The 57671-nt window shown below is 43.9% G+C and carries 32 protein-coding genes and 1 tRNA gene (1 of these 33 only partly in view); 29 read left to right on the top strand and 4 right to left on the bottom strand.

Annotated elements, in window-relative coordinates:
• Positions 1-38 precede the first annotated feature (38 nt).
• Entirely contained in the window at positions 39-275 is a 237-nt protein-coding gene (locus tag HNQ46_RS07625) for an HPr family phosphocarrier protein (protein ID WP_183684154.1), read from the bottom strand.
• A gap of 102 nt (positions 276-377) precedes the next feature.
• Between HNQ46_RS07625 and mtaB the strand changes: the two genes are divergently transcribed.
• The 13 genes from mtaB to HNQ46_RS07560 all read left to right on the top strand — a co-directional run bounded on the left by mtaB (position 378) and on the right by HNQ46_RS07560 (position 36421).
• On the top strand, positions 378-1808 hold the full coding sequence (gene mtaB, locus HNQ46_RS07620; RefSeq protein ID WP_183684153.1) for a tRNA (N(6)-L-threonylcarbamoyladenosine(37)-C(2))-methylthiotransferase MtaB: 1431 nt from the start codon (positions 378-380) through the stop codon (positions 1806-1808).
• A 519-nt stretch (positions 1809-2327) separates the two neighbouring features.
• Positions 2328-3341 carry a heat-inducible transcriptional repressor HrcA gene (hrcA, locus tag HNQ46_RS07615; RefSeq protein ID WP_183684152.1) on the top strand — a complete coding sequence of 338 codons (1014 nt, stop codon included), beginning with the start codon at positions 2328-2330 and terminating at the stop codon, positions 3339-3341.
• 19 nt (positions 3342-3360) lie between these two features.
• Positions 3361-3957 carry a nucleotide exchange factor GrpE gene (gene grpE / locus HNQ46_RS07610; RefSeq protein WP_315272593.1) on the top strand — a complete coding sequence of 199 codons (597 nt, stop codon included), beginning with the start codon at positions 3361-3363 and terminating at the stop codon, positions 3955-3957.
• A 142-nt stretch (positions 3958-4099) separates the two neighbouring features.
• Positions 4100-5974, top strand: a complete 1875-nt coding sequence (gene dnaK / locus HNQ46_RS07605; protein WP_183684151.1) for a molecular chaperone DnaK — start codon at positions 4100-4102, stop codon at positions 5972-5974.
• A gap of 70 nt (positions 5975-6044) precedes the next feature.
• The gene (gene dnaJ, locus HNQ46_RS07600) at positions 6045-7157 is read left to right on the top strand and encodes a molecular chaperone DnaJ (RefSeq protein WP_183684150.1); all 1113 of its coding nucleotides are present in this window, start codon (positions 6045-6047) and stop codon (positions 7155-7157) included.
• A gap of 642 nt (positions 7158-7799) precedes the next feature.
• Positions 7800-10040, top strand: a complete 2241-nt coding sequence (locus tag HNQ46_RS07595) for a methyl-accepting chemotaxis protein (protein WP_183684149.1) — start codon at positions 7800-7802, stop codon at positions 10038-10040.
• A 313-nt stretch (positions 10041-10353) separates the two neighbouring features.
• Entirely contained in the window at positions 10354-15474 is a 5121-nt protein-coding gene (locus HNQ46_RS07590; RefSeq protein WP_183684148.1) for a Spy0128 family protein, read from the top strand.
• A gap of 42 nt (positions 15475-15516) precedes the next feature.
• A complete protein-coding gene (locus tag HNQ46_RS07585; protein ID WP_183684147.1) occupies positions 15517-15942 on the top strand; it encodes a hypothetical protein in 426 nt (141 codons plus the stop codon).
• Positions 15943-16251: 309 nt separating this feature from the next.
• Positions 16252-22755: a Spy0128 family protein gene (locus HNQ46_RS07580; RefSeq protein ID WP_183684146.1), complete on the top strand. Its 6504-nt coding sequence runs from the start codon at positions 16252-16254 to the stop codon at positions 22753-22755.
• Positions 22756-23064: 309 nt separating this feature from the next.
• The gene (locus HNQ46_RS07575) at positions 23065-29571 is read left to right on the top strand and encodes a Spy0128 family protein (protein WP_183684145.1); all 6507 of its coding nucleotides are present in this window, start codon (positions 23065-23067) and stop codon (positions 29569-29571) included.
• Positions 29572-29828: 257 nt separating this feature from the next.
• The gene (locus tag HNQ46_RS07570) at positions 29829-32522 is read left to right on the top strand and encodes an N-acetylmuramoyl-L-alanine amidase family protein (RefSeq protein WP_183684144.1); all 2694 of its coding nucleotides are present in this window, start codon (positions 29829-29831) and stop codon (positions 32520-32522) included.
• Between the two features lie 347 nt (positions 32523-32869).
• A complete protein-coding gene (pckA, locus tag HNQ46_RS07565) occupies positions 32870-34474 on the top strand; it encodes a phosphoenolpyruvate carboxykinase (ATP) (protein WP_183684143.1) in 1605 nt (534 codons plus the stop codon).
• A 261-nt stretch (positions 34475-34735) separates the two neighbouring features.
• On the top strand, positions 34736-36421 hold the full coding sequence (locus HNQ46_RS07560; protein WP_183684142.1) for an LCP family protein: 1686 nt from the start codon (positions 34736-34738) through the stop codon (positions 36419-36421).
• Positions 36422-36529: 108 nt separating this feature from the next.
• Here HNQ46_RS07560 and HNQ46_RS07555 read toward each other — a convergent pair whose 3' ends face one another.
• On the bottom strand, positions 36530-37183 hold the full coding sequence (locus HNQ46_RS07555; RefSeq protein WP_007156512.1) for a potassium channel family protein: 654 nt from the start codon (positions 37181-37183) through the stop codon (positions 36530-36532).
• A gap of 10 nt (positions 37184-37193) precedes the next feature.
• Positions 37194-38567 (bottom strand): TrkH family potassium uptake protein, encoded by a 1374-nt coding sequence (locus tag HNQ46_RS07550; RefSeq protein ID WP_183684141.1) that lies wholly within the window; start codon positions 38565-38567, stop codon positions 37194-37196.
• Between the two features lie 204 nt (positions 38568-38771).
• On the opposite strand from HNQ46_RS07550, the gene HNQ46_RS07545 reads away from it, so the two are divergent.
• Positions 38772-38843 (top strand) — tRNA-Gln (locus HNQ46_RS07545).
• A gap of 376 nt (positions 38844-39219) precedes the next feature.
• The gene (locus HNQ46_RS07540) at positions 39220-40698 is read left to right on the top strand and encodes a hypothetical protein (RefSeq protein WP_183684140.1); all 1479 of its coding nucleotides are present in this window, start codon (positions 39220-39222) and stop codon (positions 40696-40698) included.
• 254 nt (positions 40699-40952) lie between these two features.
• On the opposite strand, the gene nagB is transcribed toward HNQ46_RS07540, so the two are convergent.
• Complete coding sequence (nagB, locus tag HNQ46_RS07535) at positions 40953-41687, bottom strand: glucosamine-6-phosphate deaminase (RefSeq protein ID WP_183684139.1); 735 nt, start codon at positions 41685-41687, stop codon at positions 40953-40955.
• A gap of 159 nt (positions 41688-41846) precedes the next feature.
• Between nagB and HNQ46_RS07530 the strand changes: the two genes are divergently transcribed.
• The 14 genes from HNQ46_RS07530 to HNQ46_RS07465 all read left to right on the top strand — a co-directional run.
• Positions 41847-42605: a cell wall-binding protein gene (locus tag HNQ46_RS07530; protein WP_183684138.1), complete on the top strand. Its 759-nt coding sequence runs from the start codon at positions 41847-41849 to the stop codon at positions 42603-42605.
• The gene (locus HNQ46_RS07525) at positions 42602-43525 is read left to right on the top strand and encodes a LysR family transcriptional regulator (protein WP_007156505.1); all 924 of its coding nucleotides are present in this window, start codon (positions 42602-42604) and stop codon (positions 43523-43525) included. The genes HNQ46_RS07530 and HNQ46_RS07525 overlap by 4 nt, the downstream gene beginning before the upstream one ends.
• Positions 43526-43557: 32 nt before the next feature.
• Positions 43558-44052, top strand: coding sequence for a hypothetical protein (locus HNQ46_RS07520; protein WP_007156504.1), 495 nt, complete (start codon positions 43558-43560; stop codon positions 44050-44052).
• 115 nt (positions 44053-44167) lie between these two features.
• Positions 44168-45526, top strand: coding sequence for an MATE family efflux transporter (locus HNQ46_RS07515; RefSeq protein WP_183684137.1), 1359 nt, complete (start codon positions 44168-44170; stop codon positions 45524-45526).
• A gap of 10 nt (positions 45527-45536) precedes the next feature.
• The gene (locus HNQ46_RS07510) at positions 45537-46991 is read left to right on the top strand and encodes a nicotinate phosphoribosyltransferase (protein WP_183684136.1); all 1455 of its coding nucleotides are present in this window, start codon (positions 45537-45539) and stop codon (positions 46989-46991) included.
• Positions 46992-47062: 71 nt separating this feature from the next.
• Complete coding sequence (ileS, locus tag HNQ46_RS07505; protein ID WP_183684135.1) at positions 47063-50311, top strand: isoleucine--tRNA ligase; 3249 nt, start codon at positions 47063-47065, stop codon at positions 50309-50311.
• Between the two features lie 159 nt (positions 50312-50470).
• Positions 50471-52930: a glycogen/starch/alpha-glucan phosphorylase gene (locus HNQ46_RS07500; protein ID WP_183684134.1), complete on the top strand. Its 2460-nt coding sequence runs from the start codon at positions 50471-50473 to the stop codon at positions 52928-52930.
• 97 nt (positions 52931-53027) lie between these two features.
• Positions 53028-53750 (top strand): GNAT family N-acetyltransferase, encoded by a 723-nt coding sequence (locus HNQ46_RS07495; protein ID WP_183684133.1) that lies wholly within the window; start codon positions 53028-53030, stop codon positions 53748-53750.
• A 3-nt stretch (positions 53751-53753) separates the two neighbouring features.
• Positions 53754-53903 carry a hypothetical protein gene (locus tag HNQ46_RS07490; RefSeq protein WP_007156498.1) on the top strand — a complete coding sequence of 50 codons (150 nt, stop codon included), beginning with the start codon at positions 53754-53756 and terminating at the stop codon, positions 53901-53903.
• 74 nt (positions 53904-53977) lie between these two features.
• Positions 53978-54505 (top strand): VanZ family protein, encoded by a 528-nt coding sequence (locus HNQ46_RS07485; RefSeq protein WP_183684132.1) that lies wholly within the window; start codon positions 53978-53980, stop codon positions 54503-54505.
• Positions 54439-54759, top strand: coding sequence for a hypothetical protein (locus HNQ46_RS07480; RefSeq protein ID WP_183684131.1), 321 nt, complete (start codon positions 54439-54441; stop codon positions 54757-54759). The genes HNQ46_RS07485 and HNQ46_RS07480 overlap by 67 nt, the downstream gene beginning before the upstream one ends.
• A gap of 144 nt (positions 54760-54903) precedes the next feature.
• A complete protein-coding gene (locus HNQ46_RS07475; RefSeq protein ID WP_183684130.1) occupies positions 54904-55776 on the top strand; it encodes a hypothetical protein in 873 nt (290 codons plus the stop codon).
• Between the two features lie 102 nt (positions 55777-55878).
• Entirely contained in the window at positions 55879-57186 is a 1308-nt protein-coding gene (locus tag HNQ46_RS07470) for a D-alanyl-D-alanine carboxypeptidase family protein (RefSeq protein ID WP_243155881.1), read from the top strand.
• 29 nt (positions 57187-57215) lie between these two features.
• On the top strand, positions 57216-57671 hold the beginning of the coding sequence (locus tag HNQ46_RS07465; RefSeq protein WP_183684128.1) for a type 1 periplasmic-binding domain-containing protein. It continues 921 nt past the right edge of the window; only the first 456 of its 1377 coding nucleotides appear in the window; its start codon is at positions 57216-57218; the stop codon falls past the right edge of the window.

The raw sequence follows: 57671 nt of genomic DNA, 5'->3' as shown, positions 1-57671 counted from the left end.
CCTTGTATATCTTCTTTCTTTCCGTTAAGATACAACAGTTAAATGATGTAAGGAGCCAGGTGGGATAAAATATCCTCCATCTCTCCATCATCAGCATGAATGTTCAAGTCGATGGGCTTGGAAAGGTCTAAGGAGAAAATTCCCATAATAGACTTTGCATCAATCACGTAACGACCGGAAACCAAATCGAAGTCCACATCAGAGTAATGAACCAACTCGTTTACAAAGGACTTAACTTTATCAATAGAATTTAATGAAATACGAACCGTCTTCACAGCTTACCCTCCTTTAAAAATGATAAGTTTATTGTAGTAATGAACGATTTTAAAGTCAAGCGAAAGCCGTGAAAGAACTGTAATTTTAGAAAGAGGATGAAAATGGATTTAGCAGGACTGCGCTTTGCCATGCACAACTTAGGCTGCAAAGTCAATTCATACGAGACAGAGGCCATGACCGAAGCGATTTTGCAGGAAGGGGCCAGGCTGGTGGACTTTACGGAGGAGGCGGACATTTACTTGATTAACACCTGCTCCGTGACCAATATTGCGGACCGAAAATCCCGGCAAATGATTCATCAGGCTAAGCAGAGGAATCCTGAGGCCATCGTCATCGCCACCGGTTGCTATGTGGAAGGAAAGCAGGAGGAGCTGAAAGAGGATAAGGGCATTGATATTCTTATCGGAAATACCGGAAAAGGTAGGGTGGTAGAGCTGATTAAGGCCTATCGGGAGGCTATGCTGGAAAATGATGCAAGCCCCATGGAGCCCTTTTCCCCGGTGCGGGAGGAGGGAGAGTACGAAAATCTCTTCCTTTCCAAGCCGAAGGATAAGAGCAGAGCCTTTGTAAAGGTGCAGGACGGCTGTAATCAGTTTTGCGCCTATTGTATCATCCCCTATGTTCGGGGGAGAATTAGAAGCCGTAAGGAAGAGGACTGTCTGGAGGAGATTCGCCATTTGGCAAAGGAAGGCTTTCAAGAGGTGGTGCTTACCGGCATTCACCTGTCTTCCTATGGATTGGATTTTGAAAATCTTTCCTATGAATATGCCAGCAGAAAGGCGGAAACGGGAGAGGCTTTACTCCATTTGATTTCTGAGGTGGGAAAGATTTCCGGTATTCAAAGAATTCGTTTGGGGAGTCTTGAACCTAGAATTATTACGGAAAGCTTTTTAGCAGGTTTAAAGGAAGTAGAAGCAATCTGCCCTCATTTTCACCTGTCCTTACAAAGCGGTGCGGAAAAGACCTTAAAGGAAATGAATCGTCATTATACTAAAGAAGACTTCAAAAAGGCGGTAGAGAATATCCGAAGAGTTTATCCCTTGGCGGCCATTACTACGGATGTGATTGTCGGTTTCCCCGGAGAAAGGGAGGAGGATTTTCAGGAGTCTCTTGCCTTTTTAAAGGAAATCTCCTTCTATGATCTCCACGTATTCAAGTTCTCCAGAAGAAAGGGGACGAAAGCAGACGAAATGAAGGAGCAGATTCCGGATAATATCAAAACAGCCCGCTCCAAAGAGCTTTTGGCACTGGCGTTGGAAGACTCCAAGAAATTTAGAGAGAAATTCTTAGGAAAAGAAAGCTCCATCTTAATAGAAGAAATCCGGGAAATTGAAGGAAAACACTATTACACCGGATTCAATAAAGAATATATCCGCTATATCCTGCCGGTACAGGATGAACTCTTGGCAGTGTTCGAGAAAGACAAAGAAAAGCAAGAAGAAAGATTGACCCAATTAGGAAAAGAAGCTATCGGAAGCATTAGAACGGTAAAAGGCTTAGAACTGAAGGGAGAGATGATTTTAGGGGAGTAGGAAGAGCAAACTGTAAATATCAAGCCTTGCGTTTCTACAGCGTTCTTTCCCCGAACAAGGAGGGGCGATTTCTCATGCTTCCGACTTTTGACATTTGTCTTAGATTCAAAATTTTTTTTCAATTTTTCATTTTGGCATATTGATTCTATTACTTTTTTATTCAATGCATTCGGCTCGCTTTCTCGGTATAGGGCTTATGACGGGGGCAATCTGAGCCCGTGGGTTCTTAGCTTTTGTCCTATAAAAGCTTAGAACCCATACGAGGCGAGGTTAGCGGGAGCGTGCCCCGGAGTAAGCCCTATACCGGAAAAGCGAAATCCATCTATTCTATAGATAAAACGGTAAGAAAAATGCGGAAGTAAGAAGCAAAAACTCCGCCCCGCCTTGTTCATCAGAAATTCACAAAGTTCTTCATAAAAATTCTTGACACATCCTTCCATTAGCGGTATATTATGACCATGTGTTAGCACTCAATACACATGAGTGCCAACAAAGCCGAGAAAGGAGGGAAAGAGTTCTGTGGATCAGAGAAAGGTGATTATTCTCACCACGATTATCAAAAACTATTTGGAAACCGGAGAGCCGGTAGGTTCTCGTACCATCAGTAAGTTTTCCGGTTTGAATCTAAGTTCGGCAACCATTCGTAATGAAATGAGCGACTTGGAAGAGTTAGGCTATATTATACAGCCTCATACATCTGCAGGAAGAATTCCCTCAGATAAGGGTTACCGCTTTTATGTGGATCAGCTTATGGAAAAGCAGGAGCGGGCCTTATCCGATGTGAAGAGCTCTATGTTTGCCAGAATGGAACGACTGGAAAGTACCTTACAGGCTTTGGTAAGAAACATTGCCAGTGATACTCACTACGCGGCCTTAGTATCCGGCCCCAGTATGCAGAAGAATAAAATCAAGTTCTTGCAGCTTTCCTTAGTGGAGAAGCAGAAGGTCTTATTCCTTCTGATGTTTCAGGGCAATATCGTAAAGACCATTACCTTAGATATTCCGGAGGATTTGGAGCAGGCGGCCATCCTCTCCTTAAACCTTTTGATAAATGATGTTTTAGCAGGGTTCTCCGTGGAGGAGCTGGGGGAAAAGGATATCCGCTCTTTAATGGATAGAACGCCATATAAAGCGACCATGGAAACCGTACTTCGGGGAATGCAGGATCTTTTGCATCCCGAGGAGGAAGAGGTGGAGATTTATACCTCAGGTGCCACCAACATTTTCAAATATCCGGAGCTTACCGATTCGGAAAATGCTTCCAAGCTGATTTCCGCTTTAGAGCGGAAGGAAGAGCTGGCAGGTCTTCTGAAAGACAACGAGTCGGAAGAAAAGGATGGAAGCATTCAGGTCTATATCGGAAAGGAAAGTCCTTTGGAGGATGTGACGGATTGTGCAGTAGTTACCGCAAAGTATCACTTGGGTAACGGAATGCAGGGTACCCTTGGTGTCATTGGACCGAAGCGAATGGATTATGAGAAGGTTTTAAAAACTTTGACAAAACTGATTCAGGATATGGAACGGAGTTTTTAAATAGAGAAAGGAGAGACTTGTGGCAGAAAATACAGAGCAGCAAGGGATGGAAGAGGAGCTTAAGCAGGCTCAGGACGCATCTGCAGAAGTAGATGCGGAAGAGAATGGGGAGGCTGCTTCCGAAGAGACTTCCGGAGAGGAATCCGTGGAGAGTTCTCAGGCTGTAGAGGAAGGAAGCTCCGAAGAGAATCCGGAACTTCTCCAATTAAAGGATAAGTACCTTAGAACCTTGGCGGAGTATGAGAACTTTAGAAAGCGCTCCGAGAAGGAAAAGGCACAGATGTTTGAACTGGGAGCCAAAAGCATTATCGAAGCCCTGCTTCCCGTGGTGGACAACTTTGAAAGAGCTTTAAGTCATGTGCAGGAAGAGGAAAAGGATTCCCCCTTCGTCAAAGGCATAGAAGGAATATACAAGCAGATTCAGAAGATGTTTGCCGATTGCAACATTCAGGAAATCGAGGCCCTCGGTAAGAAGTTTGATCCGGCTTTACACAATGCGGTGATGACGGAGGAAGAGGGAGATGCGGAGGAAGATACCATTACCCAGGATCTTCAGAAGGGATATACCTATCGGGGAAATGTGGTTCGACACTCCATGGTAAAGGTAAAGAAGTAGGTGCTTAAAGTAATACAACAGATAGTAAGGCTATAAAGCCTGAGACATGAGCATATCATGTAAGAGTTCTAAAATAACGTTAGTAAGAAAAAGTTTTTAAGAAAAACATTTTTGTATATAGAGAAAAAGGAGAGTAAAGACTATGGGAAAGATTATTGGAATTGACTTAGGAACAACCAACAGCTGTGTAGCAGTTATGGAGGGCGGAAAGCCCGTTGTTATCCCCAATGCAGAGGGTATGAGAACAACCCCTTCTGTAGTGGCATTTACCAAGACCGGAGAGCGTCTTGTGGGAGAGCCTGCAAAGAGACAGGCGGTAACCAATGCGGAGAGAACCATTTCCTCCATCAAGAGACACATGGGTACAGATTACAAGGTATCCATTGACGGAAAGGATTATACTCCACAGGAAATTTCCGCTATGATTTTACAGAAGTTAAAGGCGGATGCGGAGAGCTATTTGGGAGAAAAGGTAACCGAGGCGGTTATTACCGTTCCTGCTTACTTTAACGATGCTCAGCGTCAGGCGACCAAGGATGCAGGTAAGATTGCAGGTCTTAAGGTAGAGCGTATCATCAACGAGCCTACAGCGGCAGCTCTTGCTTACGGTTTGGAGGATGAATCCGAGCAGAAGGTTATGGTATACGACTTAGGTGGTGGTACCTTCGATGTATCCATCATCGACATCGGAGACGGCGTAATCGAAGTATTGTCCACCAACGGTGATACCCATTTAGGTGGTGATGACTATGACGATCGTATTACCAAGTGGTTGGTAGACGAGTTTAAGGCTGCAGAGGGGGTAGACCTTTCTCAGGATAAGATGGCTTTACAGCGTTTGAAGGAAGCGGCTGAGAAAGCAAAGAAGGAGCTTTCCTCCGCAACCACTACAGATATCAACCTGCCTTTCATTACAGCTACAGCAGAGGGTCCAAAGCACTTGGATATGAAGCTCAGCAGAGCAAAGTTTGAGGAAATCACCTCTGATTTAACAGAGAGAACAGCAGTTCCTGTACAGAACTCTATGAAGGATGCAGGACTGAGCAATTCAGACCTTGGAAAGGTACTTTTGGTTGGTGGTTCCACCAGAATGCCTGTAGTACAGGAAAAGGTAAAGCAGCTTACCGGAAAAGAGCCTTCCAAGAACTTAAACCCTGATGAGTGTGTTGCCCTTGGTGCAGCGGTACAGGGTGGTAAGATGAGCGGAGAAGAGGGAGCAAGCGATGTTCTTCTTCTGGACGTAACACCGTTAACTCTTTCTATCGAGACCTTAGGCGGAGTGGCTACTCCTCTTATTAAGAGAAATACTACCATTCCTACCAGAGCTTCTCAGGTATTCTCTACAGCGGCAGATAATCAGACTGCAGTAGACATCCACGTTGTACAGGGTGAAAGAGAGTTTGCAAGAGATAACAAGACCTTAGGACAGTTCAGACTGGACGGTATCTTACCGGCACAGCGTGGTGTTCCTCAGATCGAAGTTACCTTCGACATCGATGCCAACGGTATCGTAAATGTTTCCGCTAAGGATAAGGGAACCGGTAAGGAGCAGCACATTACCATTACCTCCGGATCCAACATGTCCAAGGAGGATATTGATAAGGCGGTAAATGAAGCTGCACAGTTCGAAGCAGCGGATAAGGAGAAGAAGGAAGCTATCGAAGTTAGAAACGGTGCGGATTCCATCGTATTCCAGACCAAGAAGGCTCTTACCGACGTGGGAGATAAGATTTCCGACAGCGATAAGGCAACCGTAGAAGCTGACTTAAAGGCATTAGAGGATGTCCTTGCAGCTAATCCTTTGGAGGGAATTACCAAGGACGGCGCAGAGCAGATTAAGGCAGCACAGGAGAAGCTGATGCAGTCCTCTCAGGCACTTTTCACCAAGGTGTATGAGCAGGCTCAGGCAGCAGGGGCAGCCGGTGCCGGTGCGGCAGATGCAGGAGCAACTGCTTCTGAAGGCCAGAGCGGTAACGCTGACGACAATGTAGTTGACGGAGACTTTAAGGAAGTGTAATTCGAAAAATTTTCCGGAGAAGACAGGCTTAAGCCTGTCTTTTCCTGGGATTTAAAGGAGAGGAAAATATATGGCAGAAAAGCGTGATTATTATGAGGTGCTGGGGGTAGATAAAAATGCCGATGATAGTGCCATTAAAAGAGCCTATCGAAAGTTGGCAAAGCAGTACCATCCGGACTCTAATCCCGGAGATGAAAGTGCCGCAGAGAAATTCCGGGAAGCTTCGGAAGCCTATGCGGTATTGTCCGATCCGGAGAAGAGAAAGGCCTATGATACCTATGGCCATGCGGCCTTTGATCCGAATTCCGTTGCGGGAGCAAGCTCCGGTTTTGGCGGTTTTGATTTCAGCGGCATGGATATGGGAGATATTTTCTCCGAGTTTTTCGGGGGAGGCTTCGGTTCCTCCTACGGTTCTTCCCGCAGAAGATCCAATATGCCGGAAAAGGGAGCCAATATCCGTGTAGGACTTCGTATTTCCTTTGATGAGGCTATTAAGGGTGTAAAGAAGACCATTAAGATTCGATATAAAGATACCTGTAAGACCTGTAACGGCTCCGGAGCAAAGCCGGGAACGGAAAGACAGACCTGTCCCCGTTGTAACGGTGCAGGTCAGGTAAGAATGACTCAGCAAAGCATCTTCGGTACCATTCAGCAGGTAACCACCTGTCCGGAATGTCACGGAGAAGGAACAGTGGTTAAAGAAAAATGTCCGGATTGCCGTGGAGAAGGTTACATCAACACGGAGAAGAGCATGGAAATTGCTATTCCTGCGGGAATTGATGATGGACAGGCTATTCGTAAGTCCGGAGGCGGAGACCCTGGAAGAAACGGCGGCCCCAGGGGAGACTTACTGGTAGAGGTATCCGTTAGCGATCACCCCTTTTTTAAGAGACAGGGCGTAAATATTTACTCAACAGAGGCCATCAGCTTCCCCAAGGCTACATTGGGGGGAAGCACCATTGTAAAGACCGTGGATGGACCGGTGGAGTTAAAGATTGCTCCCGGAACCCAGTCCGATACCCGAACCAGACTACGGGGTAAGGGCGTTCCATCCTTACAGAACCCCAACGTTAGAGGCGACCACTACGTAACCTTAGTAGTAGAAACCCCGAAGAAATTAAATAAGAAACAAAAAGAAGCCCTGAAAGCCTACGCCGAAGCCTGCGGAGAGAAGGTAGACTAAGATCGGGGAAATTTACAGAAATAAAAAAAGCGTATTTGAGAGGCTATTAAGGCTTTTCAACATATAGGACTGAATCAGGAGGAGTCTGAGTCTAACCGCACCTGCAGAAAAACGGCGAAGTAAAGTCCTGTAAAAATTCATAAGAGAAGCGAATAATGCAGTATGGTCTGTAATAGGGGCAATCTGAGGCCAACGGCACTTACTGAAAACCGGCAATGTGAAAGCCTGTAGAAATTCAAAAGAGAAGCGAATAATGCAATATGGTCTGTAATGGGGTAATATAAGGCCAACGACACTTACTGAAATCCGGCGAAGTGAAGGACTGTTAAAATTCATAAGTTAAAGCGAATAATGCAGTATGGTCTGTAATGGGGCAATTTGAGCCCGTCAGTACTTACTGAAAGCGAGCAAAGCGAAGCTTGAAGTTAGTACTGCTACGAAGGCGAGGTTAGCGGGAGCGTGCCCCAATTACAGACCATACTGCATTAGAGCTAACGATAGCTTTTTTTATTTCCGTAAATTCACTAATACATTCTTCCAAACTGACGATATTGATTAAAGCGGAATCATGGAGGAGAGTAACTCCTACCATTTCACGAGAATTTTCCTGAGATAGAGGAATGACAATTTCAAGGAGGAAGAATGGAAAACACACAGGAAAACGGGTTAAGCCCAAAGGAAGCTGCTGTTAAGACACAGGCAGGCGGGGGCCAGGAAAAGCCGGGCTCCAAGGCTTTTAAGAAAGCTCCGGGAGTTAAGCCGGGACAGAAGGCAAAGGCTGTAAAGGGTAAAAAGAGAAGCAGCCTGGCAGGAAGAATTTCTGCATTGGTTTGCGTATCCATGTTGGTAGTCTTTGTGCTGGCAAATATTGCTCTGCTAAGTGCGGTAGGAAAATCCTTCGATAAGATTAATCAGGATTACTTACTTTCCACTACAGCGATGAATGTGGAAAAAGCCAGAAAGTCCATTACTTTAGCGGAGAACACTGCAAGAGCAATCAGCGAACACTTGGATGAAATGTATAACGAAACCGATAACGGTGCGGCAACAGTTCCCAGTCTTTTAAAAGACACCGTTCACTTAAGTGAAAGAAGATCCTTTGAAGAAAAATATTTACTGGATTCTGTCTGGGAAATGATTCGTCATGATGAACACATTATGGGTGCGGGCGTTTTCTTCGAGCCAAATGCGTTCCAGCAGGGTGAGCCGGAATACGCTATGTATTTAGGAAGAGATAACGGAGATGAGAACAAGCGTTTCTACAAGTTCCTGGACTACAAGTTCTATGGAAACGGAGCGGAAGAATATTATACCAAAGCTTCTCAGGAAAAAGTCAGTCATGTTGTAGACCCCTTCGTATCCTCTATTACCGGAGAGACCATCTTCGTATTGGTTGTACCTATCCTTCATAATGACCAGTTTATGGGAACGGTAGTAGTAGACTTAAATGTTAAGATGTTTGATTCTCTGGGACAAGATAAGTCCGGAGAGGGTGCTAAGACCTTCTTTGATGTTATCAATAAGGATGGTAAGTTCGTATTTAGCTCCAATCCTGATGCGGTAGGAAAGAATCTTGCAGAATATGTTGGAGAAGAGACCTTTAAGAATGACATCCAGAGCAAGTTTGACGGAGAGAGTATCTTCCACGTTAAGGACAGTCACCGTATTCGTTACTTTGCACCGCTCACCATCTATGGAACAGACTGGTATGTGCAGTCCGCAATGAGCTTAGACCTTTACAACCAGGGTAAGAACCAGCTCTTTGTTGCTTTGGCTGTTGCAGAAGTTGTTTTGTTTATTCTTTTACAGGTAATTCTTTTCACAGCACTGAAGAAGTCTCTTAGTCCTCTTGGAAAGCTGGCAGAGGAAAGTGACAAGTTGGCAGAGGGTAACTTCGACATTAAGGTTTCCTATGCCCAAGAAGATGAAATCGGTCGTCTGGTAAAGAGCTTTAACAATATCGTAAAGCGTTTGACCTATGTGGTATCCGATTTACAGGCGAAGCTTGGAGCATTTGCTCAGGGAGATTTCGGATCTGAAATCAAAGAAGATGAGAACTATAAGGGAGATTTCCGTCCAATCTTGAACTCTTTACAGGAAATTTCCACAAGCTTGAACAGTACCTTGAAGAACGTACACACTTCTTCTTCCGAAGTAAGCAGCAGTGCAGAACAGGTAAGCAGCATGGCCCAGAGAATTTCCGAGGGTACTACCAAGCAGGCTTCTTCCATTGCAGAGCTTTCCAAGACTATGGAAGATATTACAGAGCAGATTCGTCATACTACAAAGCAGGCGGAAAAGGCACAGCAGCTTGGTGTTGTCAGCGGTTCTCATGTGGAAACCAGTAACCAGAAGATGACTGATATGCAGGGCGCTATGGAAGAAATCACCGAGAAGTCTAAGGAAATCAGTAAGATTATTAAGACCATCGATGATATCGCTTTCCAGACCAATATCCTTTCCTTAAATGCAGCTATCGAGGCGGCAAGAGCAGGAGAGGCAGGAAAGGGCTTTGCGGTAGTTGCGGATGAAGTCGGAAACCTGGCTAAGAAGTCTCAGGAAGCGGCTCAGAATACTTCTCTTCTGATTGAAGAGACCATCGGTGCAGTACAGAAGGGTGCTAAGTTCACCGAGGAAACTGCGGAAGCTTTGCATTCCGTATCCGAGAGTACAAACCAGGTGAATGATTTAATCGGAGAAATTTCCAAGGCTTCCGAAGAGGAATCCACAGGCGTTAGTCGCTTGAGTGACGGTCTTCAGGAAATCTCCGCTGTAGTGCAGGAGAACTCCGCAACAGCAGAGGAAAGTGCAGCAACAGCAGAGGAATTATCCGCTCAGGCTAACCTGATGAATGACCTTGTAGATAAGTTTAAGGTTAGATAATAGAGGGTTCTGTTTATCGACATAAGCTTTAGCTTAAGATTATAAAATGGAGCATAGAGAAGGGCATTATTGCCTCTACTCTATGCTCTATTTTTTGTATAGGAAATTGAGAAAAATATAGACAGGAAAACATAAACACTATTGATTTTAAAAATAAAACAAAAAATTTTGAAAAAAATATTTGTTTTATTTTATTTTCGGATAATCCTTTTAAAAAGTGGAAATTGAGTCGATAAATCTAAGGTTAAGAATAAGAAGGAAGAAAGAGTTGAGGAAGATACCCTTTCTTTTTTTGGAGGAAAAGGAGTCTACAATGATGCAGGAAAGTGCGAGTAGAAACGGTTTAGGCGCAGACAAAGAAAAATGGCGGGAAAAACAGGGATTTCGAGGACAAATCCCGGTTTTTAAGAAAGGGAGAAGAGTAGGGAAACGACTTTTTGCCTTCTTTTTGGCTATGCTTTTAGCTGCCGGTCAATTAGAAACAGTAAGCTTTGCGGAGGAGGTATCTGCGTCGCCGCTGCAAGTCAAGGAAACAGAGTCGGAAAATCAGAAGGAAGCTATTTCTTTCGAGAAAGCTTCACCTAAAGAGACAGCTTCAACAGAAAGCACTTCATTGGAAGAGTCTTCACCGGAAAGTTCCCCAATAGAAAGCTCTCCAATAGAAAGCGCTACAATAGAAAGCTCTGTAACAGGTAGTTCTCCTGTAGAAGCCTCTTCATACGAAGCCTCTTCAACGGAAGCTATTACAATGGAATCTTCTTCAAAAGAGGGAGATTCTTCCGTGACGGATTCTTTAGAAGGAACAAAAAAAGCTGCAAAATTTATTTTGAACTCTGAAGAGACAGAAATAGAAGGGCTTAGTGAAGCCGGCGTTCTGATTACGGCAAAATATCCGGAGTCTACCTTCCCTTTAGAGGTACAGATGGAAGTAAGGGACATCAAGGAGGAAAGTCTTTTAGAGGAAATGAAAGAGAAGGCTTTGCAAAGAGCTAAGCTACAAGATGCCGGAAATCATCTGAAAGAAGATAGAAAAAAAGCCGGAAAGAATAAAGAAAAGCAGAAGGAAGAAGGCTGGGAGATAGACTCTCTTTCCGCTGTGGATATTTCTTTTTATGTTTTAAACGAGGACGGCAAGAAGATCGAGGTTCAGCCGAAAAAAGGAAAAGCCGTAGAGATTACACTGGAAGAATCCTCATTAGAGAAAAAAGAAGGCAGGGAAACAACTACAGAAGTAGAGCCGGAAGCTGAGGATGAAGCAAGAGAGGAATCGGATAGTAGCTTGGGATTGGATTCTTCTCAGACAGGGGAAACAAAATTACAGGTTCTGCATTTTGATGAGCAGAAGGGTGTAGAGTATTTGGATTCTCAGGAAGAGGGGGAAGGAATCCGTTTTCAAGGAAAACGTTTCAGTCCCTATGCAGTAGTACGTACCAGAAGAAGGAGAGATGTTCCTACAGAAGGAAACAATAACAATATCAAGTTCCATGCCTTTTGGAGTGTTAATGCTACTGCTAACCAAAATGATTCCATCAGCTATATTAACTCCGATTATAATCCTGCTGATGAAGACACAAAAAAGTCTATGCTGATTAAGCCGAAAAAAAATTACAACATGACCATAGGAATCAGCTATATGGTGAATTTTATCGGAGGGGCGGGAGCGCCCCAGGATTATCCTACAGGTTCTATCAACATTTATCTTCCCGCAGCGATTTTTAAAGGAAAAGACGGAACGGATCAGGTGGCGGAGGACCAAAACAGCAGAAGCTTAATTTCCCAATTTAATCCGGGAGATATTGTGGAAGCGCCGGGGGTTTCAAAGAACAGAAGTAATTATACAAAAGTCGGCATTACCAAAATGGTAAACGGAGTAGCGGTACCTTATATTAAAGTCAGTAACACGGATGCCAGAGGTCCTGCAAACTCCCTGGGGGCTATTTTTTCCTATAATTTTACGCCCACCTTATTAGATTATACCCACGACAGTACTTCGGGAGAAAAGGGTGTTTATGAGCTGGAATTTCCTGTATTCTTGGAAGTCGATCAGGACATGGATGGAAGTTTTACCGGCCCCCATGATGCCAGTATAGAACGAAAACTGAGAATCAGGGTGGAATCCAAAGTAAATCCCAGCACGGTGGAGCTAAGGGAGGCGAAGAAGTTCGATGCGCCCAAATCCGTTTATTTCCAATGGGATCCCACATGGGGACCGAGGCCTGCGGATGCGGATAATTATTTTTACGGCCTCTTTTATGGAAGAGCGGATCGTGCCAAGTGGAGTACCCAGGCACTATCCTTTGTGCCGGATATTACATCCACATCGGCTCCGGTAGCCGGTTCAGGGGCTATCTCTTCCGGGCAATTAATCGGGGTAAAGCGTTATCCTCAGGACGGAGAATTTGATGCTTTATTTAATCCGAACCAAATGATTGGCAAAATAGGGAACAGTCCCAAGGATATTGCCACAGAAATGGGTGTAGCGACGCCCAGTTTGCCTCGTTTAGAGAATCCTATGGGAAAGACAAGCATTTTTATTGCTCCGGAATATAAGACGGAATACAAAAATAAAAACCTGGATTATAAAGAATATGCCAGCTATGATGATGGAGGCTATAGAAATACCGCTTTTTATGCCTTTCTTTATCGCTATCCCAAAACGGATATTACAGCAGCACAGAGTAGCGGGCAGGATTTGGAAACTCATCCACTAAAGTACAAAAGTACTTTTTCTGTACAGGATATTTGGCAGGACGGATATAACGGAACACCCAAGGCGGAAAGTACTGCAGAACTGGAAGTATATGTACGAAAAAATATTGGGGGAGTAGCTCGTTTAGATAAATATACCGGTCAGCCAACCGATACCAATACCCAGTTGATTAAGGGAATGCAGACTCTTTTGGCGGAGGGAACTCCGGTGAGTCTTTCCTACAGTCTTTTTGCAGGTACCCATTTAAAGGATAGTGAAATCACATGGAATGGAGATCATACGGCCTATACTACTGCCCACGGTTCCAAGGCGGAGATTTCCGATGGGGGAAGATATACCCTCTTTAGCATGGACAATATTAGCAGCAGTGACGGAAAGCCCACGGAAAGCGCCGGAGTACTAAGCTATCCTTCTACAGGGGGAGATCCTTATGTGCTGTCAGAAGATGACTATTCCTATGAGTCCTTTTATCTGGCGGACTATACCGCCTATGATGTGGAGTTTAACGGCTACAGTAATGAAAAAGCCGTAAATCCCAGCAACGCCTATTCCCGCTTTGCCCCCATTGAGGTTTACGGTAAGAAGAAGGGGGGAAGTGAAGAAAAGCTTGGAGAGCTTTATCTGAATGCAGCGGGATACAAAAAATTCCGCAGTGTATCCGGAGTGGAACAGGATGCTACTGTGCAGAAACCCGTGTCCTTTCCGGAGGGAATCAAGGAGATTCGCTTTAAAAACTCCAGCTCCTTCTATGAGACCGGTTTTACTACAAGAGTAAATCTTCGTCTTCACCCCACGGAGGCCATGAAGCAAAGGCTGGAGAAGGACCTTCAAAATAAGAAGAACAGTTTTATTGCCGCACCTGCGGAAGGAAAATTGTCCATTGGAGACACGGAGATTGTAAAAAATCAGGTAGGAGAGTTTTGGAATAAGGTAGGCTACCAACTGAGTCCGGCAAATTATCAAAGTGTGCTGGAAAAGAAAAGTATAGGTACTGTGGAGGATGATCCGGCAACGGGAAGGCAAAGAAGAACCGTTACTTTCACGGCATATAATGATATGAGTATCAATAATTCTTATGCTGCTTATCTCAATGCCTATAAAATTACAGAGGGTAGCTTTTATGATTTACTGCCCTTCGATACGAATGTTGTCCCGGATAGTATAGAGATGGGAGACTATAGCTACACGGATGCCCTACCGACTTCGGGAACACGCTATGAAAAAGGAAAAGACTATACCGTGGAATTTATTCCAAACTGGGAAGACTCCGGACAAACCATGATGAAAATCCGCTTTAAAAGACCGGGAAAAGCCGATTGGTTTACCGGCGGTGTACTGACCAGAAACGGTGTACGTGTGCAGTATAAGCTGGAAAATACCTATAGCAGTATTATTGATAATGGTGCCAACCCCAAGAATAATGTAGGCTTTGTGGATGAGACTCCCAAACATAAGAGCACGACGAATTTGACAACAGACAATTTTGCTACGGCAAATTATGAGAATAAGCAGTATTTTAAATCCGTGATGGGAACTTCCACTTCGGAGAAACAGGGAATCTTGTATACGGAAGCCAATGTGGACTATAACATTCCTACCGCAGTATCCGCCGGATTTGTAAACCGTATCAGTACGGAAATCAAGAAGGAGTATATTCCGCAAAATGTTTCCTATGCAGGAGACCCCTATGTGCATAAATTAATGTACAGTACCGCTCCCAATTCCAAGACGGCAGATTATGTATTATATGATATTCTGGGAACAGAGGAGGAAAGGAATGGAGACTTTGACTATGTGGATTTCCCTGCCCTTTTAAGAAAGAAAACCTACGATGCCCACAATGCCAATAACAAAGATACTGCAGCACCGGTAGTTTATTATGCTACGGTAAAGCCGGATGTATCGAATCTCAATGTGGATGACAGCAGTATCTGGACCAAATATGACCCTGAAAATCATCCTGTGGACAAGAAAAGTATTGTAGCTATTGCGGTGGATGTACGAAAGACCAAGACCGGTATGCCCTTTTATCTTCCGGGACAAAGTGCTATCAGCATTTATGTTCACATGAATGCATCCACAGAAAAGCGGAAGTTTAGTGTGGAGAATACCAATACGGCAATCACAATTCACCGTACTTTTACAGGAGACCAGCCGAACAATACTTCTCAAGCTACCGATAAAACTGACATTAGTAAGCATAGGATTCTTCCGCCAATCAGCGTGGAAATCAAGGGACAAAAACATATCAGCAAAGATGCCGGAAATGCAGATATCAAAGCAAAGGGAGCCTTCAGCTTTAGCTTAAAGCCGGTGGGAAATGCGCCTATGATAGACGAGGAGGGAAATGCGATTTTAAATACCGTGAAAAATCCGGAGGATATGGGAGGAGAATTTCATTTTCCGAAAATAACCTTCTACCGGCCGGGAACCTATCATTATACTGTAAAGGAAAGCGGAGCTTTTCCGGGGGTTAGCAATGACCCTGTATCGGAAAAAGCACTAACGGTAGAGGTTAAGGTAGATGCGCCAAACTATACAAAATTAAGTGCGGAAATAAGCTATGATGGGGAAACGGAGCTAAGCTTTACGAATCATTATAGTGAGAAGGATCTGCCGAAACCGAAGGAGGAGCCGAAGACACCGCCGCAAACACCGAAGGAAGAGCCTAAGACCCCGAGCTCCAATAGGGAAAAGCCTAAGAAGGATAGACCAAGTCCATAGGAAAGTCCTAAGAAGGAAGAGCCCAAGAAGCCTACGGAGCCGGTGCCAAAGGATAATCCAAATCCTCCTTCAATACCGGAAACTCCGCCTGGAGAAGAGCTTCCTCCTGTTAGTCCTGTGCTACCTCCCAATCCGGAAACACCGAAAACGGTAACCGTCGGAAATATTCCTCCTGCAGAACTTGCCGGAAGAAGACGGGTGCTGAGAGAAAGAAGAGAAAAAGTCGAAAAAAGAATTGGAGAGATTCTTGGACAGACTCGGCCTTTAACAGAGGAAGAAAAGCAGGAATTAAAGGAACTGGGAGAAGTGCTTAGCGGTATTCGAGAAGAAGAAAAACTTCTCTCCAGACAGGTATCCACAGGAGATACAAAAAATCTAAAGCTCTTGGCATGGGGATTTATCTTGAGTGCTTTATGCCTGGGCGGATACAGTGGATGTTCTCTGCTTAGAAGAAAGAAGAGAAGATAAGAAAGAAGACTCTTCAAAAAAATCCCTATAAAAAACTTTGAAAACTATTGATTTTTTTAGATTCTCAAAGAAATTATTATGCCATAAATGAATTTTGCATAAACAGATAATAGGATAATAATTATTTGTCGACAAACTGATAGGACTTCCCCTACAATAGGCAGTCCTATCAGTTTTTTTGTTCAAGACGATTGCCTTAAAAGTTATTTTTATGGAGTATTGCCCGCCTAGTGTGTGCAAGATCCCGTTTAAGGCGTCGTTTAGAAGAAGCTTCCAAGTGGGAAGAATAGAGTCATAAAGGAGTGTGACATGGGGTACAAAATGAGAAAGCAGGAGAATGCGGAAGCTATGGGAAGAGGAAGGGATACCTTAACCCGTAGGAATTTTTCCAAAAGACGTCAAAGAGGAGGCTTTGCCAAGAAGGGTATGGCTTATTTCCTCAGCTTTTTGATGCTTGTGGGAAATTTGCAAAGCGTGAGCTATGCGGAAGAAATTGCTGGAGAAACGGTAGAACGTATCGCTCTTGCTACGGAAGAAAAATCCTATGAAAGTCTAAGAGAAAGGGCGGAAGAGAAGGAAGCTGTCCTTTCTTCGGAAGAGAAGACGGGGGAGAGAAAGACTTCTTTGGAAGAAACTGCCTTAGAGAAGGAAGGATCCGCATCAGAGGGAAAAAAGGAAAAGAAAGAAGAGCTAGTATCAGAAGAGGAGAATAAGACTGCTCCTTCGGAAGCAAAGACTGAGGAGTCTTCTTTGGAAGAGAAGGCTAGTTTGTCATCGGAAGAAGCTAAGCAGGAGGAAAAGCCGGAGTATATGGACGCCGGTTCTTTTGAGGCTTCCTACAGTAAGGATATTACTGTACTGGCAAGCTTTTCTGAGGGAACCTTCTATGAGGGAACCAGAATGAAGGTGGTCCCGGTAGATTCAGAAAGCATTCTGGAAGAGGCCAAGGCCCTTTCTTTGAAGGATTATAAGAAAAAGAATCCGGGGGAAGAGGCGGAGGTTGAAGTACTGGAGGCTATCGACATTTCCTTCTACAGAGAAGTTAACGGTGTGGAAAAGGAAGTACAGCCTAAGAACGGCAAGAAGGTAGAGCTTCGCCTACAAAAAAGTAAAAAAATAAAGGATGCTTTAGAGAAGACTGAGGAAAATCTTAAAGAAGATCAAGAAGAGGATCTTGAGGAAGAACTACAGATTGTACATCTTTCTGAAAATCATCCCGGAGAAATCCTTAGTGTAAAGGAGGAGGGAGAAGAACTCCTGTTTTCCGCAAAGCATTTCAGTCCCATTATCCTGGTAAGAAGGACAAGGGATTTGGGAGAAGAGGCTGTCAACCATGAGTTTAAGGCATTTTGGACGGAAGCTCCTAATGCTCCTCGATTTGGCACGACCATTCCTAACGGCCATACTTATACCGATGGCAGTAACGGTGTAATGCGGGAACAAAGAGATTTAAAAATCATTCCTCCGGATAGTTCTTCCAACGGTACGGATACAACTACCCTGGGCATAGAGCTTACCCTTAAGGGAAACAAAAATGTCAGTTATGATGTAGGAACGGTTAATATTGATGTTCCTGCCAGAATTTTTGAAGGCTGGGATGAAAATGAACCGGACAAAATTTCTGTATATGAGAAAAAGGAAGGGAATCAGCATAAGCTGCAGCCTTCTATGGCTACAGGCTTGCTTGAGGCGCCGAATACCAATACCCAAAGTAGCTTTAATTATACCATTATCAAAAAGAATGTTCCCGGAAAGGATAAGCCGGAAGACTATCTTCGTTTAACTAACTATAGGGCAGTAAACGGTGGATTTACTTTTAAGGCGGATATTGCCTATAACCTGACTCCTTCCATGCTGAAGGTAAAGCATGATTATGCTAAGGGGGTAGGTGTCTATGACAATAAATTCCCTGTCAGCTTAAATATTGACCACAGCGACAACAATTTGGATGTGAAACAGGATGTTCCTCTTTCCGTTCATGTGGAAACCAAGGTTGAGCCTACTAGCTTCAATTTCAAGCATGGTGAGGCGGATATGAAGCAGGGGATATTCTTCTCCTGGGATCCCAGCTGGGGCACTACCACGGATAACCCCGGTGAGTATTTCTATGGCGTTTGGTATCTAAGAGTGGATAGAGCCAGGGCAAGCTCTCAGGCCTTTGATTATACCTTCCATACCTTAGACCCTGCAGATTCGGATGGAGGTATCCTGGTTGGTGCGAAGAAGCTTCCTACAAACGCGGCATGGAACGTCTACTACAATAAGAGTGATATTGAAAATCATGCCAGAAACGGTTATGCGGATATTGCAAAGTTTATGGGGCCGGGAGAAAATCCTCCGGCAACAAAGCCTTTTTTGGAGAACCCCATTAATAGAAGCTATGTAGGAATTCCTAAGGATCCCAGTGTAGAAAACCTCCCCACTCATCAGCCCTATGTGGCTGCCTTAAACTATGCCAACGACAAGTATAATTCCCAGCTTTATGCCTTACTGTATAAGTATCCTATGAGCAAGTTGCAAGAGGCAAAGGACAAGGGTATCGATCTTACGACCGATGGGCTTGATATTAGCAATAAGGTTGGGTTTACAGAAACCTGGGCAGACGGCTATGTGAGAAAGGGTGAGGCGGAGGCGGCACCTATGAAGGTACTTCTTCGCTCTTCAGGGCCGGGAGACTTTTTATTAAAGAAGTATAATACTGTGGATAGACAGATTTACCTTGGCGTTTTTGGATTACAAAGTATTTATAAAGGTGGTGCAGCGGCTCCTGTAGTATATAGCAACTGGAATGAAAGCTTTACTCTTTCTGCTACATATAAGGCAAAGGATAGCAGTGTAAATGTGTCACGGGACGGAAGCTATACCACCTCTGATACTAATGTTCCCGGTTCCGGTGCTATCCTTACAGACGGAAAGTATAAGCTATTCTCTGTAAAACCCAGCCAAGTAAATGGAAAAACTTTGAAAGAGGAAACAAATCAGGATGAATTCTCCAGTGATTCTATAACAAACGGTGATGTTTATAGAGGTGGCGTTTATGAATTAACAGAGGAGGACTACCATTATAGCCGTATCTATTTAAGAGATATGAAGGCCTATGATGTGGATTATTTGGGGAATCAGCTGGTAAAATTCTCCGGCAAAGCAAGCCCTAGAAAGAAAGATTCCAGCTATCCTCCCGTACAGGTTATGGTAAAGGATAAGAGATATCCGGGAAGAGGATATTTTGAGTATGGTCGCTTAAGCTATAACGACCATGGAGGCGTTATCTTTACCGTAACAGAGCCCGGCGCAACAAAGAAGTATACACTCCGTGACAATGCCGACATTTCCCAAACGAATCAGCTGGACTTAGAGGCGGCCTTTGGAGATAACATTGTAGGGCTTCAGTTTAAACAGGATTCCCCCTATTATAAGACAAACTTTGATGCGTCATTCACCATAAAGGTGACTCCTCAGCCTGCTATGCGGACCTTCATTGCCGATACCATGGCTAAAGGAGACGGGTATAACATGAACTTCCTGGCAGGTGGCGCTGTAGGAGAAGTCCGTCAATTAGGTACAGCGATTATTGATAAGAGGGCGGGAAAATACTTGGCTGAAATAGGCTATGGTTTAGAGCCCTTAAATATCACCTCGGAGCTGGTAAAGCAAAACAAACCTTATGTGGACCATCCTGAGCGCAGCGAGCAAAGCATGGATGTTATTGCCTGGGGCTTTAACTGGGGAATCTTCCCCACCAGTTTACAGGAGGATGAGTATACCAAGCCTTATGTGTTAAAATCCGGAATTATCTATGATCTTCTTCCTGCAGGAACCTATGTGGACGAACGCTCTATTGTTCTGGGAACCTGGGATGCGGCGGACACTCCACCGGAAAGTAAAAAATTTGTCAAGGGGAAGGACTATACCGTAGAGTTTAAGAAGAACTGGAAAGGCTCCGGTCAGACCATGATGATTATTAAGTTAACCATTCCGGATGATGCAGAGCATCGTTTTTGGAATAAACAATATAATCGAAGCGGTTGGAAGCTAAACTATACCCTTTGGAACCCTTACACCAATATCGTGGACCGGGGAAGAACGGCAAAAAACACCTTGGGATTTGTCAATACTGACAAGGATACCATTTGGAATCCAAACTATAACCCGAAGCTTGCAAATCCGGGGAATAATGCAGATAAAATTAAATATTACGAGGAGCTTGCGCTGAATGCTTTAAACAGTAGCAATGATAAATATACCACCTCCGTAACGGAACTGAATATGCCTTACGGCCCGGTAACGGTACTGGAGGCAAGATTCAGCAATACGGTTTCTACGGAGATTGATCCCCGTTATTTAAGTGCTAATGTAAGCTATATGGGAGATCCTTATACCCATAGACTGATGTATCAGGCTTCAGATAACAGCAGAACAACGGATTTGGTCATCTATGATATCCTGGGAGAGAAAAAAGATAGAAACGGAGACTTTAACGGTGTAGACATCAACAGTCTCTTGAGTAAGCGCTCCTTTGATAAGGACAATGCTGACAACTCGGATACCTTAAAGCCCAGAGTCTTTTACTCTTATGAAATTCCTACTGAGGCAAAAAGAGATTTAGGGAAGGCCTTTCATGACCCGGATTACAACAGTGATACGAATCCAAACAATCCGAGGAACACCGGTACCAGTATTTGGCATGAATGGAACTACGAGGACGAAACACAAAATGTCGGCGTAGAAAAAGATAAAATTGTGGCTTTGGCTTTTGATCTTCGTACTACCAAAGACAAGAAGCCCTTCATTTTAGATAAGAAGGGATTGCTGATTGCCAATGTTAATATGCTGGCCCATACGGATATGGATAAGATTCCTGTTGTAAACACCAATCTGGCATACCGTGTAGCTACCTTATTCCCGGGAAATGATATTCCTCAGAATGTGGCACCGGATATTGTAGAAGGCAGCAGTAGCCATAAACTGGTGGAGCCGGTAGTCTTTAAGCTTCCGGTAAAGAAGATTTTGGAAGTCCCAAAGGAATTAGCTACGCAAGCTCCCGATATTCGCGGAAAATTCACCTTCACAATCAGCGGAGAAAATGGGGCACCTTTACTGGATGAAAAGGGAAATCCTATCACTACAGTATTGAAGAACCCGGATAAGGACGGCGGAACGGTAGAATTTGGAAACATTCGCCTGATGAGACCCGGAACCTATACTTATAAAATTAATGAGCATGGAAGGAATGTGGACGGTCTTACCAGTGAGGACATGGGAGATAAATTTATCACCATTACTGTTACAGACCCGGATCACAAGAAGATGGTTTCTGACCTACGATTTGACAATGGCAATCCTTTAAGTTTTGTCAATGTTTTCGGAGAAGAAATCATTGAACCGGAAATCAAGGTGCAAAAGTTCTTAAGCGCTACGGCAGGAATCAAGAAGCCGGATATCAGTGACGCTTTTACCTTTACCTTAAAGAGTAAAAATGGAGCACCTATGCCGCTAGAGGCAGGTGGTTCCGACAGTTTAAGTAAGACAAATCCTGATGCCATTGGAGGAGAGGTTAACTTCGGAAAAGTTAAGATTGCGGCTGTAGGAGATTATGAGTATACAGTCACAGAAAGCGGTTTATTCCCCGGAGTAAACAACGATCCTCGTGCCACCAGAAATGTTACGATTAAAGTTCGTCGTCTTGATGGTAAACTCTATGCCTTGGTAGGAGGAGACGACTTTAACTATACCAATGTCTTTACGCCTACACCGGCACAGGGACAGGTGGAGCTGGGTAAGAAGATTTCCGGAAGAAAGCCTTCTCAGGCAGACCCTTTCCGCTTTGTTTTACGGACAGAGACCATGGAAATTAGTTCCAACTCCGTATACTGGTCAGATAAGAGAGAGGACCCAAGCTTTGATGAAAATGAAATCCTCCTGAATAACGGTAAGGGAAACGATACTTTCGAGGAGTATCTGGATCCGGATAACAATGTTATTAGGAATAAGAAAATCGTGAGCAACTCCGATTTGGAAGAAGGTGTTTTATACGGCTCCAGTGGCCTTATTACCGAGGTAAAGCCTTCCTTAAGATCTATGCCTAAGGGACTTTTCCAGCCAATGCCGGAGGGTAGCCAGTCTGAAACGGAGATGGTAGTGATTGCCGGAGAAGGACATACGGAATTTGCTCCCATTACCTTCCATGTTCCCGGAAAATACGTGTACACGGTGGAGGAATTAAAGGATGGACTCAGAGGCTATACCTATGACAAATCCCTTTATAAAGTAGTCTTTACGGTAAGTCAGCTTGCTGAAAATAAAGAGGACTTGGTAGTGACTCGTAAGATTTATAAGGATGGTGTAGAGGTATCTGAGATTCTTTTTGATAACCTATACAATCCAAGGAATCCGGGTGGCGGAGGTGGTGGAACACCAAGGAGGCCATCCTTCCCCGCACCGAATACCCCGGGAGGCCCGGGAGAACCGCCGGTAGAGCCTGAGAAGCCCACGCTTCCGGAAGACCCCAAGACTCCTACATCGGACAATGGAAACAATGTTCCGCCCAGTCCCACAGTACCCAGAACCATCGAGGAGATTCAGAAGCGAATCGGTGAGATTCTCGGTGCAGGACGGAAGCGTCCTCTGACTCCTGAGGAAGAAGCGGAATTAAAGCGTTTGGGAGAAGTGCTGGGAGCCCTGAGGAGAGCCCAATCTCGAAAGGTAAATACGGCAGATGCCTCTCATTTGCTTTGGTATGCTTTTGCTTCAGCACTAAGCTTTAGCCTTTTGAGCATTTACTACTTCCTAAGAAAGTTAAAGAAGAAAAGATAAAGCAGAAAGCTAAAACCGAAAAGTTAAAGCTCATTCTCTTTTAACTATTGATTTTTTTAGATTCTCAAAGAAATTATTATGCCATAAATGAATTTTGCATAAACAGATAATAGGATAATAATTATTTGTCGACAAACTGATAGGACTTCCCCTACAATAGGCAGTCCTATCAGTTTTTTTGTTCAAGACGATTGCCTTAAAAGTTATTTTTATGGAGTATTGCCCGCCTGGTGTGTGCAAGATCCCGTTTAAGGCGTCGTTTAGAAGAAGCTTCCAAGTGGGAAGAATAGAGTCATAAAGGAGTGTGACATGGGGTACAAAATGAGAAAGCAGGAGAATGCGGAAGCTATGGGAAGAGGAAGGGATACCTTAACCCGTAGGAATTTTTCCAAAAGACGTCAAGGAGGAGGCTTTGCCAAGAAGGGTATGGCTTATTTCCTCAGTTTTTTGATGCTTGCGGGAAATTTGCAAAGCGTGAGCTATGCTTCGGAAAATGCACAGGAAATTGCAGAGCAGATGGGGGTATCTTCTGAAGCAAGTTCCCCGGCTGAAGCCACAGCTACAGAACAGGCCGAGAACTCTTCCGGCGTAGGAACAGAAGCGGCAAAGCCTTCCGGAGAGGAAAGTGAGGAGAACGTAGCGGCTTCCGAGGAGCAGGAGATAGCCTCTGAAGAAACATCTGCTGCGGAACAAGCAGGGGATGAGCAGGAAAATTCGGATTCTTCTTTGACAGAAGAGAAGAATGCGGCTACAGAGGAAAGTCAGAATAAAGAGAGCCCTGAAGAGGGAGCAAATCAGCCTTCCGAAGAAGCAGGGAAAGAAGCGGTGAAATACATGGAGGCCGGTTCCTTTGCCCTGTCTTATAAGGATATGACGGTTACAGCGGAGTATCCGGAGGGCGCTTTCCAAGAGGGCACACAGATGAAGCTGCTTCCTTTGGAGAAGGAGTCCGTGGTTGAGGAAGCCAAGTCTCTTTTAGAGAAGGACTATGAAAAGGATTATCCCGGAATGGTGCCCCTTGTGGAGGTGCTGGATGCGGTGGATATTTCCTTTGTCAGAGAAGTGGATGGCGTAGAAAAGGAAGTTCAGCCGAAGAACGGAAAGAAGGTGGAGATCCGCCTGCAAAAGACCGAGAAAATCAAAGAGGTTTTGGCGGAAGAAGACAAGGATCTTCGCATTGTGCACCTTCCTGAAGGCCTTCCGGCAGAGATTCTTCCTGTAAAAGAAGAGGGAGAGGATTTGCTCTTCTCCGCAAAGCACTTTAGTCCTATTGTCGCTACGGCGGTTTCTGCAGGACAAAGTGCCAGTGCCCATGATTTTAAGGCCTTCTGGATGGAATCGCCGGATCCGAATGCGGGAACAAGCAATGCCACAACCGGACACAGCTATACAGACGGCAGTAACGGCGTGATGCGAGACCAGAGGGAGTTAAAAATCATTCCTCCCGAGAAGGCTTCTAATGCCACGAATACTACGACCTTAGGGGTAGAACTTACCTTAAAGGGAAATAAGAATACCAAGTATGCACCGGGAACGGTAATCATGGAAATTCCTGCCCGTATTTTTAAGGGCTGGGACAGTGCCGAGCCGGATAAGATATCCGTGTATGAGAAAAAGAATAATAACCAGCATAAGTTACAACCGGCGATTACCACCGGAATACCTAAGGCGCCAAATACCAATCCACAAAGTAGTTTTAACTATACGATTATTCAGAAGGATATTGGTGGAGGAAGAACCGAAGAGTACTTCCGCCTGGCAAATTTTAGAGAGCTTACCGGCGGTTTAACCTTTAAGGCGGATATTGCTTATAACTTGACACCGACCATGCTTGCTGTAACGCATCAGCAGATTAACGGCCAGGAAAAAGGTGTTTTTGATAACACTTTTCCGGTAAGCATGAAGATTGATCATAGCGACAGTAGTCTTGACGCAGAAGAGGACAAAACCCTTTCCGTTCATGTGGAAACGGAGGTTAAAGAAACCAATTTTACTTTAAAGCATGGAACGGCAGATGTGAATCAGGGCGTTTATTTTACCTGGGATCCCAGCTGGGGGAAAAAACCTGACGACGCAGAACAGTATTTTTACGGAGTTTGGTATGTTAGAGTGGACAGAGCCAAAGGAAGCTCACAGCCCTTTGACTATGTTTTCCATGCCGGGAGTCCTCTGGATTCCGATGGCGGAACCTTGATTGGTGCAAAGAAACTCCCCAGCAATGTGGCCTGGAACAATTACTTCTATAACAATATTGCCAATAATGAGAATAATATTGAGGTTTATGCCAAGAATGGCTATGCCAATATTGCAAAGTATATGGGAGTGGGAGAGAATCCTCCGGCAAATGCCCCATATTTGGAAAATCCGATTGATAGAACTTATGTGGGAATTCCCAAGGATCCAAGCGTTCCCAATCTTCCTGTCGGCTTGCCCTATGCGGAAAACTTACAATATGCCAACGCCCATTATAATTCCCAGCTATATGCCTTGCTATATAAGTATCCCATGCAAAAGCTGGAGGATGCAAAGAACGATGGCATTAATCTAGCTACACAGGGCTTACCCATTACGAACAAAATTCATTATAAGGAAATTTGGGCGGATGGGTACGTAAGAGAAAAGGATGTAACGCCTAAGGACCCCATGATGGTCTATGTGCATCCTTCCACTCCCGGTGATTTTGTACTGAAAAAATATAATACGGTAGATCGAAAAGTCTATATAGGAATTTTCGGTTTACAAAGTATTTATAAGGATGGCGGAAAAGCTCCGGTTGTCTACAGTAACTGGAATGACAGTTTTACCCTGTCCTCCAATTACAAGGCGGATGATAACAGTGTTGCCTTTGGGACAGACGGAAAATACACAACCTCCGGAACTTCCGGACAACCCGGTTCGGGAACCACCATTACCGACGGAAAGTATAAGCTTTTTTCTACTAGCAGAATCAGCGTAAACAATCAAAATGTGGAGCAGACCTTGGGAAGCGGAGCCTTTTCCAACCTGCCCCATGATAACGGAACAAATGCGGATGCCTACAGAGGCCCTGTATATGATTTAACGGATGACGATTACCACTATAGTAAGATTTACATGAAGGACATGAAGGTCTATGATGTGGAGAAGGTGGATAATCCGATTATCCGGTTTGCCAAAAAGGGAGATTATAAGAAGGAATATGCAGAGTATCCTCCTGTAGAAATCTGGTTAAGAAGGAAGGGTACCGGCTTAGATGATTATTTCAAGTACGGAACCTTTAGATTTGACGCCGGAAGAAGAGTGCAGTTTACGCCGGAACCGGGGTATGAGGATAAGTGGGATCTTACCCAGAATAAAGCTTCTCACGTTACTCACTTAAATCAATTGGATTTAGAGAAAGCCTTTGGAAATAATATTGTAGGCCTTCGCCTTAAGCAGGATTCTCCGTATTACAGAACCAGCTTTGACGCGGCATTTACCCTACAAATTACCCCCCAGCCGGCAATGCAAAGTGCCATTGCCACTACTATGGCTCGAACTGATGGCTACAACATCAGCTTTTTAGCGGGAGATGCCACCGGAGAGGTTCGTCAGCTGGGAGTACAGAGGCTGAATAAGAGAGCCGGAGATTACTTCACGGAAGTAGGATACGGTTTAGAGCCTTTAAACATTAACTCTGAGTTTGCAAAGACTAATGCCCCGTATGTAGATCACCCTGAACGAAGCGAGCAGAGTATGCAGGTATTTGTTCGAGGGTTAAACTGGGGAACCTTCCCCACCAGCCTTCAGCAGGATGAGTACACAGACAAATATGTTCTGAAGAAGGGGGACATCTATGACTTGCTTCCGGCAGGAACCTATGTGGATGAATCATCTATCATAATAGGAAACATGGATCAGGCAGAGATACCGCCGGAAGAAAAAAGATTTGTAAAGGGAAAGGATTATACGGTAGAGTTTAAGAAGAATTGGGAAAACTCCGGACAAACCATGATGATTATTCATCTGACTATTCCGGATGACAAGCAGCATCGTTACTGGGACAAATTCTATAACCGAAGCGGTTGGAGAATGGCTTATACTCTCTGGAATCCCTATACCAATATCGTAGACCGTGGAAGATCCGTAGTAAACACCGTTGGTTTTATCAATAAGGATGCCAATACCATTTGGGACGGTAACTATTCCAATGGAAAAACCCCTAATCCCAGCCCTGCATTGCTTGGAAAATATACTGCCAAAAGGGATGAGGCAGCCCATGAAAATGGGGCTTTTACCACCTCTGTAACGAGCTTAACCATGCCTTACGGGCCGGTAACAGTACTGGAGGCAACCTTTAACAATACGGTTTCCACAGAAATCGATTCTCGTTACCTTGGAAATAATGTGAGCTATATGGGAGACCCCTATAATCATAGACTTCTGTATCAGGCGTCTGCCACCAGTAGAACCACGGATTTGGTAATCTTTGATATCTTAGGGGAGGAAAAGGACAGAAACGGAGATTTTACCGGAGTAGACATTAACAGTATGCTCAGTAAACGCTCCTATGACAAAACCAATGCCAACAACCAGGATACCTTAAAGCCCAGAGTATTTTATTCTACGGTTATTCCTACTCCGGAACAAAGAGACCTGGGAAAACCCCTGTATGATGCTGCCGGGTATGCGGCGGATACCAATCATAACAATCCGAAATTCAGTGACAGTATCTGGAAGGAATGGAACTATGAAAATGAAAGCGCAAATACAGTAGATAGAAAGGAAATCAAGGCCCTTGCCTTTGACCTTCGAACCACTGAAGCAGGAAAGCGTTTTATTCTGGACCAGCAGGGACTCATTTTAGCCAATGTCAATATGGTAGCCCACATGGATCAGAAGAAGATTAAGGTGGAAAACACCAATGTGGCTTATCGTACCGGCATTTTGTTCCCGGGAAATGATGTTCCCCAGAATGTAGCACCGGATACGGTACAGTCCAGCAGTAAGCACCGTCTTGTGGAACCGGTAGTCTTTAATTTACCGGTAAAAAAGGTGTTGGATGTGCCGGCAGGATTAAATGCCCCCAGTATTCAAGGAAAGTTCACCTTTACCTTAAGCGGCGTGGATGGAGCTCCTTTATTGGATGAAGAGGGCAATGCCATCGACACCGTAAAGCGTAATCCGGATGCTAACGGAGGTATGGTGAACTTCGGAAAGATTCGTCTTTTAAAGCCCGGAACGTACCAGTACAAGATTCATGAAAGCGGACAGCATTTGGATGGTGTGCAAAGCGAGGATATGGGAGATAAGTTTATCACCATTACCGTAACGGATCCGAATCACGTAAAGATGGAATCGGATTTACAGCTTAGCGAGACCAACCCGATGACCTTTACCAACGTTTACGGCGTACAGGCTATTGACCCGGAAATCAAGGTGGAAAAATTCCTAAGCGCAACGGCGGGAGTGAAGAAACCGGATATTTCCAATACATTTACCTTCACCTTAAAAAGAGTGAACGGAGAGCCTATGCCGGCGGAAGCAGGAACTGCAGACAGCCTGAGCAAGACCAATCCGGATGCTATAGGTGGAGAAGTAAACTTCGGAAGAGTACATATTACCCGCCCCGGAGTATACAAGTACACCGTAACGGAAAGCGGTTTGTTCCCCGGTATCGTAAACGATCCTCGTCCTACCAGAGATATCACCATTACAGTTAATGATTTAGGAAATGGTCATCTCTTTGCCTTAGTAGGAGGAGATGACTTCAACTATACCAATGTCTTTAAGCCTACACCGACACAGGGACAGGTGGATCTTGGAAAGAAGATTTCCGGATTAAAGCCCCCCAAGGCTGACCCCTTCCGTTTTGTACTTCGGACGGAAACCATGGAGATTTCTTCCAACTCCGTTTACTGGACAGATAAGCGAGAAGATCCAATCTTCAATGACAAGGAAATCTTTTTCAATAACGGTAAGGGAAACGATACTTTCGAGGAGTATCTGGATCCGGATAACAATGTTATTAGGAATAAGAAAATCGTGAGCAACTCCGATTTGGAAGAGGGTGTTTTATACGGCTCCAGCGGTCTTATTACCGAAGTGAAGCCATCCTTAAGCTCTATGCCTAAGGGACTTTTCCAGCCAATGCCGGAGGGTAGCCAGTCTGAAACGGAGATGGTGGTGATTGCCGGAGAAGGACATACGGAATTTGCTCCTATTACCTTCCATGTTCCCGGAAAATACGTGTATACGGTAAAGGAACTAAAGGACGGCATCAACGGATATACTTATGACAACACTGTATATACGGTAGTCTTTACGGTAACCCAGTCTAACGATAGTAAAGAGACTTTAATGGTAAGCAGAAAGATCTACAAGAACGGTGCGGAAGTTTCAGAGATTCTCTTTGACAATAAGTACAATCCCTACAGACCGGGAGGCGGAGGAGGAACGCCAAGCAGACCTTCCTTCCCAACGCCAAACACCCCGGGAGGTCCGGGAGAACCGCCGGCAGAGCCTGAGAAGCCCACGCTTCCGGAAGAACCGCAGAATCCTACACCGGACAATGGAAACACTATTCCGCCAAGTCCCACAGTACCCAGAACCATCGAGGAGATTCAGAAGCGAATCGGTGAGATTCTCGGTGCAGGACGGAAACGTCCTTTGACGCCGGAGGAAGAAGCGGAATTAAAGCGTTTGGGAGAAGTGTTGGGAGCCCTGAGGAGAGCCCAATCTCGAAATGTAAATACGGCAGATGCTTCTCATTTGCTTTGGTATGCTTTTGCTTCAGCACTAAGCTTTAGCCTTTTGAGCATTTACTACTTCTTAAGAAAGCTAAAACCGAAAAGTTAAAGCTCATTCTCTTTTAACTATTGGGAAGAAGTTTCAAAAACAATGAATCGCCTTTTGGCAAGGATTTCGGTCCTGCCAAAGGGCGATTTTTTTGTGTCTTTTATCTTTGTTAAAAGTCTTATATATTGACGAGGAAAAAATAAAGAGTTAGTATAGACTAATATAAAATTAGTAAAATCTAATTTATATTTACTAAGAAAAACTGATACAGGAAAAGGAAAACGAATTTTCCCATTTTTAGCAACGAAGGAGGAAATATGGTACGAAAGGGCTTTAAAAATCTGGCAATTGGGATGGCAGCGTGTATGATGCTTTCGCAAAGCTTCCCCGCTTTGGCGGTAGGAAATACGGAGGGGCATTGGCAGAAGGAGGAAGGGACTTGGACATTTATCAATCCCCAGGGAGAAAAACAGAAGGGATGGATTGTCTCCGAGGGAGCTTGGTATCTGCTGAAGGAAGACGGCGGAACACTGCAATCCGGCTGGTGGAAAAGTCCAAGCGGAAAATGGTTCTTCTTCCACACTGCTCATGACGGTTCCTTTGGAAGGCTCTGTACAGGTTGGCAGTGGATTGACGGCTACTGCTATTATTTCGAGGATCAGGATTCTGCCCATTTAGGGGAGTTGCTTACCGCGGGAGCAAAGGATGGCTATTCTGTAGATGAGGATGGACGTTGGGTAGAGAATGGAAAGCCTGTTTATGAGCAGGGCAAAGGGCTTCTCTCCAAGGAAGATGGACAACAGGTTGCGGGAGTAAGTCGTAGTATTCCGGAAGTCCTAGGGGTAAATCGCAGCAGCTCCGGCGGTTCCGGCAGGTCATCAGGGGGAAGCTTCGGAAGGAGTTCCGGAAGTGGTTCAGGCAGTGTAAGCAATTCTACAAACAGTCAACAGTCTTCGACAGAAAAGCAGAAGGAGGACGCGGAGAAGAAGGCTCGGGAAGAAAAGGAAAAGAAAGAGCAGGAAAAGAAAGAGCAGGAAAAGAAAGAGCAAGAAGAGCAGGAGAAAAAGGAAGTCTTTTCCGTATTGGAGAGAGAGCATAGCGGAGTAGTCAATCTGGGATTTGACAAGTACATTGTACTCTCCTTTAAAGAGGGACGCCCGGAGGATTACAAGGTAGAGGTGGATGGAACCGATATTACCGAAGCGTTAACGCCCATTGATACTGCCGGAAAGCTTTGGAAGTGGGAAAGCACGGTGGTTTCTCCCAAGAATCTGACGATTTCCAAGAAAGATGGCGGAGAAGAAAAGGAACTTCTGTCTTTAAATGCCGGAGAGGCCAAGGCAGCCCCTGCAAGATCCTTCGAAAGCTCCGGGGATCTGTCTTTAGTCATAAAGGGAAAAGTTACGAAGGAAGAGTTAAATTATCCCTCCGTACAAGCAGGTAGAGAAAGAACCAAGGAAAGTAGAACTACCTTTGATTTAAGCGAGCAAGAAGAAAAGGGAATCCCTATTACCTATTATTTTAAAGCATTTCCGGTGGATTATAAGGGAGAAAATAATGGAAAGCCCATCAAATATGAACTACTTGCTGAAACAGAGGAACAGAAAAAATGGTTTGAAAAGATTGATTCTATTTCCTCTTTGAGTGAAGGCAGTATTTACGGCTTGGGAAATAAAAATGCCTCTTTGCAATTTACGAAGGAAGCGGTGCATAAGACTAGGCATGGAGAGCTTGGCGTTGTGAATATTCCTGCAGGACAGGAGAACCTAAGGAGCAAGGGCTGGTATCAGGTAAAGATTCACTCCTCCTATGATGACAGTACAATAACCATTCCCTTGGAACTGGTTTCTCAGGATAAGTTGGTGTTACAACAGGCTCCGGAGAGCAGTACTCCAAAACAGGGTGAGACTATTCGCTTTATGGCAGAGGTTCCGGGAAGATTGTATCTCAGTGAGTTTGGAGAACCCTCCTCAAAATTAGTTTTAAAAAAGCCGGATGGTAGCAGTCAAAATCTGGAATATCTTAAAGACTTTTACTATTATGATGGGGCATTACTTCTTTATGGAAAGAGAAAGGACGAAGAAGGAAGTCTTCTCACCGATCAGGTAGGACAATATGTGCTTACGGTAAAGCTAAACGGATTTGGAAAGATTAAGCAACGCTTTGAGGTTTTTGCCGGAGAAGCCAAAGAAGAGCAGGATGTTAAGGAGGAGAAGGCAAGACAGAAAGACGCAGAAAAAGACAGGGGCAGTTTTGATGCTATCTCCCATGCTACCTCTAGAGAGGTTCTTACGAAGAAAAAGCCGGACCTTTCCGATTTGCCAAAGCTTGGAGAAGGAGAGGATAAGTATTTAGCCCTTTCCTATGATCTTTTAAGCAATGCCCTATTGCTTAGAGAGCTGGGAATTTCCAATCCGGATGCGAATCTGGTGGCAGCTCGTTTCCTTCGTTCCAGAGGGGACAAGTATTTTCTTCCCGAAGGAGGAGATCAGTTCTACGATTTTACCGGATATTTTGCAGCCTACAAAGAAAAAACGGCAAAGAGCATCGCAAGCTTTTCTCCGTCAGAATATTTGAAAACCGCAGAAGCCATCAGAAAGGTTCCTTCTTCTCTCTATAGAGTCCTGGAGGACGGCTCTTTGTCCAAAGAGCTAAGAACAGAGTATCTTACGGGAGTTAAGCCGCCGAAGTTTACGGTTGGAGTGGCAAAGCCCGGAGAGGACATTGTGTTAGAGACCGAGGATAGAGAGTATTTGAAGGAAGGAGAAATTAAGGCTTACTTAGACAAACAAAGCTTTACAACAGAGATTAACTCTTCTTCCATGGAGCTATTGGAAGAGGAGGGAAAACTGGTGATTTCTCCTAAGGCCTTTAAGGGAAAGGCAGAGGGAAAGCATACTCTGATTCTGGTGCGTAAGGGTTATCAAACTCTGGAGCTTCCCTTATCCTTTGAAGAAGCGGTAGAGAAGCTTCCGGAAGAACCGGTCAGTGCTTCCAATCTGTCCTCTTAAAAATAAGTACATTTGTCTAAGGTACGGAAACCCTATTGCGGACGGGATTTTCGAGATTCTCCATTACAGGAGAGATTTTAGCTTCCACAGCTGATAATAGCGAGGCGTTTCATATCGCCTCGCTATTTTTATGCTATTTCGAAGAAAATTCCAAATATTTCTAAATTTAAAATCAAAATTAAAAAAAAATTAAAGCAAAAATCATTAAGTAATTAAAAATAAAGCAACAAAAAAATGTAAAATTCAAGTGACTTTCCAAGGGAAGTATGTATAATAAGAACATTGAGCCTTGTATTTTTTTTCATACGAGAGGCTTGAAATTTTAAAAGAGTGAGAAGGAGACCACTATGGCAAATTTGGATTTAACACAATATGGCATTACAGGAACCACGGAAATCGTACATAACCCATCCTATGAGCTTTTGTTCCAGGAGGAAACCAGAGCGGATTTGGAAGGCTATGAAAAGGGACAGGTCAGCGAATTAGGAGCTGTTAACGTAATGACCGGTATTTACACCGGACGTTCTCCCCAGGATAAGTACATTGTCATGGATGAGAAATCCAAGGATACCGTATGGTGGACATCCGATGAATATAAGAACGATAACCATCCTGCGTCTCAGGAAGCATGGAACACTGCTAAGGAATTGGCAAAGAAGGAGCTTTCCAACAAGCGTTTATTTGTGGTGGATGCTTTCTGCGGAGCCAACAAGGACACCAGAATGGCAGTGCGTTTCATTGTGGAAGTAGCTTGGCAGGCACACTTTGTAACAAACATGTTCATTCAGCCCTCCAAGGAAGAGCTGGAGAACTTTAAGCCGGACTTCGTGGTTTACAATGCTTCCAAGGCAAAGATTGAAAACTACAAGGAACTTGGCTTACATTCTGAAACTGCTGTTATGTTCAACATCAGCAGCAGAGAGCAGATTATTTTAAATACATGGTACGGCGGAGAGATGAAGAAGGGTATGTTCTCCATGATGAACTACTTCCTTCCATTAAAAGGCATTGCTTCTATGCACTGTTCCGCAAATACGGATCTGGACGGAAAGCACACTGCAATCTTCTTCGGACTTTCCGGAACAGGAAAGACCACCCTTTCCACCGATCCCAAGAGACTCTTAATCGGAGATGACGAGCACGGCTGGGATGACAACGGTATCTTCAACTTCGAGGGTGGATGTTATGCTAAGGTCATCGACTTGGATAAGGATTCCGAGCCGGATATCTATAAGGCTATCCGCAGAGATGCATTGCTGGAAAATGTTACCATGGATGCGAATGGAAAGATTGATTTCAAGGACAAGAGCGTTACCGAGAATACTCGTGTGTCCTATCCTATCCAGCACATCGACAATATTGTAAAGCCTGTTTCCTCCGCACCTGCAGCGGAAAATGTTATTTTCCTTTCCGCAGATGCATTCGGTGTACTGCCTCCTATCTCTATTCTTACAGAGGAGCAGACTCAGTATTACTTCCTTTCCGGATTTACCGCAAAGTTAGCCGGAACAGAGAGAGGAATCACAGAGCCTACACCAACCTTCTCCGCTTGCTTCGGACAGGCTTTCTTGGAGCTTCCTCCAACAAAGTATGCGGAAGAGCTGGTTAAGCGTATGGAGAAGAGCGGAGCAAAGGCTTATCTGGTAAATACCGGATGGAACGGTTCCGGAAAGAGAATTTCCATCAAGGATACCCGTGGAATCATTGATGCCATCTTAAACGGAGATGTGGCTAAGGCTGAGACCAAGAAGATTCCATACTTCGATTTCGAAGTACCTGTAGCTTTACCCGGCGTAGATCCGAAGATCTTAGATCCAAGAGATACTTACTCTGATGCAAGCCAGTGGGAAGAGAAGGCAAAGGACTTGGCAGGACGTTTTGCTAAGAACTTTAAGAAGTACGAGAGCTCCGAGGCAGGAAAGAAGCTTTCTGCAGCAGGCCCTAAGGCATAAGAATAGTACTATTGCTGATAACGAGGAGGGAGATTATTCTCCCTTCTTTTTTTGTTATCGGGTAATGTTTACATAAAAATCCTTTATCCTATGGGAACACGCCTATTCTATAGATTTCTGTATGCTTGGAACGTTGGCGGTATTTTCCTATCGTAAAAATAAAAATTCTTTATATTAAGGAATTATGAAAGCACTTTTTTTGTGAAGAAAGCTTTGTTATACTTTTCAGGCAGAGCACTTACAAAAAATAGGGAGAAGACTATGGCAGACAGAAAAAGAAGAACTGCACCCAGTAGAGAATTTATCAGAGAAAGAGAAGAAAGCAGCAGAAATAGACGTCCCTCTCGAAATCGTTATCAGGAGGAGTATGATTCTGATGAGGAATATGATGACTACGATGACGAGTATGAAGATGATTATGATGAGGACTATGACGACTATGATGAGGACTATGAAGATGAGAACTTCGAGGAAGAGCCCCAAAGTCTGAAAAGAAGAAAGTCCCAAAGACAGGGCGCAAATATCGCTACAGCCACCGGTCGCTCCGATAGAAGAAGAAATCCATCCGGAGCAGAGAATCGAAAGGCCGTAAGCGGCGGGAACAGCGGAAGAAGCAATAGAAATACGGCTTCGGAAAGGTCGGGGCAAGACAGAGGGAAAAGAAAGAAAAAGAAGTCTATTTTTCAGAAGCTGGGCATTCTTTTACTGCTTGTATTTTTCGGTCTTCTCCTTTGGCGTTTTATTTCTCCGTATTTTGGTCCGAAATATTGGACGGTGGCAGTTTTCGGTTTAGATTCTAGAGACGGCAACAAGGAGGCCGGTGCGCTTTCCGATGTGATTATGCTGGCTTCCGTCAATAAGCGAACCGGAGAAGTGAAATTAAGCTCCGTTTTCAGAGACAGCTATATGCAGATTGATGAAGAGGGAACTTATCATAAGATTAATGAAGCTTATTTTAAGGGGGGGCACAAGCAAGCTGTTGAAGCTTTAGAGAGAAATCTGGACATTAAGATTGACGACTATGTCAGCTTTAACTGGGCTGCGGTGGCGAAGGGAATCTCCGCTCTTGGAGGCGTGGATCTGGAGCTTTCCGATGCGGAGTTTTTCTATATTAATGCCTTTATCACGGAAACGGTACAGTCCACCGGAATTCCTTCCGTGCATCTGGAGCATGCTGGGATGAATCATTTGGACGGAATTCAGGCGGTGGCCTACGGTAGACTCCGTCTAATGGACACGGATTTTAACCGTACTGCAAGACAGAGGAAGGTTCTTGGCCTTGCCTTTGATAAGGCAAAAAAGGCAGGTCCTGTAAAGCTAATGCAGGTAGCATCCATGGTTTTACCGGAGCTTTCCACCAGTCTGGATATGGGAGATATCACCACATTGGTTACCCAGGTGGATCGTTATCATATCGGAGAAAGCAGAGGCTTCCCCTTTGCCAGAACCACCATGAAGATTAAGAAAATGGATGTGGTAATTCCGGCAACGCTGGCCAGCAATGTAACGGAATTACACAGCTATCTTTACGGCGTGGAGAACTATAGCCCCAGTGCCAAGGTACAGGAAATCAGTGCCCATATCGCCAAAGTTTCCGGAGTTGGCTCTCCCATGGAAGATGCTGAGGAAGCAGGTACAGGCGGAGGAACTGTGAGAAAGAAGGAAGCCGGAAAAGCCAAGGCCGCTGAAAATGCGGAGAAGGGTAAGAAAAAGAAAAAAGAGGAGCAGACAGAGGCTACAAAGAAACAGGAAACTAAGACGGAAACGGAAGAAGAGAGCACTGTAAAAAATAAAAAAGAAACAAAGGAAGAGAAAAAATCCACAGAAGAAGAGACGAAGGAAACAAAAGAAAAGAAGGAAACGGAGGAAACTGTGGAAGTAGGACCCGGGGCGGCCCTAGGAGAAAAATCTTTAGAGACGGAAGAAAATAATACACCGGGAACTTAAAAGCCGGCAAATAAAGAAAAAACATCCTCTGAGTCGGATATTTGACATGGAGGATGTTTTTATTCATAACGAGTATTGCTCTCAAGCAGGATCATTTGCTTAAAAATTCTACCCTAAAGTATGAAAATATTTTTGGATATCCTTATCCTTGCCGATAATAAAAAGGCTTTCTCCTTCTCGGAATTGGTAGTCCGGTCCCAAAGTAACATTGACTTCATCATTATATTTGACAGCAATAATATTGACTTTGAATTTATTTCGAACTCCAATTTCTCCAATAGATTTACCAATCCAATCCTCAGGTAAGGCGATTTCAAAAACGGCAAAGTCTTTGCTGACTTGAATGTAATCCAAAACATTCTCAGAACTGCACTGCACAGCGGTAAGGCTTCCGACTAATTTTTCCGGATAAACTACCACATCGGCTCCGTTTCTAAGTAAGAATTTTTCTTGTAAATCTCTGGCAGCCCTGGAAACTACTCTTTTTGCACCCAGTTCCTTTAAATGGGAGGTGACTTCCAAAGAAGCTAAAAAGTCGGTTCCGATGGCTACAATACAGACGTCAAAATTGGAGATACCCAGAGACTTTAAGAATTCCTGATTTCCTGCATCTCCAATTTCCGCATTGGTAACGTAGGGGAGAGCTGCTTTTACTCTTTCCTCACTGCTGTCTACTCCGAGAACCTGCGTATGCATTTCATTTAGCTTTTTTGCGACATGTAAACCGAAACGACCTAGACCGATAATTAAAATTTGTTTCATACTTTCTCCTTTATCCGACAATTACATTTTCTTCAACAAGTCTTCCCTTGTTTTGGTTAGCATTAGGAAAGACGGCATAAATCAAACAAAGTCCGCCAACTCTTCCGGTGTACATTAGAAAAATGAGAACCATATGAGAAATGGGACTAAGATTTGGGGTGATTCCCAGTGTAAGCCCCACAGTGGCAATAGCACTGGCAGCTTCAAAGCTGGTGACCAGTAGCGGTAATTTATCATGGAGACTGATAAACATTCCGGAGAGAATACATAAACTAATATACATGAAAGCGATTGTCGTAGCATTTCGAATGACTTCTCTGGAAATAGTCCTTCCAAAGGCTTCTGTACGGGAATTGTTTCTAAAAATAGCAATGGAGGTTAAAAGTAAAACAGTCATTGTGGTGACTTTCATACCGCCTCCCGTACTTCCCGGCGCAGCCCCTACCAGCATTAGCAAGGTTTGCAAAAAGATTCCGCTATCGGAAAATTTTGAAAAATCCACAGTATTAAAGCCTGCAGTACGTGGAGTGACTGCTGTAAATAATGAAGCAAAAACCCGACTTTTTATGGGCAGCCCTGGGAACTCAACAAAAAAGTAAAATAGTGCAGGAAGAAGAATAATAAATACTGTAGTAGAGAGAATGATTTTGCTTTGTAGACGAAAGCGATGAAAATTCCATTTATTTTTTGCAATATCCTGCCAAGTCATAAAGCCTAAGCCTCCAAGAAGAATCAGGCTCATAATGCTGATGTTCACCACAGGGTTTCCTACGTATTCCGTGAGAGAAGAAAAGGGTTCTTTAACGCCCATCAAATCGAAACCGGCATTACAAAAAGCGGATACGGAGTGGAAAACACTATACCAAAGTCCTCTACGAAGTCCGAACTCGGGAATAAATTGTGTCGCAAGAATGACAGCAAAGAATAACTCTATAATTCCGGTCCATTTCAGAAGAAAAACCAACATTTTCATGATTCCGCCCTGAGAGCTTACAGAAATGGAATTAGCCAGAGTGTTTCTTTGAGAATATCCGATTTTTTTTCCGAAGAAAAGGATGACGGAGGTTACCACTACCACCACACCAAGCCCACCAATTTGAATCAAGAAAAGAATGACTGCTTGCCCGAAGAAAGACCAGTGCGTGGCGGTATCGTATACAATTAAACCGGTAACACAGGAAGCGGAGGTGGAAGTGAAGAGTGCATTTAGAAAGGGGGTATAAACGCCATCATTACTGGAGATCGGCAACATCAGCAGAATTGCTCCCAATAGAATCAACGAGGCAAAACCCAGGATGATTTTCTGAAAATAATTTAAACGAAAGAATTTCATTTTCGTACTACTCCTTAAATTCATTAATACAGCTTGTTTGATTATAGGCATATAAAGAAAAAATAGATAGTCAAAATATTAGATTTTAGAGAAATCGTAAATGCTATGAAACACATTTGAGTTTTGAAAACAAAATTTTTGTTTTATGAAGAAAATCTAATAAGAATAAAAAAATCTCTTGACAAGAAAATAAAAACTCTGTATGATAATCGAGTCGCTGATTTTTATTCATTTTTTAAGAAAACAGCAGATTTTAGGGCTATCGCCAAACGGTAAGGCAACGGACTCTGACTCCGTCATTTCAAGGTTCGAATCCTTGTAGCCCTGCGAAAAGCATCACGAGTCGTGGTGCTTTTTTTCTTGTTCTTAATGTGTATCGCTCCTGTAAAGGGTGGTATCTTACCATTGGCTTATAGGACAAAATGTGTTAATGAAAACCCCTTCATACTTGGGATTCCATCGTTCTATAAAATCAATTTAATACAAAATATCTAATAAATTTACAATATACTGCTATTAATTTATTAAAAAAGACAAAATTAAGGCTTTGTGCTATAGTGAAACCATGAACGAAATATGGAAGAAAACGCAGTGGCCGAAAAAATGTGCGTAGGATAAAAGCTATTTCTATCGATTCTATTATCTCCATAAGTTTAAGATCTCATTTTTACAATCCAAAATCATATTAAAGTCTAGGAGATTCATGCCAGGGAGGGCGCTACAGCATTTGCTGAGAAAGGAGCGGGATATGCCTTCCCCAATGAAAAAACCTTCATTTAACGTTTCCAAAAAAATGAAAAGAAACTGTATTGTTCTTGCCTGTATAGGAGCTCTTTTCCTTATTGGCATTACAGCCCTTGGTGCTTACAATAACCGGCCGGTGAAGATTCCTCTGGATAAGTTCTATCAGGTGGAATTTACCGGTGAAGATGGTCTGGGAGAGGGAAAGCTTATCTTTCAGAAAGAAGATTTTGAAAAAAATTATCTTGGAAAAATCAAGAGAAAAGGAAGATACAGTAAGAGAAGCAGAGGAATCTTCGGAATGATGACCAACCTTTTTCTGAAAGAGGCGGAGAAAGAGATTATATTGAGTGAAGTGGAGTATGCGGTAATGCAGCTTCCGGAGCTTTCCGAGGAGAGTCAATTGGAAAATGGAGAACATGTTTCCTTAAGCTGTAAAGAGGATTTATCCTGGATTGAGAAAAGCTATAACGTGAAGTTGCTTTGGGAGGATAAGGATCTGGTGGTTAAGGGGCTTTATGAGCGGACAGCGGTGAATCCCTTTGATTTTCTGGAGGTTCAATTTACGGGAAATTCTCCACAGATTAGAGTAGAGCTGAGCTTAAAGGATGCTCCCGCCTGGATGGAGCTTAGCGATGTGAATATCAGCAAAAGAGAAGGCCTTGCCTCCGGGGATAAAATCAAAATTACTTTTTATCAGGAATTAATGAGAAAAGTGGAGAAAGAGCATATCTATTTTTTAGAAACAGAGAAGGAATATGAAGTTCCCAAGGCAAATGCCTACTGGACCAGTGGAAAAGATATTCCCGGAGACACATTAAGACTTCTACAGGAAGCGTTTATGGATTCTTTACGTAAGGAGATGATTGGGGGAACAGCAGAGGAATATATCGATCTTTCCGGCATATCCGTACAGTATTTGGGGAATTATTTTCTTAGTCGGAAAGAAGATGCCCCGGTGCTTGGTCACAACAGGCTATTCCTGCTTTTTGAAATCCATGCGCCTTTAAAACTGAAGGATGGAAGCCTACAAAATATTCAGTATTTTAATGGAATAGAATATCAGGATTTGCTTATGGATCAGGACGGAAAAGCACTGGTAAAGCCGGATGACGGCATTGGAAAGGGAGTTGTTCATCCCATAGCCTTTCCCCTGGGAGAGGATGATTCTCTGTATTTGTACGGATATAAAGATTATGCCGAGTTTTATAAGCAGGAGATCTTCCCACTCCTTACGGATTACAGGGGAGAAGACAATAGCTTAAAGGCACCGGAGTCTGTTTCCGGAGTTACCCTTCAGCTACCTTCCGAATCATCTGGGGAGAGTTCTGCAGAAGCGTCTGCCGATAGCGCCAATCCCACAATGGGGACTTCAGCGGAGGCATCTGCCAAGTCGGAGCCTAATGCATCCTCTATAGCTTCTGCCGAGAGTTCTTCTTAAGACATTCTGTTTGGTAACTATGGTGAAAACCTGGATATATAGAAGACATCGGAGGGAGGAAAATCTATGGCATAAAAGAAGACATAAAAGCAAAAACCATTTTTGTAACCTGACAAAAATAAATCGAATTTTTCTATCTAAAAAGAGTCGAAAAATCAGAAAGAATAGCTTCTATAGCAGGCATATTTCTCTCCGTTTTTTCGGCTCTTTTCTTTGAGACGGAAAATAATTGGCTGTAAAAATCAAAAAAATTTCTAGATTTTACATTTACTTAAAGCAGCTTCATCCGCAAGTACGGTAACATGGGGATGGAATTGCAGAATGGAAGCGGGGACAGAGGGGGTAACCGGTCCTTCTAAGACTCTCTGTAAAATATCTGCCTTATCCTTTCCGGAAACCATTAAGAGGATTTTTTTGGCTTTCATAATGGTGCCGATTCCCATGGTGTAGGCCTCTTTGGGAACTTCTTCTTTAGATGAGAAGAAGCGCTGATTGGCTTCGATGGTTTCTTCGGCAAGCTGTACACAGTGGGTTTCCCTTGGGAAAGAATCACTTGGCTCATTAAATCCGATGTGCCCATCATGTCCAAGTCCCAGAATCTGTAAATGGATTCCTCCTAATTTACGAATCAGAGCTTCATACTCAAGGCAAGCCTTATTCGCGTCTTCCAGAAGACCGTTGGGAACGGCAGTGTTTTCCATAGGAATACTCACGTGCTGAAACAGCTCTTGATTCATAAAATAGCGGTAGCTGTGGCTGTCCTCCGGAGCAAGACCTCTGTATTCATCCAGGTTCACGGTACGTACTGCAGAAAAATCCAGCCGTCCCTCCTGATATAATTCTCTTAAAACCTGATAGGCACCGATGGGAGTGGAGCCTGTGGCTAAGCCCAAAACCGGGTGCTCTCTTTGGGTGATTTCCGCCGCAATCAGCATGGCGGCTTTTTTGCTGAGAACCGAGTAATCCTTTACCTTTTCAATCCGAAACATGGGAGTCCCTCCTTGCAATCTGCGTTTTTTTCATAGTAGCAAAAAGAAATGGGGTATACAATAGAAAATCCTAAGCAGAATCTAGGAAAAACTACGGTGGGTATTACAATGGAAAAAATTATGCTATACTAGGCAAATAGTTATGTAAAGGAGGATAGAATGAGAGTACAAAAGGGATATCAAAAGAATATTTGCAGACGTTTTTTGTCGGGAATGGCATTTCTTTTTCTGTTCTTTCTCATGGGAACAGGAATTTCCCATGCAGAGGGAAGATGGGAGCAGGAAGGACAGAGTTGGTACTATTATTCTTCGGACAATAAAGAAAGCTATACCGGCTGGGTACAGTCTTCCACGGATGGACGTTGGTATTTTTGCTTAAACAGTAAAATGCAGACCGGCTGGGTCAGCTGGAACGGGAAATGGTATTTTCTGAACAGTGACGGAGCTATGGCGGAAAAGCAGTACGTGGGCAATTTTTATCTGGGAGAAGATGGAGCGGCTCTCATTTCCGCAGAAACACCGGATCAGAGAAAGACTTCGGAAAACGGCTCTCTTCTAAGGAAGGGAAAGCCCATGCAGGAGTTAAATGAGAAAACCGCGAAATATATCTCCGTTTTGATGGAGCATCCGGACGCCAAGGCTTTCTTTGACAGCCCCAACCAGTTAAGTCTGGAAGAAGGGAACGGATATCCCTTTGTGATTTTCAAGAAAATGAGTTTGTACGATAGAAAGTCGGGGGAACTTCTGTATGCCGGGGATGCGGCCTTTCATAAAAATGCCGTGATTGAATATAACAACGGAAGTGAAAAGAAGATGATTTCTGTCATGGATCTTATGATGATTCGGGGCGTTGCGGGAGAAAGAGTGTTTATCGATCCCGCAGGTTATATTACCTATGTGGCAGGAGGCGTGGAATGACCTTACAACAGCTTCGTCAGGTCATCGCGGTAGCCGATTACGGCTCCATGAACGAGGCGGCGAAGCAGCTGTACCTGACCCAGCCCAGCTTAAGCGCTACCATCAAGGCGGTGGAAAGAGAAATCGGGATAGAAATCTTTACCAGGTCCAACCGGGGAATTATCGCCACGCCTGAAGGAGAGGAATTTCTGGGCTATGCCAGACAGGTTTCTGAACAGTACCAGCTAATGGAAGATAAATATCTCTCCGGAGGACCTCAGAAAAAGAAATTCAGTGTTTCCATGCAACACTATACCTTTGCGGTGGAGGCCTTTATTCGACTGCTTCGACAGTATGAGGAAAACAATGTGTATGAGTTTTCCGTTTTTGAAGGCAGAACCATTGATGTTATTGAAAATGTCCGTAAGCAAATCAGTGAACTGGGCATTATCTATGAAAATGACTTCAATGAAAATGTCATCGGAAAGATTTTACGAGAGGGAGACTTGGAATTTGTACCCCTCTTTTCTTGCAAAATATATGTTTTCATGGCGAAATCCAATCCTTTGGCAAAGAAAAAGCTCATTTCCATGGAGGATTTGATGGATTATCCCTGTTGCACTTTTGATCAGGGGGAGAGAAATTCCTTCTATTTTGCGGAAGAAGTTTTAAGTACCTATGATTACAAGAAGTTCATTAAGGTCAATGATCGAGCTACGATTTTAAATCTTATGGTGGGCTTAAATGGATATACACTCTGTTCCGGTATTATTTGTCAGGAATTAAACGGACCGGAGTATATTGCGATTCCTTTGGATACAGAAGAAACCATGCGAATCGGCTATATAAAAAATAAGAAGATGCATCTTTCCGAGCTTGGCAAAAAATATGTGGAAGAGCTGCAGAAATATAAGGTACAAGAAGAAACAGACAGTATTTAGAGGGAGAAGCCTTCTCCCGGAAAGGAACGGCAATGTTTGATTGGCTAATGCCCTTTTTTTATATTCTGAGCGCTACGGGAGTGGCGGAAGCTCCTTCCGGCTTTTCCATAGAACAAGTCCTTCAGCCCCCACTGCTGTATGCCTGTATCGGAGGGCTGATTCTTTTCCTTTTTCTTCTATTTCTCCTTCTGCGTTTCTTGAGAAAAAGAAGGCATAAAAAGGCACTGGAATATCATATTGATGAGAAAGACAAATACCATGTTCGCTTGGAAGCGAAGAATCTTTCCGCTCTGCTTCCGCCTCTTTTGGAAGGCTTAGGGGGAAAAGAAAACATTCAGTCTTTACGAAGTGAGAATAGAAGGCTGAAGGTAGGCATTAAAGACTATGATTTGGTGAAGGAATCCTGCATTCGGGAGGCGGGATTTCCCGGATTAATCCGTCCCAGAAAAGATGAAGTGCAGATTATTGTGGGAGAGGATGCGGATGAGCTTAAGAATCGTCTGGGACAGGAACTTTCTCTTTCTTAAATGGACCTTCGGAAGGAAATGCTGAATAGCTTCGAAAGTAAAAATGGAATAGCTTCGAAAGTGAAAAGCGAATAGAATTGAAAGGGAATGTAGAATAGAATCGAAAGGGGGAAAAGTGAAAAAAAGCTACGAGTTGGATATGACCACGGGGGCAATTCTTCCTAAAATGCTTCAATTTTGTTTTCCTCTGATGTTTACGGGGATTTTACAGCTGCTTTTCAATGCGGCGGATGTCTTTGTTGTGGGAAAATATGTGGGAGCTGTGGCAATGGCGGCTGTAGGCACTTCGGGGCCGATTATAAACCTGCTGGTTAACCTTTTTTTAGGTCTGTCGGTGGGGGTAAACGTTGCTGTTGCCCGGTATATCGGAGCCAATCGGAGAAAGGATGTGGAGGAACTGTTGGCTACAGCCTACACTACGGCTTTGCTTTCGGGATTTTTGCTTCTGCTAATTGGAAATTTACTTATTTCCGCGATTATCCGGGGGATGAATACCCCGGAGGAAGTGGCGCCTCAGGCAGAGACTTACCTTCGCTACTTTTCCTTAGGTATTCCTTTTATGGTACTGTATGATTTTTTGGCAGCGGTATTTCGAGCAGTGGGAGACACAAGGCGTCCCCTCTATGTACAGATCTTGGCAGGCCTTTTGAATCTGGCTCTCAATTTAAACTTTGTGATTCAGTGGAAGATGGGGGTTGCAGGAGTAGCTATTGCCACCAGCATTTCTCAGCTCTTTTCGGCTGTGGTTTTAGTGATTTTACTGGCAAGAGAAAAGGAAGCTTTGCACCTTCATCCCCTCCGCTTTCGTATCCATAGAGACAAATTAAAAAAGATAGTCTCCATAGGACTTCCGGCAGGGATACAGGGAACCTTATTTTCCATTTCCAATGTAATGATTCAATCCGCCATCAATACCTTCGGCTCTCAGGCTATGGCGGCAGCCACCATATCCGCCAATTTAGAAGGATTTGTCTATATTTCCATGAACTCCATATCCCAGGGGCAGATGTCCTTTGTCAGCCAAAATCTTGGGGCGAAGAAATACAGTAGATTAAACGGTATTTTGAAAAGCAGCTTAACCCTGCTATTCAGCATTGCCCTTCTGACCGGCATAATTGTTTTCTTCTTTGGAAGAAACCTGGCAGGGATTTTTACGAAGGATGGAGAGGTTTTGCAATACGCCAAGGAAAGATTGGAGATTATCGTCTATCCGTATATGATTTTTGGCATGATGGATACCTTGGTGGGAGCGCTACGCGGTTTTGGCTGCAGTATTCAACCGATGTTTATCAGCTTGGTGGGAATTTGTTTGAGTCGTGTGTTTTATGTCATGGTACTTTTTCCTATGGAATTCTTCAATGGCTTACGGCCCTTATACATCAGTTATCCCGTGAGTTGGATGATTACTGCCTTTTCCCTGTGGGTTATGTATTTCTATATCAGAAAACAGTATCCCAGGGTCGACTATCGTTAGGAGAAAGAAGATGGAAAGAAACTTTACGTTACTGACAGACTTTTATGAGCTCACCATGATGCAGGGCTATTTAAAAAGTGGAAAGCATCAGGAAAGAGTAATTTTCGATATGTTTTATCGAAAGAATCCCTGTGGAAACGGCTTTGCCATTTGCTGCGGTTTGGAGCAGGTGGTTGAATATATCCGCAATCTGAATTTTAGTGAAGAAGATATTGATTATCTTCGGAGTTTGGGAACCTTTGATGAAGATTTTATTGAATATCTTCGAGGTTTTCACTTTACCGGAGATATATATGCCATTCCGGAAGGAACAGTAGTCTTTCCTAAGGAACCCTTAATCAAGGTAATTGCTCCGGTGATTGAGGCTCAGTTGGTGGAAACTGCCATTTTAAATCTGGTCAATCACCAGTCTCTCATTGCCACAAAGGCTTACAGAGTGGTGCATGCGGCTCAGGGAGACGGGGTAATGGAGTTCGGTTTACGAAGGGCTCAGGGACCGGATGCGGGAATATACGGTGCCAGAGCCGCGGTCATTGCAGGATGCATCGGTACTTCCAACGTTTATGCGGGACAGAAATTCCATATGCCTGTGTTGGGAACCCATGCTCACTCCTGGATCATGTCCTTCCCGACAGAATTAGAGGCATTTAAGACTTACGCCAGACTCTATCCCAATAATTGTATTTTATTGGTAGATACCTATGATACCTTAAAGAGCGGTGTAAAGAATGCCATTCTTTGCTATGATGCCATGAAGGAAGAAGGGATTACCTTGAAGCGCTTCGGTATTCGTTTAGATTCCGGAGACTTGGCTTACCTTTCCAAGAAGGCCAGGAAAATGTTGGATGAGGCGGGCTATCCTGATGCAATAATTTCCGCTTCCAATGATTTGGACGAGAATCTGATTGCTTCCTTAAAGGCGCAGGGAGCTTGCATTACCAGCTGGGGTGTGGGAACCAATCTGATTACCTCGGAAAGTCAGCCCAGCTTTGGCGGAGTATATAAGCTTGCGGCTACATATTCGGATGAGGGACAATGGGTTCCTAAGATAAAACTGTCGGAGAACTCCGAAAAGATTACCAATCCCGGAAATAAGCAGATTTATCGTATTATTGAAAAAGACAGCGGAAAGGTATTTGCGGATTATATTGCCCTGGAGGAGGAGAGATTTTCCGAGGCAGAGGATTTGGTACTGTTTGATCCCATTGATACATGGAAGAAAAGTACCTTAAAGGGCGGAAGCTATGAGATGAGACCGCTTCTTGTACCTATTTTCTTAGGTGGCAAGTTGGTGTATAATTGCCCTTCTGTAGAGGAAATCAAAGCCCACTGCAAGAAGGAACAGGAAAGCCTTTGGGAGGAGTGCAGACGTTTAACCAATCCCCATGCCGTACACGTGGATTTATCCGATAAATTGTATGAGATGAAGAAGCAATTGCTGACGCAGTACAGCAGAGGAGAATAGGGACAATTTCTTGCTTTATTTTTCCCCAATCATTATAATAAGGCGACTAAAGGAATAAGAAGGAGAACTACATGTTTAAAAAAGTAGATAGCAATATGCAATTCGTGGAAAGGGAGAGAGAGGTCGAAGAGTTCTGGAAAAAAGAACAAATCTTCGAAAAGTCCATCCTGGAGCAGAAGGAGAATGCCTCCTATGTTTTCTATGACGGTCCTCCTACGGCCAACGGAAAACCGCATATTGGTCATGTGGAAACCAGAGCCTTTAAGGATATGATTCCAAGATTTCATGCCATGAAGGGGAAGATGGTACCCAGAAAGGCGGGATGGGATACCCATGGCCTTCCTGTAGAGCTGGAAATTGAGAAAGAAATCGGCATCAACGGAAAAGAGCAGATTGAATCCTACGGGGTAGCACCCTTTATTGATTTATGTAAGAAGAATGTCTGGAAGTACAAGGGAATGTGGGAGGACTTCTCCTACAAGGTAGGCTTCTGGGCGGATATGGATAATCCTTATGTGACCTACCATGATGATTTTATTGAGTCCGAGTGGTGGGCCTTAAAGGAGATTTGGAAGAAGAAGCTCTTGTATAAGGGCTTTAAGGTTGTGCCCTACTGTCCCCGTTGCGGAACTCCCCTTTCCTCCCATGAGGTAGCGCAAGGTTACAAGGAAGTGAAGGAGCGTTCTGCGGTTGTTCGCTTTAAAATCAAGGGAGAAGAGGGTTATTTCCTGGCTTGGACCACAACCCCCTGGACCCTACCCTCCAATGTGGCACTTTGTGTACACCCTGATTTGGAATATGCCAAGGTAAAGGCTGCAGACGGTAATCTTTATATCCTGGCTGTGGCAAGACTGGATGCGGTATTGTCCGGTTTGGCGAAGGAGGGAGAAGAAGCTTATTCCATTCTGGAAACCTGTAAGGGTAAGGACTTGGTGGGTCTTTCCTATGAGCCTCTTTATGACGGTGCTGAAAAGGAAGCGGAGAGACAGCATAAGAAGGCCCATATCGTGGTTTCCGACTATTATGTCAGTGCAGATGACGGTACCGGTATCGTCCATATTGCCCCTGCCTTCGGTGAAGATGACGGAAGAATCGGTAGAGAAAACGATTTAGCCCTTGTAAAGTTTGTGGATAGTGAAGGAAAGCTTACAGCGGAGACACCTTTCTTCGGTATGCGTTGTAAACCTACAGAGAAAGAAGTGGCGGAAGGCGCCATCAGTGCGGATCCGGAAGTATTGAAGGACCTGGAGAAGAGGGGACTTCTTTTTGACGCACCGAAATTTGAACACAGCTATCCCCATTGTTGGCGTTGCGGAACACCTTTGATTTACTATGCAAGAGAAAGCTGGTTTATCAAGATGACCGCTGTTCGGGATGAGCTGGTTGCAAATAACAATACCGTAAACTGGATTCCCGAGTCTATCGGTAAGGGACGTTTCGGCGACTGGATTGAAAATGTACAGGACTGGAGCCTTTCTCGTGATCGTTACTGGGGAACTCCCTTAAATATTTGGGAATGTAAAGACTGTGGAGAACAGGAAGCCATCGGTTCCATTAAAGAATTATCGGAAAGAGCCGATAATTATCAGGAGGTCTTGTCAAAATTAAAGGCTGAGGGAGATAAGGGCTATTCCTCCGACTATGTAGGCTATGAGCATATTGAGCTTCATAAGCCCTATGTGGACTATTTAAAGTGTAAGTGTCCGAAGTGTGGCGGAGAAATGACCAGAGTTCCGGAGGTTATTGACTGTTGGTTTGACAGCGGTGCTATGCCCTACGCCCAGCATCATTATCCCTTCGAGAATAAGGAACTTTTCGAGGCTCAGTTCCCTGCACAGTTTATCTGTGAAGCGGTAGACCAGACCAGAGGATGGTTCTATTCCTTATTGGCGGAGTCCACCATTTTGTTCCACAAGGCTCCCTTTGAAAATGTCTTGGTGCTCGGCCATGTACAGGATGAAAACGGACAGAAGATGTCCAAGTCCAAGGGTAATTCCGTAGATCCCATGGAGGCCTTGGAAAAGCACGGAGCGGATGCAATCCGTTGGTTCTTCTATACCAACTCTGCACCATGGTTACCCAACCGTTTCCATGATCAGGCGGTAGTGGAGGGACAGAGAAAGTTCCTGTCTACACTATGGAATACCTATGCTTTCTTTGTGCTTTATGCCAACATTGATAACTTTGACCCTACAAAATATACCTTGGACAAGAAGAGTCTTACACCCATGGACAGGTGGGTATTCAGTAAGCTGAATTCTTTAATCCTTACCGTGGATACCAATCTCTCCCAGTTTAAGATTCCTGAGGCGGCGGCTGCATTGCAGGAATTCTGTGAAGACCTTTCCAACTGGTATGTACGTCGTTCCAGAGAGCGTTTCTGGGCTAAGGGGATGGAGCAGGATAAGATAAATGCTTACCTTTGCTTATATGAAGCTTTAGTGACTTTTGTTAAGCTGGCTGCTCCGCTGGTGCCATTCATTACCGAGTCTATCTATCAGAACCTGGTATGCTCAGTAGATAAGAATGCTAAACCTTCCGTTCATCTTTGTGCCTATCCGGTAGCGGATGAAGAGTGGATTGAGCCCAAGCTGGAAGAAAGCATGGAAGAAGTTCTTGCTTTGGTTCGCTTGGGAAGGGCTGCAAGAGAAAAGGCTCAGGTTAAGAACAGACAGCCTCTTTCCGCCATGTATGTTTCCGGAGGACAGGCTCTTTCCAAGGATTGGGAGAATATCATTACCGATGAGTTAAATGTAAAGTCCCTGCAGTTTAAGGAGGATTTGTCCGACTTTACGGCGTACATCTTTAAGCCTCAGTTAAAGACTGTGGGACCGAAGTATGGAAAGCATTTGAATGAGATCCGCCAGTTCTTACAAGACTTGGACAGCAAGGCGGGTATGGCGGCATTGGCAGAGGGATCTATTCGTTTTACCACAAAGGATGGCACGGAAGTTGCCTTAGCCAAGGAGGATTTGTTAATTGAATCCACAAAGAAGGACGGTTTTATTACGGAGGAAGATGCTAAGTACACCGTAGTGCTGGATACCAACCTGACGGAGGAACTGAAGGAAGAGGGCTATATCCGTGAAATCATTTCCAAGGTGCAGACCATGCGTAAGGAAGCAGGCTTTGAGGTTATGGATCAAATTACCCTCTATGCCGAGGATAATGACTTCCTTATGGGCTTAATGAATAAGTACAAAGAGGAGTTATGCAAGACCGTTCTTGCTACAGAGCTTACTTGCAACTGCTGTGAAGGCTATGAGAAGGAATGGGATATTAACGGCGAGAAGCTTTGCTTAGCTGTAAAGAAAAACTAAGGGCGAAAAGCTTTGCTTAGTGACAAAGGAAAGCTGAGCTTTGAAATTTTTGCTTAGATGCTAAGAAAAAATTAACGGTGAAACCATTTTCCCGCTTCGGCGGGGAAAATCACTATATATTACTAAAAGGAATTAGTAAGGGATGTATAAGGAGGAAGGATGCAAAAGTTTGACAAAGCACTGTTTAAAAAAGAAGTGGAAAACAATGCCAGAAAGCTTTTCAGACGAGAATTAACAGAGCTAAACGAGAAGGAAGCTTTTCATGCTGTAGCGGCAGCGGTACAGAATCAGATTATTGATGACTGGATTCGTACTACCAAGGCGGCTGAGGAAGAGGATTGTAAGAGAGTCTATTATCTTTCCATGGAGTTTTTAATGGGAAGAGCTTTGGGCAACAATATTTTAAACCTGACATCTCAGGAGGAAATTCGAGATGTGATTAACGAGCTTGGTTTAAACCTTTCCGCACTGGAAGAGGCGGAGCCGGACTGGGCTTTAGGAAACGGCGGTCTTGGTCGTTTAGCGGCCTGCTTCCTGGATAGCTTGGCAACCCTGGGCTACTGGGCTTGCGGATGCGGTATTCGTTATAAGTACGGCTTCTTCAAGCAGCAGATTGTAGACGGATACCAGAAGGAAGTGGCGGATGACTGGTTAAAGGACGGAAACCCCTTCGAGATTCGTCGTGCGGAGCTTGCCAAGGAAGTTCGTTTCGGCGGTTGGGTAGAGACTGTACAGGAGGAAGATGGAAGACTGCACTTTGTACATAAGGGCTATCAGGCTGTAGAGGCAATTCCCTATGATACTCCGGTGGTGGGCTACAACAACCATGTGGTAGACACTTTAAGAGTATGGGATGCCAAGGCAACTGACACCTTCCGTTTGGATGAGTTTGATAAGGGAAATTACCAGAAGGCGGTGGAGTCAGCCAATATGGCCAGAAATATCGTAGAGGTATTGTATCCCAACGATAACCACTATGCCGGTAAGGAGCTTCGTCTTCGTCAGCAGTATTTCTTCATTTCCGCATCTGTACAGACTGCGGTAGCAGACTATGCCAAGAGACATAACGGCGATGTTCGGAAGCTTTATGAGAAGGTGGCTTTCCAGTTAAATGATACCCACCCCACAGTTGCCGTGGCAGAGCTTATGCGTGTACTGATGGATGATTATCATCTGACTTGGGATGAGTCCTGGGAGATTACCTTAAAAACCTGCGCTTACACCAACCATACCATTATGGCTGAGGCTTTGGAAAAGTGGCCCATTGAGCTGTTCTCCAAGCTTCTTCCCAGAATTTATCAGATTGTGGAGGAGATTAACCGCAGATTCTGTGAAACCGTTCGGGCTAAGTATCCTGAGCAGGCGGAAGAGAAGATTGCCAAGATGGCAATTATCTATGACGGACAGGTGAAGATGGCACACCTTGCCATTATCGGTGGCCATGCGGTAAACGGTGTAGCGGCTCTTCATACGGAGATTTTAAAGAAGCAGGAATTAAGAGACTTCTACGAGATGTATCCGGAGAAATTCTCCAACAAAACAAACGGTATTACCCAGAGAAGATGGGTTTACCATGCCAATCCGGAGCTGGCAAAGTGGATTACCGCCCATATCGGAGATCAGTGGCTTACCGACCTGTCCAAGCTGGAGAAGCTGGCAGTTTATGCGGATGATAAGCAGGCTCAGGCTGAGTTTATGGCCATTAAGAGACATAACAAGGAGCGTCTTGCCAAGTATGTGCTGAAGCATAACGGCATTAAGTTAAATGTGGATTCCATCTTTGACGTAATGGTAAAGCGTTTGCACGAGTATAAGAGACAGCTGATGAATATCCTTCACGTGATGTATCTTTACAACCAGATTAAAGATCATCCGGAGATGGAATTCTATCCCCACACCTTTATCTTCGGAGCCAAGGCGGCAGCAGGCTATAAGACTGCAAAGCTGACCATTAAGCTCATCAATAACGTGGCGGAGGTCATCAACAATGATCCTTCCATCCAGGATAAGATTAAGGTGGTTTTTATTGAGGATTATAAGGTATCCAGTGCAGAGGTGATTATTCCTGCAGCTGATTTCTCCGAGCAGATTTCCACCGCTTCCAAGGAAGCCTCCGGTACCTCCAACATGAAGCTTATGGTAAACGGTGCTTTAACCATGGGAACTATGGATGGAGCGAACGTGGAAATCGTACAGGAAGTTGGGGCGGAAAATGCCTTTATCTTCGGTATGAGCAGTGACGAGGTTATTGCTTTAGAGCATAACAACGAGTACCGTCCTATGGACATTTTCAACAATGACCAGGAAATTCGCAGAGTCCTAATGCAGCTGGTAAACGGCTTCTACAGTCCTGAGGATCCTGAATTGTTCAGACCTTTGTATGATTCCCTGTTAAATACCAATGAATCCGACAGAGCGGATCGTTACTTTATCTTAAAGGACCTTCGTGCTTATATGAAGGCACAGGAAGAAGCAGTGAAGAAGTTCCAGGATGAAGAGTGGTGGGCAAGAGCGGCTATTTTAAATACAGCCCATGCCGGAAAGTTCTCCTCTGACAGAACCATTGAGGAGTACGCTAAGGATATCTGGGGATTGGATAAGATTGTTTTTAAAGACTAAAAGGATTAGCTAGGAGAAAGTCATGAAATAGGCTTAGAAGCCTTGTACTTCAAAGAAGGAAAGGAATGACTTTGACGAGTTAGAACAGGAGAGAGGAATGGAAGTCGAATTACAACGAACTCTGTCTTTAGAAGAGGAGAGGGATTGTAAGACACTCCTCTCTCTTTGTAATTTAGAGGAAGAACATCCCTACGATACAGATTTGGATTATGATTTCTTTTATCTCATTCGCAATGAGGGAGAGAAGGAAACGGGAATTGCCGAGGGAATATTGGCACTGCTTATGGGCTATAAGCTTGGAGAACAGCAGGGAGGAAAGGATGTGCTCCTTTGTCTTGCCTTTGTCCATCCCAAGATGAGGGGGCAGGGCTTATTTACCCAGTGTAAAGAAAGTCTGATGGATGATTTTCGAAACTGTGTGTTTCGATTTATGAAGAAGGGAGAAAGGGAAGAGGAATTTTCCTTTTCCTTTCCTTATCTGTATACAGAATATTTTTTGGAAAAGAAGCTGGAAGAAGGGATTGCTTTTCCGGGAGAAAAGAGAATTTATCCTTACGGAGAGGTTTATTTTTCTCCCTATAATGAAAAAACACTTTACCTTTACGGACTTATGGTGGAAAATAGGTATAGAGGTCAGGGAAAGGGAGAGGCAATTCTTCGGGATTGCTTTGAAGAAGGAGAGAAGGGACCCTATACCGGGGTGATTCTTCAGGTAGATTCCCGAAACAGCCCGGCCATGAAGCTTTATCAGAAAATGGGATTTTTGGTGAAAGAAGCCAGTTCCTATTATCAGCTGAAAAAAAGAAAGAAAGAGGACTAGGACTTGGAAAGAATCTATAAAATCATGAGAAATGTAGGAGGATCCTCCATTGCCTTAGGCGTTGTATTGATTACTTTGGGAATTGTTACAGGAGTTTTATCCATTGTTCATGGCGCTATTTTGCTAAAAAGAAAAGAGGATTTGACGTTCTAAATCTCGAAGACATAGGGGACTAAGCATTCGGGCTAAGCTCCTGTTTTCGAAGATTACTACGTTAAGTATGGTTTATGCATAGAAAAGAAATGACGAAAAATCGTTGGTTGGGGGTATTCTTTTTCTGCCTTTACCTGATTTTTCTCTTTTATGTTTTGTTTTTTTCCGAGTTAAAGGGCAGAGGCTTTATGAATCGGGCGGAATTTTCCTATAATATGGAGCCTTTTAAGGAGATTTTCCGCTTTCTTTTTTATTGGAAACAAATCGGTCTTGCCCATGCTTTGGAAAACTTACTGGGAAATATCATTGGCTTTTGCCCTTTGGGCTTCCTGCTCCCCAGCTTTTCCAAGCGTTGTAGAATGTATTGGTATAATACGGTGATGTCAGGCTATCTTTTATCCTTTGGGGTGGAAGCGATTCAGCTTATCTTCCGTGCCGGAAGCTGTGATGTGGACGATATTATCCTGAATACCTTGGGAACTGCCCTTGGGTATGTTCTGTTTCGACTTATACAAAGGGAAAGGAGGAGAAGAAAATGGAAGGAGAGAAGCGTTTTAGCTACATCCGAAAAAAATGGGCAAAGGGAAGCCTGGGAGCCATAATCAGTTCCTTTGTTTCTCTCTGCCTTTTCTTTTTCTGTATTGGGATTTCCTTTTATGAAAAAGGAAACGGGCCTTTAGTGATAGGAGCATTGGCATTATTTTCCGTGAATTTTCTTTTGATTTCCCTTCGTTTTGCCTTACCTGTGGAAAAGGGAAAATTCATTGAAAGACGTCCGGTCTATGTGGCTTTGGGCGTGGATATCGTTCTTTTGTTCTTATGGCTGGCTCTTTTACTCTTAGGCTTAAGAATGTGACTTTGCTGTCCGGCCTGCAGTATAGTGGCTTTGCTGTCCGGCCCGATATATCGTATTTTTAAATATAGACAAAGAAAAAAATTAGGAAATTCCTTTCTTTTTTGTAAGAGGAAACAGACTGATTTTTGTTATAATGGAGGAGTCATGGGAGAAAGAAGAAATAGCGCTTTAGAACGGATTCGGGAGATTCCCTTGGAAATGAGGGAAGATTCCCCGTATAAAGAAGTATTTCGTCCCTTGGCTTTCTTTTTTTTGGATTATTTTAAAGAGCGTGAGAATCAAGAAGCACAGTCTTTAGAAGTAGCTGCTGTGGAGGGAAATACGGATGCATCCGTTCCGATTAGTTCTTTACTAAAACGCTATCAGAGGGAACTGCAGAATTTTCTTTCCCCCGGGATTGCTAAGGAAAGGAGTCCTTTCGGCGATTTCTTTTCCATTTTGATTTTCCTTTCCTTCGGGATTGTTTTGGAGAAGGAGGAAGAGGCACAATCCAGAATTTTGGAGCTTTATTTACAACTTTATCTTTACAGCCAATCCGATGAAGCATTGGAGAGAAGCAGGTTCCAAGATATTTTCTATTCTCATTTTTATGATTACTGCAGGGATTTCCTGGAAGAGCGTTATGAAGAGGAGGAGAAGGATCCCTTTTTATATCGCAACAATATCCTTTTCTTCGGATGGATGCCCTATTATGGAAGCAGTCCTTTCTTTTCAAAGGACTATGTTGAAAGCCATCAAAGGGATGCTGCCATATTTTTAGGAGATCGCTTCCTGTCCCACCTTTATCAGGCTTATGAACAAGAGGAGAAGCTCTGGCATAAGCGGAGGGGAAAAAGCAGAGTCCAAATTTTAGAAGAACAGTTTAAAAAAAGAATGGATTTTCAGCCGGAAAACTATTGTATAGAGAATGCTCAAGGACTTTCCTTCCACGCCCATCAGGAAAAACTTTGGAAGAGCTTTTTAGAGAAAACCAAGGATGCAAGGATAGACTTTGAGATAATGAGGGAAAGGACTTAAAGTATTTTGCTTAGTATGAAGGAAAAAAAAGGAAAGAGCAGGGGGAGGATTGTTTTACTCCTTTCTTTTTGTTTTTTTATTCTTTTTCATAGTGTGGCAGCAATGGCTGCCAGCTGGCCGACAGCAGACGTAACTGCGGAGTCCGCCATTGCGGTGGATGCGGAAACCGGGGCGGTTTTATATGAAAAAAACGGAGATGTGAGAGAATATCCTGCCAGTATTACCAAGGTGATGACGGCGCTTGTAGTTTTGGAGCACGCATCCCTAGAGGATAAGGTGACATTTTCCCATGATGCGGTATACAATGTGGATCGGGGCTCTTCCAACGCCCAGATTGAAGAGGGGGATGTTCTGACGGTAAATGACTGTTTGCACGCCCTGTTACTCAAGTCCGCAAATGAAGCGGCAAATGCTTTAGCAGAGCATGTGGCAGGCTCTAGGGAAGCCTTTGCGGAGATGATGAATGAGAAGGCGAAGGAGCTTGGTTGCACAGGAACTCATTTTCAGAATCCTTCCGGCTTGCAGGATGAGAACCACTATACCACTGCAAGGGATATGGCGTTAATCGGTATGGCTGCGTTTCAGAATAAGGATTTTTTGGAAATTGAAAAAAATCTGAGTCATACTTTAGGGAATTTAAAGCGTCTTCCGGAGGGAAACACGATTTACATGGAGCATAAAATGATGCTCTCCAACACAAAGTTCTATGACAAAAGGGTAGTAGCGGGAAAAACCGGTTATACCCAGATTGCGGGAAATACCTTAATTAGCCTGGCGGAGGATCAGGGAAGAAAGGTTGTTACGGTAGTTTTGAAGGATAAAAATCCTTCTCACTACACGGATACAAAGGCCTTACTGGATTTAGCTTTTTCGGAAACGGAAAATCAAACTTTAGGGGAACATCCCGGTGCTTTAGAGGCCTTACGAAAAGAATTGGTATCCGCCGGAAAAATCACGGAGGAGAATAAGATTCATTTTCTGGATACAGTGAAGATTTCTCTTCCTAAGGGAGCAAGTCAGGACGGATTACAATACGTTTTCACGGATATTGCAGAAGATGCTCCGGCTTCCGCCCTGGGAAAAGTGCAGATTTTACTGGATGGAAAAGTTGTAGGGAGCGGATATATTGGGAAAGATCAAAATATTCAGGTCATTTTAAACAATAAGGAAACTAAGAAAAAGGTAGCGGTTGCAGCGGTTACCGTCAGCGGATTTACGATTTTAGCCGGCTTCGGATTTTTCCTCTTTGGAGGAGGTGCCTTGTATGGAGCAAAAAACCTTCATGATGAACGAAAAAGAAAGAAGAAGTGGAAGGAAAGACGAAAGAAAAACCTGGAAGAGTTGCAGATTTCAGAGGAAGAATTTAAGATTCTGGTAGAGAAAAGAAAGTCAGGGAAAAAGAAGAAATAGTGCAAAAAGAGCAAAGGAGACTTTGACATATGGATGAGAAGAATCAGCAGGGCGGCACTGAAGCAAAGGAAATGGATGAGAGGAATCAGCAAAGCAAACCTGAAGCTATAGAACCGAAAGAACAGGCTAAACAGGAGAGTTATAAAGCTACTGCTCAGCACAGGGAGTTTGAGCATTACGGGGATGCTGAGGATAGGGAAGAGGAAGAAGCTCTGGAAAGAGAACGGCAGAGACTTCGAGAGGAAAGAAGAGAGAGAAGAAAGCAAAAGGAAGCTGCCAAAAAAGCAAGCCAAAGAAGACGACTGTTTCTGCTTCTTCTTTTCCTTTGTGTAGTCTTTGTGGCACTTTTCCTTTTTTTGAGAAAAGGAAGCCCGGCTCAAAGAGGAGAGGAGAAAACAAGCAGTTCTGTAGCGGAAAGAGCTCCAATAGAAGTGTATTATGTAGAAGATAAGGGAAGTACTAAAGGCGAGGAGTTGGGGACTTAT

Origin of the sequence: Oribacterium sinus (assembly GCF_014202695.1) — a bacterium.
Classification (GTDB): Bacteria; Bacillota; Clostridia; order Lachnospirales; family Lachnospiraceae; genus Oribacterium; species Oribacterium sinus.
This window is presented reverse-complemented; position numbering and strand designations above follow the sequence as displayed.

Coding starts and splice junctions, on each gene's coding strand:
- HNQ46_RS07530 (WP_183684138.1), top strand. CDS start 41,847: ATGAGAGTACAAAAGGGATATCAAAAGAATATTTGCAGACGTTTTTTG.
- HNQ46_RS07570 (WP_183684144.1), top strand. CDS start 29,829: ATGGTACGAAAGGGCTTTAAAAATCTGGCAATTGGGATGGCAGCGTGT.
- HNQ46_RS07560 (WP_183684142.1), top strand. CDS start 34,736: ATGGCAGACAGAAAAAGAAGAACTGCACCCAGTAGAGAATTTATCAGA.
- HNQ46_RS07555 (WP_007156512.1), bottom strand. CDS start 37,183: ATGAAACAAATTTTAATTATCGGTCTAGGTCGTTTCGGTTTACATGTC.
- HNQ46_RS07485 (WP_183684132.1), top strand. CDS start 53,978: ATGCATAGAAAAGAAATGACGAAAAATCGTTGGTTGGGGGTATTCTTT.
- HNQ46_RS07510 (WP_183684136.1), top strand. CDS start 45,537: ATGGAAAGAAACTTTACGTTACTGACAGACTTTTATGAGCTCACCATG.
- dnaJ (WP_183684150.1), top strand. CDS start 6,045: ATGGCAGAAAAGCGTGATTATTATGAGGTGCTGGGGGTAGATAAAAAT.
- HNQ46_RS07470 (WP_243155881.1), top strand. CDS start 55,879: ATGGCTGCCAGCTGGCCGACAGCAGACGTAACTGCGGAGTCCGCCATT.
- pckA (WP_183684143.1), top strand. CDS start 32,870: ATGGCAAATTTGGATTTAACACAATATGGCATTACAGGAACCACGGAA.
- dnaK (WP_183684151.1), top strand. CDS start 4,100: ATGGGAAAGATTATTGGAATTGACTTAGGAACAACCAACAGCTGTGTA.
- HNQ46_RS07580 (WP_183684146.1), top strand. CDS start 16,252: ATGGGGTACAAAATGAGAAAGCAGGAGAATGCGGAAGCTATGGGAAGA.
- HNQ46_RS07475 (WP_183684130.1), top strand. CDS start 54,904: ATGGGAGAAAGAAGAAATAGCGCTTTAGAACGGATTCGGGAGATTCCC.
- ileS (WP_183684135.1), top strand. CDS start 47,063: ATGTTTAAAAAAGTAGATAGCAATATGCAATTCGTGGAAAGGGAGAGA.
- HNQ46_RS07550 (WP_183684141.1), bottom strand. CDS start 38,567: ATGCCTATAATCAAACAAGCTGTATTAATGAATTTAAGGAGTAGTACG.
- HNQ46_RS07520 (WP_007156504.1), top strand. CDS start 43,558: ATGTTTGATTGGCTAATGCCCTTTTTTTATATTCTGAGCGCTACGGGA.
- HNQ46_RS07595 (WP_183684149.1), top strand. CDS start 7,800: ATGGAAAACACACAGGAAAACGGGTTAAGCCCAAAGGAAGCTGCTGTT.
- HNQ46_RS07500 (WP_183684134.1), top strand. CDS start 50,471: ATGCAAAAGTTTGACAAAGCACTGTTTAAAAAAGAAGTGGAAAACAAT.
- HNQ46_RS07575 (WP_183684145.1), top strand. CDS start 23,065: ATGGGGTACAAAATGAGAAAGCAGGAGAATGCGGAAGCTATGGGAAGA.
- HNQ46_RS07480 (WP_183684131.1), top strand. CDS start 54,439: ATGGAAGGAGAGAAGCGTTTTAGCTACATCCGAAAAAAATGGGCAAAG.
- mtaB (WP_183684153.1), top strand. CDS start 378: ATGGATTTAGCAGGACTGCGCTTTGCCATGCACAACTTAGGCTGCAAA.
- HNQ46_RS07540 (WP_183684140.1), top strand. CDS start 39,220: ATGCCAGGGAGGGCGCTACAGCATTTGCTGAGAAAGGAGCGGGATATG.
- nagB (WP_183684139.1), bottom strand. CDS start 41,687: ATGTTTCGGATTGAAAAGGTAAAGGATTACTCGGTTCTCAGCAAAAAA.
- HNQ46_RS07590 (WP_183684148.1), top strand. CDS start 10,354: ATGATGCAGGAAAGTGCGAGTAGAAACGGTTTAGGCGCAGACAAAGAA.
- HNQ46_RS07495 (WP_183684133.1), top strand. CDS start 53,028: ATGGAAGTCGAATTACAACGAACTCTGTCTTTAGAAGAGGAGAGGGAT.
- HNQ46_RS07525 (WP_007156505.1), top strand. CDS start 42,602: ATGACCTTACAACAGCTTCGTCAGGTCATCGCGGTAGCCGATTACGGC.